This window comes from Priestia sp. RMT2NF4 (assembly GCF_047872835.1).
Lineage (GTDB): Bacteria > Bacillota > Bacilli > Bacillales > Bacillaceae_H > Priestia > Priestia zanthoxyli.
Map to the genome: position 1 here is coordinate 691479 of NZ_JBLQZO010000003.1, position 57671 is coordinate 749149.

Here is a 57671-nt window from a genome sequence, read left to right on the forward strand (position 1 = left end):
TCTGATGCTGGTATTCCGCTTGAAGCAGGAATATTCGCAACAGTGGCTTCGGCTTTTGTAGGCTGTGTTATTATGGCTTTTTGGGCAAATGCGCCTCTCATTCTGGTGCCAGGTATGGGGATTAACGCATTGTTTACGTATACGATGGTTCAATCAATGGGGTTATCTTGGCAAGAAGGGTTATTAGCAGTAGTGATATCCGGCTTTCTTTTTATAGCATTAGCTTTTTCACGACTGTCTGCCAAAATTGTTTCTTCGATTCCGCATTCGTTAAAAGAAGCGATAACAGTCGGTGTTGGCTTATTTTTAACATTTATCGGTTTGCAAAAAGGGAAGCTTGTAGTTCCAAGCGAAAACACTTTTGTAGCACTTGGAGACTTGTCAGATCCGTTTGTTATCAGTACGCTGTTGACGTTAATTATCACAATCGTACTGTTTATCCGAAATGTGAAAGGTAACTTTTTGTTAAGCATGATTGCTGGATCCGTCCTTGCCTTCTTACTTGGTGTAAGAAGCAGTGCAGAAAATGGACAGTCCGCTGCGAGCGTGAACGACTTTTTTAGCAGCTTTGGCACATTGTCTTTTGGAGCCATTGGAGACGTTGCGTTTTGGGCAGCTGTCTTTTCATTAACAATGGTATTGATTTTTGAAAATATCGGTTTGCTTCATGGTCAGCTAGGTATGATGAATCAAGATAGCAAATTTCCGCGGGCCTTTCAAGCAACAGCCGCCTCAGCTTTGCTAAGCGGGGTGTTTGGAACAAGTCCAACGGTGTCTTCTGTAGAAGGAGCATCTGGTATTGCAGCTGGAGGGCGAACGGGTTTAACATCGCTGATTACAGGAGTTTTATTTTTAAGTTCACTTCTGTTTATTCCATTTATCAAGCTGGTTCCAGATAGTGCTATTGCACCTATTCTCATTGTGATTGGAGCACTAATGATTCAAAATATCAAAAACATCAATTTACAGGACTTAACAGAAGGTTTCCCTGCATTTTTAATTATTGCGCTTATTCCTCTTACGTACAGCATTGCTGATGGAATTGCATTTGGGTTCATTGCGTATCCACTGCTTAAATTATTCCTTGGTAAAATGCGTGAAGTATCGATGTTTATGTATGTAAGCGCGCTATTGTTTTTCTTGAATTTTGTGCTGCATTATATTGCTTAAAATAGACAGCTGAGTACTTTTGCTCAGCTGTTTTTTGTGTTTGCGGTAAAGAATCCTCTTTTTAGATATCATACTCCGTATTTCGTGTCCTTTGGTTAATCAGCCGCTTCTAAAATGGCGTTTCCTGCGTAAAGTAGTACAGAAGTCGGAGGGGATATAAGGGGGAGAAAACGATGGGAATTAAATTAATTAAAATATCAGCCGTTTATTTTGGAATTGGCATCATATTGGGGTATTATATGTCAATTGTTCACAGCTACGCTTTGACGCCTGTTCACGTGCACATTAATTTATTAGGATGGACGTCGCTTACGTTAGCGGGACTTATTTATTATTTGTTTCCTGCGTTTAGCGAAAGTAAATTAGCTAAACTGCACGTATGGTTGCATAATATAGGATTACCGGTCATGATGATTGGTTTATTTCTCATGATCGTACTAGAAAACCAAGCTTTTACACCCGTAGTAGCAGTAGGAGCAACACTTACGGCTATTGGCGTTTTAATTTTCGTATATCACATCCTTAAAAATTTGAAATCTGAACGATAAACCAAGAAGGTCGTTGACGATGGCTGCTAATTTCAAAAGGAAAAAGAACCAGCTATAGCGAATATACATGTAAACAAGGTGAAAGTGCGATTTACATAAAGGTGTGCTAGGCATCTTTATAAGGAGGGGTAAGCTGCAGGGATTTCTAGCTCTTATAAAAGCCAATAAAAGGGCTGATTATAAGTTTCTTGCGGCGGAGATACTATGGGAGAACATCAACAATTAGTGCGTGTTAGGGAGCTAGCAAATGAAATTATTCGACTTCGTCTTCAAGACCGTACGACTTATGACGAATTAGAGTTGCAAAATAATGTAGAGTTGTTGTCTCGTTCTGTGGTTGACTTAGTAAACATTATGTTAGCCGAAGATGTGGATTCGTCTACGTCTTTAAAAGCTACAGCTTCTAAAATGAAAATGGTGTATAATAACATGCATCAAGCTGAGAAAAAAGATTATTTGCATTTCTAATTGCTAGGCTCCTTTTCGCCACAAACGAAATGGAGGTGTACGAGGCAGATGCTATCGTCACTAACGACTTCTGAAGCTATTGTAGCATCCGTTCTTGCACTGGTTGTCATTGCCGTTTCCATTATCTTTTTTGCCACCCTTATTATGGTTGTTGTACGACGAGAAAGAATCAGCAGCTTGGTTAATCATGGAGAGCATGCAGATGGGAAGCAAAAAAGCTTAGGTGAATTTTTTCGTTCTTTACGAAAAAAATAACTACCGTTTTCTTATTAAATAGATAAAAGCGGTCAATTTAAACGTTGACCGCTTTTTTTAGATTGTTTGCTTATTTTTTTCTAAAACAATACGCGCTGCTTCACTAACAGATGACACAATAGCAGAGGCATGGCGCTGAACAGCTTCAGGAGCTGTAGCCATAGCGAAACTGTTCGGTGTTAATTGAAACATAGGAATATCATTAAATGAATCCCCTACACATGCAATTTCCTCTGGTTTTAGCTGAAGATGATTTAATAAAATTTCAATGGCATTTCCTTTGCTGATATGTTTAGGCATAATATCTAAACACTGCTTGGCAGAAATATATGTATCAATATAATCACCAAACTCTTCGTTCACTTCTTTTTGCAGAGCTACCATTTCATCATGATCTCCAAGAACCGTGATTTTAGATGGAGAAAGAGCCTGACCAAATGAATTTGTCATTTCAATTTGTTCTTCGATAGGGAAAAACATGTGAGTTTCAATTGCTTCAATAATTTCATTTCGCTGCTCTACATAATTCGTGTCGTTTGAACAGACAAGCGTAATACGGTTAGGATCTATCGTTTTTTTATAAAGTTGAACCGCTAAATCATCTTCAAACACTTTTCCATGAAGTTCTTGATTTTCTTTGGTCCACACAAATCCTCCGTTTTGGCTAATGCGATGAAATGTATTATTAATATCAGTAGAAACCTTTAAAATTTCCGTATCCATTCGTCCAGAAGCAAGACAAACCTCTACTCCTTGGCGCTGAAGTTCACTAAGTGCGTCTGCATTATGCTGTTCTACGTATTTTTCTTCGTGTAAAAGAGTTCCATCTAAGTCGCTTACAAATAATTTAATCATCTCTTGAAAATTCCTTTCCCTAAAAAAATTACCTTGATAAGAGTGTTACAAATTTATTACATTCCTTATTCTATCAGTGTTTCCCAAGAAACTCATAAAAAAAGCTCAAACCGGCGGTGAATTCAAAGAGATTAAGACATAACTACATCACTTTTTTTCGCAGGAGTCTTCGCCTTCCCCTCTAATCAACAGCTAGAAACAGCTACATGAAATCTAGTTCACCATCATAATGAAAACAATCCGAACGGAGTTGATTCTCAATTAAGAATTAACTCCGTTCGGATCTTTCTTCAACTAAAATCCATTTGTCGCAGCCTTTTTTTTAGGTTTGTTCACTGTAAAAAAACAGCCGCGGTCTAAAAGACCGCAGCCATGTTTTACAATACGTTAAAATATTTCGCTTCAGGATGTGCAAAAACAAGGGCTGTAACAGAAGCTTCTGGTTCCATCATGAAACCGTCTGTTAACTGAATGCCGATGTCTTCAGGTTTAATTAATTTAAACAGTTTTGCTTGGTCTTCAAGGTCTGGACATGCGGGATATCCGAATGAAAAACGCTGACCTTGGTATTTGGCTGAAAAACGCTCCGCCATTGTAAAGTCAGGCGAATCGGGGAATCCCCAGCGGTCACGAATTTGCTGATGAACACGTTCTGCTAATCCTTCAGCTAGTTCAAGCGCAAGAGCTTGGAACACGTGACTTTTTAAAAACTCGCCGTTTTCTTTGAATTTCGCCGCGCGTTCGCGAATGCCTGTTCCTGCTGTTACAGAGAAGAAACATACATAGTCCATCTCTTTTTCTTTAGGCTTTGCAAAATCAGATAAGCACAGGAACTGTCCTTTTGCTTGTCGAGGGAAGGTAAAGCGTTCAATTTCTGTTTTTTCATCAGCAGGATCATAAATAATTAAATCATTTCCGTCTGCTTGAGCAGGGAAGAACTGATAAATAACCGCTGGTTTAATTAAGTTTTCTTTTAGTGCCAGTTCGAGAAGGTCATCAACGGTTTCTTTTAATTGAACAGCACGCTCGTCTTTTTCAGCAAGCAGCTTATTCACTTTTCCTTTTAGTCCTAAGTGATGGCCTAAAAGCATCTGCCAGTTAATATACGGAAGAACCTGTGCCAAATCGTAGTGTTTGACAACGTGGCGCTTTAAATCAGCCGGTACAAAAACAGGAACATCCGTTGAAATGGCGGATCTTTCTAAAACAGCCGTAGCTGCTTGAGCGGTTTGAGGCTGGCGTTCTCGAACCGTTACTTTCTTTTCTTGACGCGTTTTTAAATCTGCTAAAAGCTGAATAACTTCTTCTTTGTTCTGCAGCTTATTTGCTAACGCTAATCCGTCCATCGCATCTTTGGCGTAGAGGACGGCACCTTCATATTCCGGGGCAATTTTAAAGTCAGTAAATTTACGGGAAAGGGCAGCGCCTCCTACCATAATTGGAACATCAATGCTTGATTGCGTTAAATCTTGTGCAGTTAAAACCATTTGCTGAGCTGATTTTACTAAAAGACCTGACAGGCCAATGATGTCTGGCTTTTCGTCTTTTACTGCTTCAATCAGCTGCTGCGGCGTTACTTTAATTCCTAAATCAATGACTTTAAAACCATTGTTGCTTAAAATGATGTCTACTAAGTTTTTACCGATATCGTGCACGTCGCCTTTAACCGTTGCAAGAATCACTTTTCCTTTTCCAGAATCATTTTCAGTTGCTTCCATATGAGGTTCTAAAAAGGCAACGGATGCTTTCATAACTTCCGCACTTTGAAGCACTTCTGCTACAATCAGCTGGTTGTCATTAAACAAACGTCCGACTTCCGCCATCCCCTTCATAAGCGGTCCGTTAATAATATCTAACGGATCATCATATTGAGCTAAAGCCTGTTCTAAATCAGGAAGCAATCCTTCTTTTGTACCTTCGACAATATACATTGCCAATCGTTCTTCAAGTGTTAACGTAGAAATTTCTACTTTTGCTTCTTTCTTTTTATCACGATAAAAGTCCGTAAACGTGCTTAGCGTTTCATCAGTTGTGTTAAATAATAACGCATTAGCAAGCTCAATTTCAGCTTCTGGAATAGAAGCATAGCGCTCTAATTTTTCTGTATTAACAATGGCATAATCGAGTCCAGCCTGCGTACAGTGATAAAGGTAAACCGCATTTAGTACTTCACGTCCGACTGGAGGAAGACCGAATGACACGTTACTTACGCCAAGAATGGTCAGGCAATCAGGCAGGGCTTCTTTAATCATTTTAATTCCCTTAACTGTTTCTTCAGCAGAACCAATATATTGTTCATCACCAGTCCCTACAGGAAACACAAGAGGGTCAAAAATAATATCTTTTGGATTAAAGCCATGTTTCTCAACAAGCAAATCATGTGAGCGTTTAGCAATCTCTACTTTTCTTTCTGCAGTAACGGCCATGCCTGTTTCATCGATTGTACCGACAACCAGAGCTGCACCGAATTTTTTTACTAGCGGCAAGATTGCATCAAAACGCTCTTCACCATCTTCTAAGTTAATGGAGTTGATAATGACCTTACCTTGCGAGTACGTTAAAGCTTTTTCAATAACTTTCTCGTCAGTTGAATCGATTACAAGAGGAACCTTCACTTTTTTTACAACTTCTTGAATAAATTCCTCCATGTCTTCCATTTCTTCACGGTCTGGATCTGCTAAGCAAATATCAATAACGTGAGCACCATTTTTAACTTGAGCACGCGCAATTTCAGATGCTTCTTCAATTTTCCCTTCCGCAATCAGACGCTTGAACTTGCGAGAACCGATTACATTCGTACGTTCTCCCACAAAAAGAGGGCGCATAGAATCGTCATATACAAGCGGTTCAATACCGGTTACAGCATGATTATGCTCGGAGCGATCAAGCGAACGAGGAGCAACCTCTTTTACCGCTTCAGCAAGTGCTTTAATATGAGCAGGCGTTGTACCACAGCATCCGCCTACAAAGTTCAGCCAGCCTTTATCAGCAAATCCTTTAATTTTTTGAGCCAGCAGCTCAGGGGACTCATGATAATTGCCTTCTTCATCCGGAAGTCCAGCGTTTGGATAACAGCTAACAGCTGAAGTGGCTAGGTCTGAAAGAGAGCGAATATGATCCGTCATAAATTCAGGACCTGTCGCGCAGTTAAGTCCGACTGAAAGAGGCTTCATGTGTTCCAGTGATAAGTAAAAAGATTCGATATCTTGACCAGCGAGAGTTGTTCCCATTGGCTCAATCGTTCCTGAAATCATAATTGGAACTTCTATTTTCAGTTTTTCAAACGCCGCTGTAATGCCTAAAAACGCAGCTTTTACGTTCAGCATGTCTTGACAGGTTTCGACTAGAAGTAAGTCGACGCCGCCGTCTAACAAACCCCGAGCTTGCTCTTCGTACGATTCTACTAACTCAGGGAATGTAATACCTCCCGTAACAGAGAGAGTTTTAGTGGTAGGGCCGATAGCTCCAGCTACGAACCTAGGCCATTCGGGAGTTGAATATTTATCACGGGCTGCACAAGCAAGCTTCACAGCTTCGATATTCAATTCATACGCCAAGTGGCCTAAATCGTATTCATCAAGTACGGTAGATGTTGAGCCAAACGTATTGGTTTCAATGATGTCAGCACCCGCTGCAAAGTACTCTTCATGAATGCGCTGAATCACATGAGGCGCTGTTCGGGTCAAATATTCGTTGCAGCCTTCATATTCTTCGCCGCCAAAATCTTCAGCGGTTAAATCAGCATCTTGAATCATCGTTCCCATTGCTCCATCGATGACGAGTATTCGCTTCTTTAGTTGTTGTTCGATAAGTGAGCTCATTTATATCTTCCTTTCTGATGTAACGAGTTGCTTGTCATGAATATAGCGTGTTAGAATTTCGGTCATTTCATAGCGCATAAACGGCGTAATTAAGTAAATACCGTCAAATAGCTCATATGCTGTATCAATTAAGTTTTTTGCAATCGCAAGGCCTTCGACTTCACCGCGAATCCGGTCATTTCCCGTTGCGTCCATACGTTCTAGAATATCTTCTGATAATTTAATTCCAGGTACTTCATGGTGAATAAATCGAGCATTTCTTGCGCTTGTTAACGGCATGATCCCGATGTATACCGGTGTTGTTAAATGTTTGGTTGCTTCATATACCTCTTCAATTTGCTTAGTTGAATAGAGAGGCTGAGTAATGAAATAGTGAGCCCCGCAGTCGATTTTCTTTTCCAAGCGCTGAACGGCTCGGTCTAAGTGACGCACGTTTGGGTTAAAGGCAGCTGCAATGGAAAAATTGGTTTTTTGACCAAGCGGTTTGCCGGAATAAGATAGTCCTTCATTAAACTGAGCGATTAAACTAATCAAGTCAAATGAAGATAAATCATAGACCGAAGTGGCGCCAGGGAAATCGCCAACTTTTGACGGATCACCGGTAATTGCAAGCACTTGATTCATTCCTAGCGTATGAAGTCCCATTAAATGAGATTGAAGTCCAATTAAATTTCGGTCGCGACAGGTAATATGAATAAGCGGTCGTGCTTTTGTTTCTTGTTGCATCAGTGTTGCCATTGCCAAGTTGCTGATGCGAGGTGAGGCAAGAGAATTATCAGCTAATGTAATAGCATCTACGCCGACTTTATCAAGTGCTTTTGCGCCTTCTAAAAATTTCGTCGGACCAAGCTGTTTAGGCGGATCCAGCTCGACGATAACGGAGCGGCGCTTCTTCACAATTTCGTGCATATGAGGTTTATCCTGCTGCTCACGCTCTTGAACCGTAACGGCTGGTCTCATTTTAACGACTTTGCTTGTAATCGGAGGCAGGTCTTTTAAGGCAGACGACATGGCGCGTACGTGAGCTGGTGTTGTACCGCAGCATCCTCCAATTAAGCGAACCCCTTGTTCGCGGAATAAACGCGCGCTTTCTACAAAGTAGTCTTCATTCGTTTCATATTCCAGCTTGCCTTCCACATACGCCGGAAGGCTGGCATTAGGGTAAGCAGATAAGAAAGCACGATCAGGAAGCGGTACTTCTTCAAGAGACTGAATCATATGATAAGGACCTAAACGGCAGTTTAGCCCGACAACATCTGCTCCCAAGTCTTCTAATTCTTTTAATGCATCTGCTAAAGGACGCCCATCTTGCAGTACGCCAATATCATGCAGGGAAACGTGGGTAATAATAGGCTTATCCGTTTCTTTTCTTGCTAGTGTAAGAACGGTCTTTAATTCTTCGAAATCATAGTATGTTTCAAATAAAAGGCCATCCACGCCTTCATTTAAAAGCCAAAACATTTGTTCACGAATGCTTCGCTTAACCTCTTCTAAGCTAATAGCATTTTTTTGGAAAGAACGAATTCCGCCGAGTGTACCAACCACGTAAGCCTGATCGTTTGCAGCTTGTTTCGCTAATTTTACACCAGCAACATTGATGTCTTTGACTGAATCTTCTAATCCATAACGGGCAAGTTTTTGATAATTAGCAGCGTACGTATTTGTTTGAATAACGTTTGCACCAGCTTCTACATAGGCTCTGTGAATACGAGAAACCTCTTCTGGTTTGGTGATGTTTAGTTCTTCAAAACAGCTGTCAATACCGTGTGAGTAAAGGAGGGTACCAGTGGCACCATCCCCAATTAAAATTTTAGACTTTAAATCTTCAAGTAACCCCATGTCAAAACCTCCTTAAATTGTTCCGCTTCTATTTCACGAGTGATTCGTTTTATGCAATATGCCGATAAAATAGAAAAAGTCTTCTTAAGAAGAAGACTTTTTTCGCCTTCTTATCTTCCAAGCAATAAATTAATTGCTTGCTGGATTTAGCACCATGTCTCTAACGACTGGTTGCTGAGGTTTCAAAGGGCCAGTCCCTCCACCTCTCATGATAAGAATCAATTGTATATAATTGAAACATATTTTTTTAAATAGAAAGAATACTTATTTAATAATTTATCTGATTTTTAGAAATTATACAACAGTAAATTGTGAATTTCCAGCAAATATTGAGGAAAATTTAAAAGCTAAAGGGAAAATATCCGTATATTTTGTTTGAAAACTGCCGTTATGTTAAGGGATAAAGGGTTTTCATGAAAAAAACAAGAAGGAAATAAAAAAACGAAAAATGAACAGCACCGGGTGAGGCGAGGATTTACATATAAAAGGCTCGTCTTTTTTTAACCGTTTCTACATATAGTGAACTATGAAGGGTAGAAGGGTGATGGGCATGAAAAGGTGGAAACTCACGCTGCAGGTTGCTGCTACGTATGTAGGCACCGTTGTAGGAGCCGGTTTTGCAACAGGCAAGGAAATTGTTCAATTTTTTACACAGTACGGGGAACTTGGAATGGTTGGAATTTTGGTCAGCGGCTTGTTTTTTATTTGGCTAGGTTCGAAAATGATGCTGCTTTCGCACGCAATTGGGGCTTCTTCTTATCAGCAGCTTAATACATATTTATTTGGTGATGTACTTGGAAAAGCGGTAAACGGTGTAATGATCGTCATTTTATTTGGAGTAACTTCAGTCATGCTAGCGAGTACGGGGGCAATAGGAAAAGAACAGTTCGGGCTGTGGCCTCCTGTTGGGATGATTTGTACAATTGTTTTAACTTATATATTTATCGCAAGAGGAATTAACGGTATTTTAATGGTTAATTCTCTTGTTGTGCCGATGATGCTTTCATTTGCTTTTATCATCTTTGTGCCAAATGTCAGCTATTTCTCACTGATTCAAACGAAGCCAGACTTAACGCTCGTCACACAGTGGAAGTGGGCGGTTAGTCCCTTTTTATATATTTCCCTAAATCTAGCTTTGGCTCAGGCCGTTTTAGTTCCATTAGGAAGCTCCGTGAAAGATAAGAGCGTGATCAAAAAAGGGGCCGTAATAGGAGGATGTGTACTTACGTTTATGCTTGTTTCTACTCATCTTGCCCTTTCCAATTTGCCTTATTCATTTCAACTTGATATTCCTATGAGTGCCGTTGTTAAAAATATCTCAGCGTGGGTGAATGTTTTATTTACGGTAGTTGTGTTAGGTGAGATTTTTACTACATTGATTGGAAATGTATTTGGAATCGCTAAACAGCTTCAATCATTTCTTCCCCTGAATGACAAACAAGCTTTTGCGTTTATTATCTTGGCATGCTTTATTATCGGGCAATTTGGATATGCTCAGCTTCTTGAGTTTTTGTATCCGATATTTGGCTATATTGGACTAGCTTTTGTATGGATGCTATGTATTAAAAAAGAAAAAATAAGCTAAAAGCTGGATTTTGCAGAGCAGATATGAAAAAACGAAGTTAAATGATGTGACAAGTCGATTTTACTTTGCTATAATGTAAAACAAATAAGACTCTAGCAGTCGAATATATTATCCTTCGGGGTCGGGTGTAAGTCCCAACCGGCGGTGATAAAGCATATGCTTTTAAGCCCGTGACCCGTTTTCGTACGATGTATGTTAGCGGTGGATCTAGTTAAAATCTAGAGCCGACAGTAAAAGTCTGGATGGGAGAAGGATCAGGAAGCACAGTTGTTTTTTTGTGTTGTATGAATAAGGGACAGGTTTGTCTTTTTTAAAGCTACCCTTGTTTTTGTACACAAAATATAACTGTTTATTTCGTATACAATTAGCGGAATTTTGCATAGATAAAACTGATTCAGCTCAGCCGACCCCTTGGACATTTGTTCAAGGGGCTTTTTTATTTTCAGTGGTTGGGGGAAAGATAAATATGAAAAAAAAGCAGCTGCTATTTCAAAACGGCATAAGAAGTTGGAATAGCGCCAAAGCAGGTGAAGAAAATGTTCACAGGTATTATTGAAGAAATTGGAAAAATAAAACGGATTCAAAAGGCTACAGAAGCAATTGTTCTTACGATTGATGCGAAGACCGTGTTAGAAGATGTGAACTTAGGGGACAGTATTTCAGTTAACGGCGTTTGTTTAACCGTAACGGCTTACTCTCAAAATGAATTTACGGTCGACGTCATGCCGGAGACGATTAAAGCAAGTACCCTGCAGCTTCTAACCGTTGGATCACGTGTTAACTTAGAACGGGCGATGGCTGCAAATGGCCGGTTTGGAGGGCATTTCGTCAGCGGACACGTTGATGGAATTGGAACCATTGTAAGCAAAACACGTAAAGGAAATGCCTTTTATTATGAAATTCAAGTGGATCCTGAACTTCGTGAATTTATGATGTTAAAAGGATCTGTTTCTGTAGACGGAACAAGTCTTACTATTTTTGATGTCAGCAACCAATCATTTACTATTTCTCTTATTCCTCATACGGTACTTCACACAGTCGTGGGAGACAAACAGCGAGGAGACAAGGTGAATATTGAATGCGATATGTTAGCTAAATATATGCATCAGATGATGGCTAACAAGTCAACTCCTGGCGCCTCGAATCGGTCAGGTAATATGAAGGATTTATTGCAGCAGCATGGTTTTACAAATTAACAGTGAGGTGAAAGAGATGTTTCATAAAGTAGAAGAAGCCATTGAAGAGTTAAAAAAGGGAAAAGTGGTTATTGTATGCGACGATGAAGATCGAGAAAATGAAGGAGATTTTATTGCATTAGCCGAAAAAACGACGCCTGAGGTTATTAACTTTATGGCTACTCATGGAAGAGGATTAATTTGTACACCTGTTAATGAAGAAATTGCGCATAAATTGAATCTTCACCCAATGGTAGTGAACAATACGGATGTACATGGAACAGCATTTACAGTAAGTATTGATCATATTTCAAGTACAACAGGTATCAGTGCGTACGAACGTTCTGCTACCGTTATGGCTCTTGTAAATGAAGCAACGGTAGCAAGTGATTTTCAACGACCAGGACACATTTTTCCGTTGATTGCAAAAGACGGGGGCGTTCTGCAGCGTGCGGGTCATACAGAGGCCGCTGTTGATTTAGCCGTGTTAGCAGGAGGAAAGCCTGCGGGTGTTATTTGTGAAATTATGAATGAAGATGGAACAATGGCACGCGTACCGGATTTAACAAAGATTGCAGAGCAATTTGATTTAAAAATGATTACAATAAAAGATTTGATTGCCTACCGCCGCAAACATGACCAGCTGATTAGCCGTGAAGTAGAAGTAAGCTTACCTACGGCATTTGGTGATTTTAAGGCTGTAGGATATACAAATAAACTTGATAATAAAGAACATGTGGCTCTTATCAAGGGTGATATTGATCATAATAGCCCCGTTCTCGTGCGGGTTCACTCCGAGTGCTTGACTGGAGATGTGTTTGGCTCTGAGCGCTGTGACTGCGGTCCTCAGCTTCACGCAGCTCTTACGCAAATTGAAGAAGAAGGACGCGGCATTCTGCTGTATATGCGTCAAGAGGGCAGAGGTATTGGCTTATTAAATAAGCTAAGAGCATATAAGCTGCAGGAAGAAGGATACGATACCGTAGAAGCGAATGAAAAACTCGGGTTTGCTGCGGATTTACGAGAGTATGGAATCGGTGCTCAAATCTTAAAGGACCTTGGAGTCAAACAAATGAAGCTTTTAACGAACAATCCTCGCAAAATTACTGGGCTAAAAGGCTACGACCTTGAAGTGGTAGAGAGAGTGCCTCTTCAAATGCCGGCAGTGGATGCCAATAAAAAATACTTAGATACCAAAGCTAAAAAACTAGGTCATTTATTACATTTATAAGTTTACACTTTTTTTCGTTATAACAAATGAAGCTAATTCATGAAAAGAAATGTAAATAACTATATATTACTACTAGCAGGAGGAACAAGAGATGAATCATTTATATGAAGGAAATTTAGTTGGCACAGGATTAAAAATCGGAATCGTGGTAGGGCGTTTTAATGAATTTATTACAGGGCGTTTACTTAGTGGAGCAGAAGATGCGCTTAAACGTCACGGCGTAGCTGATGAAGATGTAGACGTGGCTTGGGTACCGGGCGCTTATGAAATTCCATTAATCGCTAAAAAATTAGCTGAATCTAAAAAATATGACGCGGTTATTACGCTAGGAACGGTTATTCGAGGAGCTACTCCACACTTTGATTTTGTATGTAATGAAGTAGCAAAAGGCGTTGCATCTCAAAGCTTACAAACAGGCGTACCAATTATCTTTGGTGTATTAACAACTGAAACAATTGAGCAGGCAATTGAACGTGCAGGAACAAAAGCAGGAAACAAAGGATGGGAAGCTGCAGCATCAGCTATCGAAATGGCCAACCTTTCAAAAATGATTGAAGGATAATAGAGGGCATTCCAGTTTTTGTAAGATAAAGAGTTAAAAGAGGCTGAAACAAAAGTATGGTAGTTGAAAGAAGATCCGAACGATGAATCGTTCGGATTTTTTCATGGTTAGGGTTACATTACAACATAGGTTTCCTGTATGTAGGCTTCTAACTGTTGAGTGGAGAGCAGGGCGAAGGCTCCTGTAGGGAAAGCGAAGCCTTGCAGGGAAATCACCTGCAGTGCAGCAAGCGATCCATACTATCTCATGTATCCGATTTGTTCGCCTTTAGATTGGATTGATGTAGTATGTCTCAATCTCTTTTGAATAGAAGCTAGCTATGTATAATTTAGCTAAAACGTCTTACTCTAAGTAATAATTAGGTCGTAAAAGGGAGACGTCTATGCCTCATTATACTGCTTTTTTTGCATTGATTATTATCAGCACAGCCGTTTTGCTTACAGTATTCATACGTAAAAAAGATAAAAAGCTAGTCGTTTTGCTTTTTTTTATCATTGGAATGGCTTATGTACTAGAGTATGTTGTATTTGTGTTGTTTGAAAGTTACGAGTACGATCCTGATTTTATGACCAATGAATATTTTGATAATTTGTTTGGGTCCTTAACTTCTCAAACGTTTGCTTTTCCAATCATGGCTATGGTGGTAGCTGCTTATCAATTAAAATTTCGCTATATTTTAATCATTTCGGCTATGTTTATGGGGATTGAAGAATTATTTTTACATTGGGATATTTATACACATCACTGGTGGAAAACAATTTATACAGGCGTTTTAATGACTATAGGCTTTAGCATTTCAAAGATTTGGTATGTATGGCTAACAGAACGGTATATGACATTTGTGCATTACGCTACATTTTTTCTGGGAATGCTCGCCATTACTTCTACTATTATGTTTCTGCTGTTAGCATACTTTCATAATAATTGGTTTTATACGGGATGGTTTGCGTCGGTTACTCATGATTCCGTAAATGCAACGATGATTTATGTTTGTATTGTTACGATTCTCCTCGTTTGGAGTGTAGTCAAAGAATTTTTTATTGGAGCTGGGATCATTATAGCGGGGCTGCGTATAGTAGATATTTTACTAATTCACTATGGGATTTTACTGGTATCTATTACCACTTCACTTGTTCTTTTTACGCTTTTACAAGCGGGTATATTCATTCTGAGCGTTATGCTTCAATATTTTATTATGAAAAATTGTTATGGGACGAGTAAAAAAGACGTTGCGTTTCCAGCGAAGAACTACTAAGATAATACGTAACTCAAATAGTTTAGTTCAATAATATTTGAAACAAAGAAAAATGAATTGACGGTTATGCGTATTATTTGTAAGATAGGAAAGCAAATAATAGAAAGCCGAAACAGGGGAGTGAAGGATTCGTGAAAGAGTCCTTTTTTGTAGAAAAGGTACTTAATAATAATGTATTAATTGCTAAACACCTTACCTATGATGAAGTTGTGCTAATTGGGAAAGGAATAGGGTTCAACAAGAAAAAAGGCGATGAAATCGATGCAAAAGCTGTGGAAAAAATGTTTTTGCTAAAGAGTGAAGAAGAGCAAGAACAGTACAAGCAGCTTTTAGCTCAGGTGGATGAAGATGTAATTGAAATGATGAATGATATTGTAACGCATATTCAAAAACGCGTTAATATCCCTTTGAATGAGCATATACACATTTCATTGACAGATCATATCGCCTTTGCGATAAAACGTTTTCAGCAGGGGATGGGTCTTAAAAATCCATTTTTACTTGAAACAAAAGCCTTATATCCAGAGGAATATACAATCGCATCTGAAGTGGTAGAGATCATTAGTCGTAAAATAGGCGTGCAGCTTCCGGTAGGAGAGATTGGTTTTATCGCGCTTCATATCCATAGTGCGCTGACCGAAAAAAACCTGTTAGAAGTGAATCAAGACTCGCAGCTTATTCAAACGATTATTAATGTGATTGAAGAATCGCTTCATCTGCAGGTAGACAAAGAATCTGTACACTATATGAGATTGATTCGTCATTTGCATTTTGCCATTGATCGAGTAAAAACAGGAGAAAAAATAGAAGAGCCAAAAAAAATTGCTTTGCTATTGAAAGAAGAATATCCTCTGTGTTACAATGTGTCTTGGAAAGTGATAAAAGTAATGCAGCAAGCGTTACATTTACCTGTGTATGAAGCAGAAGCAGTTTACTTAACGATGCATCTGCAGCGACTTATAACAAAAACGGATTTATAAAATCATTTCAATACGTGTTACTGATACGATCAGGCATGAGTGAGAAATGAAGCGATGTGTAATTGGATGAGTATATCCATTTGTCGTTTCTTTTTCCTCATGCCTTTTTTTGTTATAAGAAAGCGCAATCATTGAAGACTTCGCCTCATAACACCGGGAAATGTAATGAGTTTTCTAGTTAAAGAAAGCGTTTTATGAAAGCGCGTTAATGATTCACGTATCAAATAAATAGCTTGTTGCACACTAAATATATAAAAGGAGGTAAGCGCCATGTTTAAAAAACTTTTTGGAGTATTACAAAAAGTCGGAAAAGCGCTTATGCTACCGGTTGCGATTTTACCGGCAGCAGGGATTTTACTTGGAGTAGGGACAGCGCTTCAAAACCCTACATTGTTGGATGCAGTACCGGCACTTGGTGCAGACTGGGTTCAATTAGTTTCAAATGTTTTGTCGCAGGCGGGTCAAATCGTATTTGACAACTTATCGCTATTGTTTGCCGTTGGTGTTGCCGTTGGTTTAGCCGGTGGTGACGGTGTAGCAGGTATTGCTGCAATCGTAGGTTACTTAATTATGAACAAAACGATGAGCACAATCTTAGTTGCTACAGGACAACTAGATCCTGACAAAATGGGTGCTAATCCAGCTTACACTAGCATCTTAGGAATTCCTACGTTAGCTACGGGTGTATTCGGGGGTATCATAGTAGGTATTTTAGCTTCATCCATGTATAATCGTTATTTCAATATTGAATTACCATCTTACTTAGGGTTCTTTGCAGGAAAACGATTTGTACCAATTATTACTGGGGTATTTTCAATTCTTTTAGGTGTTATTATGATTTTCATTTGGCCGCCAATTCAAAGCGGATTAAATGCTTTCTCTACCAACATGATTGATGCAAACCCAACTTTATCAGCGTTTGTATTTGGATTAATTGAACGTTCATTAATTCCATTTGGACTTCATCACATCTTCTACTCTCCGTTCTGGTTTGAGTTTGGTGATTATGTCAATAAAGCAGGTCAACATATTCACGGTGACCAAAAGATTTTCTTTGCTCAATTAGCAGATGGCGTGCCTTTAACAGCAGGAACATTCCAAGTTGGTAAATTCCCGTTCATGATGTTCGGATTGCCAGCAGCAGCTCTTGCGATTTATCACGAAGCTCGTCCTGAAAACAAAAAATATGTAGCTGGTATCATGGGTTCAGCTGCTTTAACTTCTTTCTTAACGGGTATTACAGAGCCGCTTGAGTTCTCGTTCTTATTCGTAGCACCAGTATTATTTGCGATTCACGCAGTATTTGCTGGTTTGTCGTTTATGGTTATGCAATTATTAAATGTTAAAATCGGTATGACATTCTCAGGTGGGGTTATCGATTACGTTCTATTTGGAGTTATGCAAAACCGCACAGCATGGTGGCTAGTTATTCCAGTAGGTTTAGTTCTAGCAGTTATCTACTACTTCGGTTTCCGCTTTGCAATCCGTAAATTTAACTTAAAAACACCGGGTCGTGAAGATAAAGAAGAGGGAGAAGAAGATGTAAAAGTAGAAGCAGCAGAGCTTCCGACAAATATTTTGGCTGCACTTGGCGGTAAAGAAAACATTACACATTTAGATGCTTGTATTACGCGTTTACGTGTTTCAGTAGATGATGTGGGTAACGTTGATAAAAACCGTTTGAAAAAACTTGGAGCAGCTGGTGTTCTTGAAGTTGGTAACAATATTCAAGCTATTTTCGGTCCGAAATCTGACACGTTAAAAGGTCAAATTCAAGACATTATGAATGGCAAAACACCGGTTGTCACAAAAGAAGAGACAAAAACAATTGAAAAACCTGTTGCAACATCTGAAGTAGGAAGCGATAATGGTAATGATATTGTTTCACCGATTGAGGGAGAATTGGTACCTTTATCGGAAGTACCAGATCAGGTATTTTCACAAAAATTAATGGGTGACGGTTTTGCGATTATTCCGAAAACAGGCACAGTAGTTGCACCAGTGGACGGAAAAATAGTAAACTTATTCCCGACGAAACATGCTTTAGGTATTGAATCAACGACTGGACGTGAAATTTTAATTCACGTTGGTATTGATACAGTTAATTTAAAAGGCGAAGGTTTTGAAGCTTTAGTTGCCCAAGGCGATGAAGTGAAAAAAGGACAGCCTCTATTGAAAATTGATTTAGACTTTGTAAAAGAAAATGCGCCATCGACGATTACGCCGATCATTTTCACGAATTTACAAGCTGATGAAAAAATTGATATCTTAAAGCAGGGCCAAGTTTCTCAACAAGAAGCAAATATTATTAACATTTCAAAGTAAAAAGGAGATTGATTTAACATGGCACAAAAAACATTTACAGTAACAGCAGACTCAGGAATTCACGCACGTCCAGCAACAACTTTAGTACAAGCAGCAAGCAAATTTGATTCTGACATCAACTTAGAATTCAACGGTAAAACTGTAAACTTAAAATCAATCATGGGCGTTATGTCTTTAGGTATTCAAAAAGGCGCTACAATCACTATCTCTGCAGAAGGTTCTGACGAAGCAGATGCACTTGCTGCTCTTGAAGATACAATGAGCAAAGAAGGATTAGGCGAATAATGACAAAGGAAATTCAAGGCATTGCCGCTTCTAGCGGCATTGCTATTGCTAAAGCATTTCGTCTAGAAAATCCAGAATTAACCGTTGAAAAAAAATCAGTAACTGAAGTTGAAGCAGAAGTAGCACGTCTAGAAGCTGCGCTAGAAAAATCAAAATCAGAACTTGAAATTATTAGAGAGCACGCTCGTAAAGAACTTGGAGATGACAAAGCAGAAATCTTTGAAGCTCACTTATTAGTTCTAAGCGATCCTGAACTTATTAATCCAATTAAAGATAAAATTACGAATGAAAATGTAAACGCTGAACATGCACTTGATGAAGTAGCGGCAATGTTTATTAATATGTTTGAGTCAATGGACAATGAATATATGAAAGAACGTGCTGCTGATATCCGTGACGTAACAAAACGTGTATTAGCTCATCTTTTAGGTGTAAACGTTTCAAATCCAAGCTTAATCTCAGAAGAAGTTGTCATTATCGCAGAAGATTTAACGCCGTCTGATACAGCACAGTTAAATCGTAAGTTCGTAAAAGGATTTACAACAGATATTGGCGGACGTACTTCTCACTCAGCAATTATGGCGCGTTCAATGGAGATCCCAGCTGTTGTAGGTACAAAAACAGTTATGGAAGACATTCAAAACGGCGTATTAGTAATTGTTGATGGTTTAGATGGCGAAGTTATCGTTGATCCAAGCGAAGAAACAGTAAAAGCTTACGAGAAAAAAGCCGCTGAGTATGCAGAACAAAAAGCTGAGTGGGCTAAGCTTGTAAATGAAAAAACGGTTTCAGCTGATGATCATCACGTTGAACTTGCAGCTAACATTGGTACACCAGAAGATGTAAAAGGCGTATTAGAAAACGGCGGCGAAGGCGTTGGCCTTTATCGTACAGAATTCTTATATATGGGCCGCGAAGATCTTCCGACGGAAGAAGAGCAGTTTACTTCTTATAAAACAGTTCTTGAACGTATGGAAGGCAAACCAGTGGTTGTTCGTACTCTTGACATCGGTGGAGACAAAGAGCTTCCTTATTTAAATCTACCAAAAGAAATGAACCCATTCTTAGGATTCCGTGCTATCCGCTTATGTCTAGAGATGCAAGACATGTTCCGTACACAGCTTCGTGCGCTTCTACGTGCAAGCGTATACGGTAATCTGAAAATTATGTTTCCTATGATTGCTACTGTTGATGAGTTCCGTCAAGCAAAAGCTATTCTTTTAGAAGAAAAAGCAAAACTTCAACAAGAAGGCGTACAAGTTTCGGAAGACATCGAAGTAGGGATGATGGTAGAGATTCCTTCTTCAGCGGTAATCGCAGATTTATTTGCTAAAGAAGTAGATTTCTTCTCTATCGGAACAAACGATTTAATTCAATATACGCTTGCTGCTGACCGCATGAATGAGCGCGTGTCTTATTTATACCAACCGTATAACCCAGCGATTCTTCGCTTAGTGAATATGGTAATCAAAGCGGCTCACAAAGAAGGTAAGTGGGTCGGCATGTGCGGAGAGATGGCAGGAGATGAGATTGCCATTCCAATTCTTTTAGGCTTAGGCTTAGATGAATTCTCAATGAGTGCAACGTCTATTCTGAAAGCTCGTTCTCAAATCCGTCAATTATCAAAAGCTGATATCGAACCTCATTTAGATACAATTCTATCAATGTCTTCTACGGAAGAAGTTATTGAGTTCGTAAAATCAACTTTTCATATTGGATAATAAAAAGGTGTGATCATATATGATCACACCTTTTTTATCTTTTAAGAGAAAATAGTAGGCAAAAGCATATTTGCAAACAGCATTGTAAGAAGTGCTGCTACGATCATGCCAAGGCTAGAAAAAGTGCCTTCAATTTTTCCAAATTCAAAAGCTCTTGCTGTACCTGTCCCATGGGAAGCTACTCCTAAAAGAAGACCTCTTGCTAGAGAAGAGTGCAGTGCGAGGAGCTTAATCAGTTTTGGAGCGACCATACATCCTACTACACCGGTTATAATCACAAACATAATGGTAATATTCGGATCTCCTCCTAGCGTCTGAGACACATTAACGGCAATAGGAATCGTAACCGATCTTGGAATCAAGCTATGAACCAGCGTTGATTGTAAATGAAACACTAATGCTAACAGCATGGAAGAAATCATGGCAGCAAACGTTCCGAGCCCTACGCTTAAGCTGATTTCAACACGATGTTTTTTGAGTAAATCAAAGTATTTAAACATAGGAACAGCAAAAGCAACAGTTGCTGGTCCAAGCATAAAGCTAATAGCACTGGCACCTTGCTTATAATGATCATAAGAGCCATTCGTTACTAATAAGATGCCAATTAAAAGAATGGGGGCTAGTAAAATAGGGGAAACTAGCATAGACTTATATTTTTTATAGAGCACTTTTGTGCCGACATAAACGAGCAGTGTAAGCGGAAGAGCAATCCATGTGAGTAATGTCATTTTAGCGAACCTTCCTTTCTTCTTGAAATATGTTCTGCAATGATTCCCGTTACAGACATCACAATAATCGTACTGATTGTGATAATAATCACAATCTGGATTCCAAAATGCATCAATACATCTCCATAATTGATGAGTCCAACGACGGCTGGTATGAAAAATAATAATAGTTCTCCCACTAACAGTGTTCCACCTTGTTCAACCCAGCTTAATTTAATTACTTTAAAGTACAGTAAGAAAAACAGTAAGAAAAATCCGATGATACTACCTGGCACTGGGAGGTCAAACCACTGTGAAATACTTTCTCCTATTAAAAACAGAGCCGTTAGTAATAAAATCTGTAAAATCACCATAATCAGTTTCATGATTAGCCTCCTTTATTTATGTTTTTATTCATTCATTCCTAGTTTGTTGAGACAATAATGGAGTCGTCTATGCTGAAAAGACGACTCCATCATGGGAAAAGAGAAACTATTTGGATTTTGCAAATGGGGATACAACTTAAGTAAATGAATGCTACACACTTATCTTACAAAAAAACGACTATAATATGAAATATATAATAACTATGATAACTATTCTTTTTAGTTATAGTCGCAAGAAATCTCTTTACAAATGCGTTGGTAACCTTTTCAAAAAAGCGTTTGTGAAATATAAGGTGTAATTATTTAATAAAAGGCAATCAAAAAAAGAAATTGTGACATGCCTACATCCATTCAATCTAAAGACGAACCAATGGGATAAATGATTTAGTATGAATGACTTGTTACACCGCCATGAAAAAAATCCGAACGAGTTTGATTCTTGATGGAGAATCAGGCTCGTTCGGATTTTTAATTAAACTACTTTTGTCTTAGCTTTGTTAAACTGTACTTTTAATATAATCAATAAAAGCCTGCGTAGCATAAGAGATATATCGATCTTTTTTAACGATTAAAGCAATTTCCCATGGAATAGCATTCTCGAGATTAATTACTTTCATATGCTCCAAATCAAGCTTTTCACATAGTGAATAAGGGAAAAGAGCAATGCCGAGATTAGCAGCTACCAGCTCTCCAATGAAGTCCCACTGAGAGCTTTTAAAAGCAATATTAGGCGTAAATCCATTTTTTAAACATTCGTTATAGACCATTTCATGCATGGTGAAGTCTTCATGAAAGGAAATAAGCGTTTCGTCTTTTAACTCTTTTAATGAAATCGTAGAATGCTGAGCCAACGGATGAGATTTATGCACAACAAGCTGCAGCGTTTCTCGAGCTAAAGGAGTCGTAAAGAACATATTTTCATCAACTGGAAGTAAAACTACCCCCACGTCCACTTCTCCTTGTTCCACAAACTTTTGCATTCTTTTAGCGCCATATTCCACTAATTGAATATCAATCTCAGGGTATTGCTCTCGAAATGCTTTAATAATAGTAGGAAAAAACAATGTACCAATAATAGGGGGAATGCCTATTTTGATGGTTCCTCTTTTTAAATGCATTAAATCATAGAGGGAATCCGATAAATCTCGGAGAGAAGATAAAATGCTTTCAGCTTGCTCGTACACAATTATTCCTGCATCGGTAAGCTGCACTTGTTTGCCAGCGCGATCAAACAAAGGTGTGCCGAGCTCTTCTTCTAATGATTTAACCATTTTACTGAGAGAAGGTTGAGAAATATGCAGCGCTTCAGAAGCTCTTGTGAAATTTTTATGTTTAGCCACTTCTGTTAAGTAATGCAAATGGCGAACATCCATTTTGTATACCTCCGTGTTCATACATGCTAATTAATAAGATACACACATTCTACCACATTCACGATCAGCTCTATACCTTTCTGTCCTATCCAATAAAATGATCAGTAGAAGGGGGAGTGAATACAAAAGAAATTGCCAACAATATATATTTACACATTGTTTATTTTAGAAGTATAATATATAAATCAGTAGAACGGTTACATATCGATCACAGAATCAATCAATAAGGTGGTTAGAACGGTTGAGTAAAGCAGATGAAATAAGAGATATCGTTTATATTAATGGCCATGTAAATAAAAAATGCTTTATTACATATGGAATTGAATTTAAAGAGTTTTATCATTCCCTTCCTACGCCGCTTGCAAATATATTATTGTTAAAGCACGGTTTTGAAGACAGTGATTACCATTACCAAACCCATATGGACTATGTAGAAGAAGAACAAATTCATCTTTTAGCAGAGGATGATGTTTATGATTATGGCGATTTTTGTTGGATTGATTTTGAGGATATATCTTCGTTGGATTTGTTAGAACCTCAAGATATTGCAGCGCTGCTGTATTTAGGTCATTTAAAAAAACCGCTCAATTCGCCATTTAATAATAAACTCGGTAATCAATTTGTTTATTTAGCTCACGATGATGGATTTTATAACAAAATCTATTTTCGAGACGTGTATGATATGAAGCACATTTTAAGTCGAATCATTCCGTTAAAAATGTCAGCAATTAAGCAAAAAAGATTTGTATTTAGAAGGAAGAAGTTAGAATATCCGATTTTGCCGCTCGTGTTAGCAAATACGCTTCTTACTTTAACGAATGACGGTTTGTTTATTGATTTTGAACATATGGTTCAATCCCGTAAAGATATTAAAATTCCTTTGTATACAATCGGTGATTTTGACGATATGAATGAAATGTATAATGATCGGTTTGAGCACAAAGAGATGAGTAAATTGCAGGCGCATCTTGTTCTGACTCATAAAGAACTGGAGTGGAGCATTGAAGAAGTTCAATAATCTAAAAAGAAGTTGAGACATAACGTAATGAATCCAATCAACTGCTAGAAGGAACGAGACAGATAAAACTATATTCACCATCACAAAAAAACGAACCACTAATCAAACATGTTGATTAATGGTTCGTTTTTCACTTGGGCTAAAATGCTTTTGTCCCAGCCTCTTTTTGAATAGACGTATAAAATGGATTTTTCCATTCCATTAGTACGGCGTAGTTGTGTGAATCTTCATCTTCAATATAGTTTGCTGCGAGGCCAATAGGCGTTCTGCCACAGCGCATCAAAAAGGTCATAACGGGGTCGTAGAGAGTTCCGGCTGATACAAGGTTCATATATTCAACGGGCGTGTACAAGGAAGACACTGGTGCGTATCCAGGGATGCGGCACCCGCCGAGCAGCCTTTCTAACTTGTAATGAATCACCACTTCATATAAAGACTGCAACAGCAGCTTCCCAAGCCCCATTGATCGATGCGAAGGAGTGACGCACACGTCCACTACATAAAGCGTATTACCAGAAGGGTCGTGCGTATGAATATATCCGCTTCCTGTTACTTCATCCCATGTGTGAGCCGCATTTCCTTCCACTGAAACAATCGCGCTTGTGATAGATCCGCATATTGTCCCGTCTATCTCCACACATAGCGCTCCATCCGGAAAAAGGGAAACATGGTTATTTAACTGATCTTTACTCCATAATAATTCAGAAGGGAAAGGAGGGGGAAAACTTTCTTCTTGAATCCGAATCAACTCATCAAAATCATTCGATGTATATGATCGTACCGTACATATTACAGGCTTATTTTGATGAAAGACAAAGCATTGCTTTTTATACACTGCTTTTTTGCCTCCTTTAAGAAATAATTTTCAGATAATTATACCATATGGAAAAAAGAAATTATTTCATATTTATTGAAGAATTTGACGAGAACGTGATAAAGTTAAAAAGATTCGAACTATTAGATGAGGTGAAAGAAATGGATGTTGAATTAAAAGGAAAAACAGCGCTTGTATTTGCAGCCAGCCAAGGGCTTGGCAAAGCGATTGCTGCTAGACTCGCAGAAGAAGGCGCAAACGTTATGATTGCAAGTCGTTCAGAAGAGAAACTAGCCCAAGTAGCAGAAGAGATTTCATACCTTGGAAGCGGACAAGTGTTACATAAAACGGCAGACGTTACAAAAACAGAGGACATTCAAGATGTTATTCAATATACAGTAGATACGTTTGGAACTATTGATATTTTAATTAATAATACAGGAGGTCCTAAAGCTGGGAATTTCCTTTCGTTAACAGATGATGATTGGAAGCAGGCATTTGAGTTAAATCTCCTCAGCTATATTCGTATTATTCGTGAGGTAGTGCCCTTTATGAAAAAGAGCGGAGGACGTATTGTCAATATTGCTTCTTCTTCCATTAAAGAGCCAATTGCTGGACTTATTCTGTCAAATACCTTCCGTACAGGAATCGTGGGACTTACGAAAACACTTGCTTCAGAACTAGCAGAGGACGGTATCTTAATTAACACGGTTGCGCCAGGAAGAATTGCAACAGACCGAGTGAAAGAGCTAGATACCATTCGTGCTGAAAAAATGGGAGTAGACGTTTTAGAAGTTGAAGAAGAGATGAGAAACCAAATTCCTCTTAAGCGCTACGGTCAGCCTGAAGAGTTTGCTAAAGCCGTTGCTTTCTTTGTTTCGGGAGCGAATTCATATATGACAGGCCAGTCGTTTCTAATCGACGGAGGCATGGTGAAATCCATTTAGTTACATAGAAAAACCCTGCAGCTGCAGGGTTTTTTGTTAAATCCAAGTTGTAACTTGATCTAATGGTAAACGATCGCTAGCATGTGCTTCTTTAGCTGCTTTTCCAACTGAAATAAGCATAACTGGAATGTATCGATCCTCAATTTTAAACTCTTCTACAAATTTTTGTGCGTTAAATCCGCCCATTGAACATGTGTCATATCCTTTTGCTTTTGCTGCAAGCATGAATGTCATAGATGCAAGCGAAGCATTTGTAAACGCGGCATCGCGGGCGAAAGCACCGTTTTTATAAGCGCCGTTAATTTGTCCTGACAAAATGTTTTTTACGTCTTCTGTCATGTGACCTGCTTCGACTAGTGGGTTGTACACGTCATCTACATTTTTATTGGCTTCTAAATCACCTAACACAGCTACTACAGCGCCTGCTTCTGTAATTTGTTTTTGGTTGTAAGCAATTGGAAGTAGACGTTCTTTCGCATCTTGGTCTGTAATAACAACGAAATGCCAGTGCTGTAAGTTCCAAGCTGATGGTGACTTCACTGTTGCTTCTAAAAGTTCCGTTAATTCTTCTTTGCTTAATTTAGCTGAAGAGTCATATTCTCGAATCGATGTACGCTCATTTACCACATCAAAAAAATCTTTTGTCATAATAAAAACCTCCGTTAAAAGTATGTATTTCTTTAGTGAATCGATGCACATTTTATAATGATACACTATTGAAGTCAATTTATATGCTTCTAGTATACCCGCTCTTATGTGCTATCACTCACAAAAAAATGCATACACTTCTTACCATCGGTTTAACGTGATTGACGAGATGTAAGATAAGCTTCAATTCGATCACAGGCTTCACGCAGCGTGTTCATGGAATACGCATACGACAGGCGTACATATCCTTCACCGTGGGAAGAAAAAGCGCTGCCGGGTACTAGTGCAACACCTGCTTCTTTGACTAACTCCAGGGCAAAATCAAATGAATTACTGTGGAAGTTCTGGATAGAAGGGAAGATATAAAAAGCACCAGTCGGCTTTTCTACGTCAAATCCCATGTTTACTAGTCGGTCATACACATAATTCAGTCTTTGTTCGTATTCTTTTTTCATATCCACCGCATCGTTTTTACCTGCTGTCAGTGCCTCGAGTGCAGCTGCTTGAGAGACAGAAGAAGCACAGCTCACGTTGTATTGATGAACTTTTAAAATATGTTTGGCTAAATAAGAAGGAGCAAATAAAAGACCAATTCGCCAGCCCGTCATGGAATGAGACTTTGATACTCCGTTAATAACAATTGTTTTCTCTCTCATAGATGAAATGGAGGCAATGGACTGATGTTTTTTATCAAAAACGAGCTCGCTGTATATTTCATCAGATAGTACAAAAATATTTTTATCGCTTAAAAGAGCGGAAATTTCTTCTAATTCTTGCTGTGACAACGTCACGCCTGTAGGATTAGACGGATAAGGTAAGATGACGCATCTTGTTTTAGAGGTCAAATGTTGTTCGATTAAATCCGCAGTTAGTCGAAATCCTGTTTCGGTTGTATCAATATGTACAGGTTTAGCCCCGTTTAACCGGATAAGCGGTTCGTATCCTGGATAAACAGGTCCAGGCAAAATAACTTCGGAATCTTCTTCTAAAATGGTGCGAAGAGCAATATCAATTGCTTGACTAGCTCCAATGGTCACAATTACTTCATCCGCTGGGTTATAGTGCAAGTCATATTTTTCTTTGACAAATTGAGCTGCTGCCTCGCGCAGTTCGATTGTTCCAGCATTGTGGGTATAAGAAGTTTGGTTACCATCAATTGCAGATTTTGCCGCTTCTTTTACATGCTGTGGTGTTAAGAAGTCAGGTTGTCCAATTGTGAGGGATAAAACATCTTGGTATTGTGAGACCATATTATAAAATGTACGTATTCCTGATAGTTCAATTTCTTTGACACGTTTATTGATTAAGTGCTCCATGGTTTCAAATCCTTCCGCGTATTTTCAACTCATTTTATCACAATGAAAATAGGTAAAAAACCACTATTTGCGCATTTTGCAAATAGTGGTTTTAAGTTAGGTGTTATATAGCTTATTATAAGCAGTTGTTAGTTCATAAAATTGTTCTTCATCTCTGTTATCTAACGCATCGTCGATAAGAGATTTCAAATGCTGTTTATTAAAGTTTGTACTCATAGTCGTTAAAATACGATTAGCTTCTTTTGCGTAATAGTGTTGGTAAGGTGTGTACTGAGATGAGTGAGGATAGTGATTCATATTTTTTCGATAAGAACTCATAACATAAACCTCCTTTTTTAAAATAAAACGCAGCTTCTATTACTTGAAATGTACCCTTTCTATATAGTTGTTAACCCTGTTTTTAACTGCGAATGTGCTAAGGTATGTGTTAGGAAATCAGAGGTTCCTTGCTTCACGTTCAATTCTAGATTCAAAAAAATAAGTGCATAAAAAGACCTGCATATATATGCAGGTCTTGTATATTAGTCAGTGTGTATTTGGCCTTCACGCCAATAAACGGGGGAAACGTAGCCAAAATCAACTTCATGATCGTCCAATGTGACAACGCAGTGATCAGAGCCTTCTTGTTCTTTAATATCTTGATATACAGCTTCTTCTACGTTTTCAATAATGGTCATTTCATTATCGTCATTAAAAAGAATGACGGAGCCTTTCATATTACGAACACCTTCTTTTAAGATTATTCATTCACTTTGTGTAGTATAAACCGTTTTGGCTGTAGAGTCCACAGCTATCTTCGATTTCTTGTTAAAAATTTGTGAACAGGCTTTTAGGAATGAATAAGAAACCCTCTAAATAGAAGAGTAACCGACTTGTCTATTCTTTCTTGAAGGGTAGCAGAGTCGGGTTGGTTAGTACACCAGTAGAGAAGGGTGCCAAAAAAATTAAGTATAGCAATAGAAGCCATTTCTTCCGCAGGGATATCAACTATAAGTTCACCACGGTCTTGTCCTGTTTGAAAAACTTTTGTAAAATGAGCGCGCATTTTTTCAATTTGAAGAATTTCAGATTGTTGAAAGGAACTGTTGGTAATAGCAATATGAAACCAAGAACGGATTAGGTGAGGGTTCGCTTCTTCGTTTGATTGTGCTAGTAATAAAAACAGTTGTTTAACAATGGCAGCAGTTGATTCTTCGGTTTGAAGGAGCTGTTCTAATTTATAGGAGATACGGTTTGTGAAATTAATTCCAAGGTAGTGAAGAACTTCTTCTTTTGTTTTGAAGTAATTAAAAAATGTTCCCTTTGCTACACCCGCTTCATGCGTAATTTGAGACACAGTCGTTTTTTGATATCCCTGCTGTTGGAATAAAGAGATAGCTGCTTTTTGAATGCGTTTTTTTGTTTCTTCTTTTTGTAATCCTCTGTTCATAAATTACACCTCATTTGAATAGGAGTGGTCGTTTGACTCAAGTTCATAAGCTAGTATAGAGAAGTAAAGTAGAGCAAGTAAAAAACTGAGCAGAGGATAAGACGAAAGGGATCAACGCTCATGTTTTTATATAGTATATAATATTCTGTTAATTCGTAAAACAATATTTTATGTATATGTTTTAGGGAAAAAGGATAATAAAATAAGAAAATTTTTCTTTACGGATATAAGAGGCGGTCACTATAATAGGAAATATGGACTATTAGATAAGCGGGTGAGATGAGAGGAGTAAGTGATATGAATCAAGATAAAGGAATACTCTTAGAAAGTGGTACAAACGAACTGGAAATTGTCGAATTTGAGATAGGAAATGTTTTATTTGGCATCAATGTAGTAAAAGTTAGAGAGATTATTAATCCTGTATCTATTACACCTGTTCCAAATGCGCATTCTTACATAGAAGGTATTATAGAGCTAAGAGGAGAAGTTCTTCCTGTCGTTGACATAGCAAAAGCGTTAAAAATGGAACCTTCAAATACGCCGGAAAAAGATAAGTTAATCGTCACAGAGTTCAATCAGCAAAAAATAGTCTTTCACACACACGCAGTAACGCAAATTCACCGTATTTCTTGGAAAGAAATTGAGAAGCCTTCAGATTTGTATCAAGGTTTGGAAACGCAGATTACTGGAGTGGTAAAATTAAACGGGCAAATGCTTCTGCTGTTAGACTTCGAAAAGTTGATTTCTGATGTGAACCCTGATGCGGGTATTAATCAGTCGAAAATAAAAAAGCTAGGGGCTAGAGAACGTTCTAATAAAAAGATTGTCGTGGCTGAAGACTCGCCGCTGCTGCGCCGAATGATTGAAGATACTCTTGCACAAGCAGGTTATGAGAACACGGAATTTTTCGAGAACGGTGAGGAAGCATGGAACTATCTAAGCTCGGTGATCGATGAAGGAGTGGAAATCAGTGATCAAGTCCAACTGCTTATTACAGATATAGAAATGCCGCAAATGGATGGCCATCATTTAACTAAAAAAGTGAAAGAAAATCCTCAGCTTTCTATCCTTCCAGTTATTATTTTCTCTTCTCTTATCACAGAAGATTTACGTCACAAGGGAAAAATGGTAGGAGCGGAAGGACAAGTAAGTAAGCCGGAAATCGGAGAGCTTGTTGAGTTGATTGATCTCTATATTTTGTAGGAAGACAAAAAAGTGCCTGAAAGCAGATTGCTCCACTTCAGGCACTTTTTTTAAAAATAACTTTTACCCAGCGGTTTAAACACAGGTGCTTGCCGTTTTCTTGGAGTCGAAACAGGGCTTTTAGCCGGCTGTACGAGATGACCCGTATATTTAGATAATAAGCGCTTCGCATAAGATAATGACATAGTCGTTTTGGGATTTCGATACTGATGGTTTAAATGGCCGAGGTGTGATAACTCTTTGAAGTCTTCTTTCTTTGGAGGCATATGGAAAAAGTAGTCTCCAACTGATACAAGTACATCTGATTTTTGCTGACTTTTACCAGGGTTTGGCGAAAAGTGAAGTCCTTCTTTTTTTGCTTTTCCTTCTAAAATTAGTTGATCTAATGCAATTTTCTTTAACGTATATAACTGCTTAGGATCAGGAGCAGCTTTTGCGTGACGATTTACAGTGAAAATAGCTTGTGCAATCTCAGATACAGACGGGGTCAAAGAGCCTTGTCCATTTGCTTGAGACATACGTTCACTCCCTTTCTATCATATCAGCTGTTCAACCTATAAGGTGAAAGCTGATACGTTCATTATAGCGTGTCTTGTCCCATTTGAAAATAATTACACGAAGAAGTATTTTGGTAATTAATGAAATTTCCTATGTATAGGGTTTGTTTTGTTACGCTTCCTTATACAAGTAAAGTGGAACAGCACGCCATACTTTCTATTTTTAAAAAATGCTGCTCGCACAGTTAAACAATCATTGATTAGTAAATCCCGAACTATTGAGCCATTCGTCGAGAGGGTCGAATATAAACACCAGTACCATTTGGCACAATTTGAGCTAGCTCATTTACTTGGGCATTATACATACGAATGCATCCTTTGGATACGGCTTTTCCAATAGAACTTGGATCATTTGTTCCGTGAATGCCATATGACTTTTTAGACAAGCTTAGCCACATTGTACCAAAAGGCCCCCCGGGGTTTGGTTCCCGGTTAACGATAACAAAGTCTCCAGTAGGCGTTGCGCTCAGCATTTTTCCTGCTGCAATGGGATAGACTTTTTGTATGATATTATTTCTTCGTAATTCAAGCTGTTTTTCAGCAATAAACACGTGGATCGTGTAAGGAATGAGCTCTTTATCGGAGAGGTTTGGAATGATGATTACTTGCCCAGGCTTCAGCGCATGATGGCTTACAAAAGGATTAGCCATCCACAGGTCTTCAACCGGAATCCGGTAGTCACCTGAAACGCTTTGCCAGGTTTCACCGCGCTTTACTATATATCTCATTAACTTCGCTCCTTTGATATATGACTATGCTGTAACAGTATACGATTGAAAAAAGTAAAAGTGACTTTTTAAAGTTATTTTGAAAAAGGTGTTGAAATTACATTGACTTATAAGCATGGACTGATTGATATAGGTTCAAATACGATACGCCTTGTTATTTATGAATACAAAAAAGGCAGAGGGTTTAAGCAAATTGAAAACGTGAAAGTAGCTGCACGGATTCGAAATTATTTAGATAAAGAAGGAGTGTTAACGGCTAAAGGAATACATACCTTGCTTGATACGCTTAAAACGTTTGGAGTTATTACCAAGCATTATCAGCTGCTGCGCGTTACCTGTGTGGCCACAGCTACCATCCGTCAAGCGACTAATGCAAAAGAAGTTCTAGCCCTTGTAAAAAAAGAAACGGGCTTTTCTATTCAACTATTGTCTGAATATGAAGAAGCGTATTACGGCTTTGTTGCAGTTATTCATTCCACTTCGATCGAAGAAGCCATTACAATTGACATTGGCGGGGGAAGTACGGAAGTTACGTATTTTCGCAATCGAGAGTTAGTGCAGTACCACAGCTTTCCATTCGGTGCCTTATCTCTACGTCTGCAGTTCGTCAAAGGCAATATTCCCACTGCAGAAGAAAAAGCGAAAATCCGGGATTTCGTGATCCGGCATTTCCATGCTGTCCCTTGGCTTTTAAATCGTCATGTGCCGATTGTAGCAATTGGAGGAAGTGCAAGAAGTATGGTGCAACTGCATCAAGGTTTTATCCACTATCCTCTCGCGGGGTTGCATCAATATGAAATGAATTTAGCTGATATATTGCATGTGAAATCTGCTATAGGCTCATTGTCTTATCACAATCTTCAAAAGCTAGACCGTTTGTCAAACGATCGTGCGGATACAATTTTGCCAGCGATTGAAGTATTTCAATCAGTATATGAAACAGTGAACGCGACTCGCTTCATCCTAAGCCGCAAAGGCTTGAGAGAAGGGGTGTTATTTAAAGAAGCATCTGATGCTAATATCCAGCCAATGTACCCCGATGTCATACAGCAAAGTTTTCAAGAAATAATGGAAGAGTTTGAAGTAAGTAAAGATTACGTCAAACAGCTTACGCGCACAGCTAGTATGATGTTTCAGCATCTTAGGGAGCAGGGACCGGTTGAGTTAAAAGAGGATGACTTAGCGCTTCTTATAAAAGCTGCGCAAGTGTATGATATAGGAAAGTATATTGATGCAGAATCAAGCAGCCAGCATACGTTTTATGTGCTTGCTAATCGTACAATAGATGGAATTTCACATAGAGAACGTTTAAAGCTGGCACTTGTTTCTTCATATAAAGGGAAGTCTTCTTTTAGGCAATATGTTGCTCCTTTTAAAAAGTGGTTAACAAAAGACGAACAAAAAAAAGTTCAGCTGCTCGGTGCACTTTTAAAAATAGCTGATGGCTTACATGCAACAAAGCGAAATGTTGTTCAACATATTGATGTGAAAAGCGATGAAAACACAGTGACGATTAAACTATTATGTACAAAAACCTTTCTTCCTGAACAATATCAGGCTGAAAAACAGAAAAAGCATCTAGAAAAAGTAGTAAAAAAAAATATTGTTCTTGAATTTACTAAGCTTTAGAATAACGCTGGATCGGTTAGAATATTCAGTATAGCTAACTAGATTAAATTCATTATCCTGGAAGGTGAGGCTAATGTTAGAAAGTAATCGCACTTATAAGCAAACCATACAAGTGGCTGATTCAGCTTATTACAATAATCGTGAATTGAGCTGGCTGGCCTTTAACAAGCGGGTGCTGGAAGAAGCTGTAGATACGAAAAACCCTTTGCTTGAGCGATTTAAATTTCTAGGGATTTTCAGTTCGAATCTGGATGAGTTTTTTATGATTCGGGTAGCGGGGTTAAAAGATCAGGTGAAGGCTGGATTTAACAAACCCGAAAACAAAGCAGGCTTAACTCCTACACAGCAGCTATTCTCTATCTCCAAACAAAACCACGAGCTTGTCAAGCAGCGGTATGATACGTATATTCACACACTTCTTCCCGAATTACAGAAATACGGTGTGGAAATCATTTCGGTTGAAAAGCTGGAGAAATCAAATCTAGATAAGCTTGAACAGTATTTTGACGAGCAAATCTTTCCCGTATTAACTCCTATGGCTATTGATACATACCGGCCGTTTCCTATGTTGATGAATAAAAGCTTGAACTTAGCAGTTGTCCTTTCAGAAAAGTTAAATGATGAGCAGCAAATTACCGAGATAAAAGGAAGACTAGCCATCGTTCAAGTACCTTCGATGCTAACGCGCTATATTGAAATAGCTACGTCAGATTCTACCCGTCTATTTGTATTGCTAGAGGATGTGATTGCCTATTTTATTAAAAAGTTGTTTAAGGGATACTGCGTTTCTTCCGTTTCCCAATTTCGAATTACCCGCAACGCAGATATGACTATTCACGAAGAAGACGCTCAAGATTTATTAAAAGAGATTGAAGAAGAGTTGCAGAAGCGAAAATGGGGAGCGGCTGTTCGGCTTGAGATTAAGAGTCCATACGATCAGGGTGTACTAGCGTATTTAAAGTCAGTCCTTGAAATTGACGATGAAGATGTGTATGAGATCAAAGAACAGTTGGATTTAACCAGTTTATTTTCGTTTTATAGATTACTTAAATCTACGCATGAAGAGCTCGCTGAAAAAGCCTTTATTCCTAAGGTTACAACACAGTTACACCCGGATCAAAATGTTTTCGACCAAATGATTCAAAGAGACATTTTGCTTCACCATCCTTATGAATCGTTTAAGCCGGTGCTTGACTTTGTTAACTGTGCAGCAGACGATGAAAATGTGCTTGCTATTAAGCAAACGTTATATAGGGTAAGCGGAGATTCTCCCGTTATTAAAGCATTAAAACGAGCGGCTGCAAAAGGTAAACAAGTGACGGTACTAGTTGAACTAAAAGCAAGGTTTGATGAAGAGAATAATGTGCAATGGGCTAAAGAGCTAGAGCGGGCAGGATGCCACGTGATATATGGAATGACGCATTTAAAAACGCATGGTAAAATTACGCTCGTGGTGAGAAGAGAAGGAGAGCATATTAAGCGATTTGTTCATCTTGGTACTGGGAATTACAACGATGCGACGGCAAAGATCTATACGGATATAAGTCTTTTTACTGTCAACCAAAACATCGGGATAGATGCGGCCAATTTTTTTAATTACTTAAGTGGCTATACGCAAAAACCAGTATATCATCATTTATCCGTTGCACCATTTGATATAAGAAACGATTTTTTGCATCTCATTGATCAGGAAATACAGTATCACAGACGGTATGGCAATGGAAGAATCATTGGGAAAATGAACTCATTGACGGATAAAATTTTAATTATGAAGCTATATGAAGCTTCTATAGCGGGTGTGACAATCGAACTCATTGTTAGAGGAGCGTGCTGCTTGCGCCCTCAAATTCAAGGCGTTAGCGAGAATATAAGAGTAAGAAGCATTGTGGGACGATTTTTAGAACATAGCCGAATTTATTATTTTCATCATAATAAACAGGAAAAGTTTTTCTTTTCATCTGCAGATATGATGACAAGAAATATGGTGAAACGAGTAGAAATTTTATTTCCTATCTTGGATACACATTTGAAAAAAAGAGTGTGGAAGTGGCTTGAAGTTATGCTTGCTGATAATGTAAAAGCACGAGAACAAGATCAAGAAGGGAATTATCATTACGTCATAAAAAAAGAACATGAGCTCTCTATTAATAGCCAAGAGATCTTTTGTCAATATGCTCTTTGCGACGATCAAGAATAACACAAAAAAAGCCGAGTGCTCGGCTTTTTAGTCATGTTATTATCTAGGAATGGGACCAACAGGACCGTATCCAGGTCCATAGTATGTGTTATAAACAGGGGCACCGCCTCCATAGCCGGCACCGGGGTAGCCTCCTCCAGGAAATCCACCGCCGTAAAACGGAACGGGATAAGGATAAGGTGGTGGACAGCACCCAGGTCTGCCTCCAAAACCGCCAACAGCTAGTCCGCCAAGCAGCCCACCAGCTAAGCCAGCAACAAAAGGAAATCCAAAAAAGCGCTCGTCACCATTTGGAATATTACGATATCCTGTATAGGGATATTGATAGTACATAATTTAACCTCCTTGTCAGTTGTCTTTGTAGTGTATGGCTGAACGGAAGTTTTTGAGCCTGGTTTATTTCTTTAAGACTAGAATTAGGCGGTCATGATCAGCTAAAAAAAGACAAAAAAACATAAAAACGCCCTGTAAGGGCGGTTTTATGTTGATTGCAAGGTGAAAAGCGTAATTTCAGGCGTAGCTAAAAAACGAAAAGGAATGCGCGTGGTTCCTAAGCCTCTATTCACATAAAGCTTCATTTTAGAATCTCCAACTTCGTACATTCCTTCAGGGTAAACCGTCCCAAAGGGCGGTGTAATCAAAGGACCGTAAAAAGGAATTTGAATTTGGCCTCCATGACTGTGGCCGGAGAGCTGAAGATCCACTGGAAAAGGAGCTGCTTTGACAGCAACGTCAGGTTCATGAATCATAGCAATAGAAAAGATATCCGGCTGTAATTGTCCTAGCGTTCCCTCATATTGTGGATTCCCAAGCATAATATCATCGAGTCCACAAATATGAATGTAGCTTTTATCGGGCATGGAAACCGTGTCAACTTCATTTACTAGAAGTCTAAATCCTGCGTCTTCAATGGCTTGTTTGTAGATATTTGTTCCATACCCTCCATGATCATGGTTTCCATATATTGCGTATTTTCCAAGAGGAGCCTGAAGCCTCTGTAAAATCGGGGGAATTCTTTCTGGATGCGGGTATTCATTAGGTACATCCATTAAATCTCCAGTAAATAATATAATAGTAGGCTTCAAATTATTTATGGTTACCATAAGCTGTTCTAGTTGTAATAAATCATAAGAGAGTCCAAGGTGAATATCACTAAATTGTAAAATTTTTATTCCGTTAAAGCTTTTTGGAATGTTTTTAGAAGTAATTGTATGACGAACAATTTGCAGACGTCTAGGCTCAATATATTTGGCATATGTATACCCAAAAGACGTGGTGAGCAAAGACCCTAACGAAATAGACGCTAGTCCTTTCAAAAAAGATCGTCTTGTATACGTCTTTTTCATGCAAAATCAACCTATTCCTTATAGTTTTCAAGTTTTCATTATAGCATTGTTTTTTTTATCATCACAACGAGAAGTCTGCTTTTAAGTTAAATAGATAAAAGTTTCACTTTATTCAGAAAAAATAGTAAAATAATAGTTGTAAAACACTTATGTTTTGGGGAGGAAGATAAATTGAAGAACAAGGTCGTAATTGTTACTGGCGGTTCAAGCGGAATGGGAAAACATATGGCGAAGCGATTTGCAGAACAAGGTGCTCATGTGGTAATCACAGGTAGGTCAGCCGATCGATTACAAGAGACAGAAAAGGAAATTAAAACGTTTGATGGACAGGTACTTTCCGTGGTGATGGATGTACGCAATCCAGAAGATGTGGAACGAATGGTTCAAGAAACAGACAAGGCATTTGGACAAATTGATTTTTTAGTTAATAATGCTGCAGGGAATTTTATATGTGCAGCTGAAGACTTATCCGTTAACGGATGGAACAGCGTAATTAATATTGTATTAAATGGTACATTTTATTGCAGTTCCGCAGTAGGGAAATATTGGATCGATAAAGGTACAAAAGGAGCCATTACAAACATTGTGGCTACATATGCGTGGAACGCAGGAGCAGGTGTTATTCATTCAGCTTGTGCTAAGTCAGGAGTTTTAACCATGACGCGCACGCTCGCAGTAGAGTGGGGAAAGAAATATGGTATACGGGTGAATGCGATTGCGCCGGGGCCGATCGAGCGAACAGGAGGAGCCGATAAGTTATTTGAGTCAGAAAAAATGAAAGCGCGTACATTGAATTCTGTACCATTAGGACGCCTTGGAACTCCTGAGGAAATAGCAGGATTAGCTAGTTTTTTATTCTCCGATGAAGCATCTTATATCAATGGGGAATGCATCACAATGGACGGGGGACAGTGGCTAAATCAGCATCCTTTTTAAGGTTGGATACGCACTAAAAAGTACAAAGCAAACCTAGAAGGACTAGCAAAATTATGCTATTCGTATTATACTAACGTAAAGTGAACAAGGAGAGGGGAGAGTTGAGTGGACCCGTTAGATGTATTAACAAACATAGAGAAAACTCTTCCGTATTATCAAGCAATTTTTAGTGCAGATGGACATAGAGTAATTGGCTATGAAGTGTTGGCGAGGTTTCAAAATGAAGGGGAAATTGAAAGTCTCGGCCCATTCTTTCATGATGATGCGATTCCGGATGAATATCGCATAGAAGTTGATTATGCTGTTTTAACACAAGCGCTCGAGCATATGTTGACCCAGGAAGAACAATTTTTAATTTTTATTAATCAGAACCCTAATTTATTAATGAACGATCATGGAGAATCCTTGCTAGAATTATTGCAACTTTTCGAAAATAAAGGATTATCGCTTGATCGAATTGTTCTCGAAATTACAGAACACAATTTTAGTGGAGATTTGGAATCGCTTCAACACTTACTAAAGTATTATCAAACATATGGTATTAAGATTGCAATTGATAATATAGGAAAAGAAAGTAGTAATCTAGACAGAATTGGGTTGCTGTCACCAGATATCTTAAAAGTAGATTTACATATTCTAAGACAAACGGACATGGCGCAGTCGTATCAAGACGTATTGTATTCTTTATCTCTTTTAGCAAGAAAAATGGGTGCTACGCTTCTATATGAAGATATAGAAGCCTCCTATCAGCTGCAGTATGCATGGAGAAACGGAGGCAGATATTTTCAAGGTTATTATTTACATAAGCCGTCTGCTGAACTTGTCGATCCGAACATCTTAAAGGATAAACTAAAGGAACGTTTCGAAATGTATATCGCTCATGAAAAGAAAAAGCTGCTTGCTGTTTACCAGCTGACGGAACGCTTTCAAGATAAAATGCAGCAGGTAATGACAAAGTGCAGAAAGCTAGAAACGTATGACGATATGCTGCCTGTTATTGCAGAAGAACTATCCAACGTGTGTTTTCGCCTTTACATCTGCGATGAAAATGGATTTCAAAAGTCTTCTAACTATGTAAAGAAAAACGAGGATTGGATTCTTGAGCCTGAATATGTAAAGAAAAATTGGAGCTGGCGCCCATATTTTCTTGAGAATATTATTCGAATGAGCTATGAAAAAAAAGGCATATTATCAGATTTGTATAATGATATTGAAACGGGTGAGAATATCCGGACTTTTTCGTATCCGATTGATAATATGCACTATATATTCCTTGATATTTCATATTCTTTTTTATATGAAAGAGACGTTTTGTAGAGAATATATAAGTTGAAGTTAAACCGGCAATCAGCAAAAGTGGTTGCCGGTTTTTTATGTTTTTTTAGAGGGGAACGACAGTCGGTTATAGAGATATGCATAGGCAGGGGAAATTTCGGAATTCTAATAAAAAAGAAGCGAAGGAGCTGAGTTAATTTGAAGAAAATATGCTTACTTGTCTTTTTGATGATGATCTTGTACTCAGGAAAATCTGTTCATGCAGAAGTGTCAGGAGAGATTAGGCATGAAATCTTTATAAATTTGCAGGACGCTTATCAGGCTCAGCTAAGAGCTGCGTCTGCCCATGCTAATCAAGATGCTGCTCGTGAGCTGAAATTATTTTTAGATGATGAGTATGCATCCGTATTTTTTAATGAGGCTCTCTTACAAAAAGCTCAAGGGTATGTCGGAGAGGGACCTGAATATTTAACACACTACATCCCTTTCTTTTCTTTCGATGAACAGACGAAGGTAGCTCTTCATTCCGACCAAAACAAAGCTTATGTCTATCAATTTTTTCCGGCTGTGCATAATGAACGAGTAAAATACCAAGATCATTATGAAATGATCACTTTAGTAAAAAAACAGGGGAAATGGAAGGTGCAAAAGCTTATATATAGTAAGAAACACTCAAAATAGCCGAGAAAAGCTTATTTTGAGTGTTTCTGTTACCCAATGTTCAGAAGCTTCTCAAGCGCTTGAAGGTCAAACCCTCTGATAATTTCCTGATCAACACGAATAGTCGGAGTGGAATAAGACTCTAACTCAGTAGTCATTCGTTTTCGAGCAGAAGCATCTTTAGATACGTCAAATTCTTTATAGGAAACGTGGTGATGCTGTAAAAACTGTTTAACAATTTCGCAAGGTGGGCAAGCTGGTTGTGTGTACAGCTCTATAGATCTCAATGAAAGCACCTCCCTATATCAAAATGAATGGTGTTAAAGTAGAATGAAGTTTTGGATGATACATAGTATATCGCTATGTTATTATAATAAAAAACGACATATATCGCTATAATAAGGCATTTTCTTATGAAAAATCACGTAAAGTACTTGTGTTTTTTTAGTATGTGGCATATAGTGAAATGGTGTCTTTTAAGTATTAGTTTAGATAAAGTACTTATTTGAATTGATATTGTAGAAAAGTCGAATGCGTAATGATGTAATAGGTGAAAGGAGAGATTATATGTCACAATTACAAGGTATTTTAACTCGTCTTGTGAATCTCCGTGAGCAAGCAAGTGGAAGTGAAGCGCCACAACGCTTCTTCGAAGTAGAGGGAAAAAGAATTTGCAGCGTGAAATATCATGCAAAAACTGAAACATACGAACTTGAAGTATATCAAGATGGTGAAAAGCCAGCTGTTTATCAATTTGATAACGTTGATATGATTGCAATTGAAATTTTTGAACTTATTCATTAAGGGATAAAGCAAAACGAATGCCGCAAAGGATTTTATACTTTGCGGCATTTTTTTGTTACTGCGTATGGAGTTTTTGCGGTGGCTTCTGCCCTATTTTCCCGAGAAATACCGACAAAGTGATAGCGGATTTTCTGATAAATGGAAGGAAAGGGTCGAATGCTGTAAAAAAAGCAAAATAAAAAATTCAGATAATTATGAACTTTCGTTGACACTTGTTTTAAAAAAATCTAGACTTAACATATAAGGGAGAACATCGAGTGTGTCTGATTCTATTCCCTTTTAAAGGTTCGCATTTACGTAAGCAAGCTATTTTCATTTTGTAGCTTGTTCTTTTTCTCTTTACACACGTGGAAGTTATGAGAAATGGAAGGAGAATGTATAAATGATTGATATTGATCACAATCAGTTAAATCAAATTGAACTTCGAGATTTGCTTGTCACTTCTGATAAAGTTGCTCATGTTCAAGTGGGAAATAATTTAGAACATGCTTTGCTTGTGTTAACAAAGACTGGCTATACGTCCATTCCCGTATTAAATCCAAGGTTTCAGCTGCAGGGGTTCGTGAGCATGACGCTTATTTTAGATTCGATTTTAGGGTTAAAGCGCATTGAATTTGAACGATTAGAAACCATGAAAGTAGAAGAAGTTATGAATCAAAATGTTCCTCGTGTCTCCATGAAAAAATCCGTATTAAAAGTCATAAATGCCATGATTAACCATCCTTTTTTGTGCGTAGAGAATGAAGATGGTATTTTTGAAGGGATTTTAACGCGAAGAAATTTGTTAAAGTCATTAAGGAGGCAGTCCATCATTCTCCCGAAAGAGTCATTTCAATAATTTTTTTAAGAAATCGTGTTTCAGCCTATCTTTCTCCGTTTTTTTCTTATATGATAAAGGTAAAATGAAAGTAAAAAGAGGCTTGAAAGGAATAACTGAATGCAATTAATAGAATGTCGAATGCTCGTTGTATTAGCTCAAGAATTAAATATGAGAAAAGCTGCAGAGAGATTATTTGTATCGCAACCAGCTTTATCACAGAGGCTGCAAACCATTGAAAAAGCATGGGATACACAAATCTTCATTCGTTCGCAAAAAGGACTGTCATTAACGCCTGCTGGAGAAAAGATTGTTCAATTTGCAAAAGAAGTAGTAGAAAAAGAAGATCGGGTTCGCGAGGACTTGCATCATTTAGATAATGAAGTATATGGTACACTCAAATTAGCGGTGGCTTCGATTATTGGACAGCACTGGCTGCCGGCGGTGTTAAAACGCTATATGGATCGTTACCCACATGCTAAAATCTCTCTTGTAACCGGCTGGAGCAGTGAAATGCTTCGCTACCTGTACGAAGATGAGGTACATATTGGAATCATACGCGGAAATCCGGATTGGAAAGGCGTCAAAGAACATTTGTTTACAGATCCTCTTTACCTAGTTGATTCAGAAATTGAAAGGGCAGCGGAAGTAGTAAATACTCATCGACCATTTATTCAATTTAAAAGTGACTCAACGTATTATCAAGAAATTTTAGAATGGTGGCATCGAGAGTTTCATACTACACCGAAGCGTACGATTGTAGTGGATCAGATTGAGACGTGTAAACAAATGGCTTTAAATGGTCTTGGTTTCGCTATTTTACCATCGATTGCTATCAAAGAAGCTGGAAGCCATATTCATCGGACGCCGCTTCTAAAAGCAAATGGCGAGCCAATTACACGAGACACTTCTTTAGTTGGATATGAATCAGCGTTTAAACTGAAGCAAGTTCGAGCATTTGTTGATATTGTACGTGAATACGTAAGAGAAACGGTCTAAAGCGAGCTCAGGTGCTCGCTTTTTTTATTTGCAATCGTTATCTTTTTATTAAAACGATAATGATGCTTGTCATTGTGAAAGCATTTTGTTACATTAAATGAGACATTGCTTACTTAGGAGGAATACATAATGAAAATGATGGATGCTAATGAGATTATCTCATTTATTCAAAACAGTACAAAATCAACACCGGTAAAAGTTTACGTAAAAGGTGAAGTAGAAGGAATTGACTTTGGTTCATCTTCTAAAACATTTGTAACGGGCAACACAGGTGTAGTATTTGGTGAATGGAAAGACATCAAAGCTGCTATTGAAGCAAACGAAGGAAAAATTGAAGACTACGTAATTGAAAACGATCGTCGCAACTCTGCGATTCCTTTATTAGATATGAAAGGAATTAAAGCCCGTATTGAGCCAGGCGCTATTATTCGCGATCAAGTTGAAATCGGCGACAACGCTGTTATTATGATGGGTGCATCGATTAACATCGGTTCTGTAATCGGTGAAGGAACAATGATCGACATGAACGTAGTACTTGGTGGTCGTGCAACAGTAGGTAAAAATTGTCATATCGGCGCAGGTTCTGTATTAGCTGGTGTTATTGAGCCACCTTCTGCAAAACCAGTTGTAGTAGAAGATGATGTAGTAATCGGTGCTAATGCTGTTGTTCTTGAAGGGGTAACAGTAGGTAAAGGTGCCGTAGTTGCTGCAGGTGCAATTGTGGTCGAAGATGTAGCTCCTTACACAGTAGTAGCAGGTACGCCAGCACGCGTTATTAAAGAAATTGACGAAAAAACAAAGTCTAAAACAGAAATCAAGCAAGAATTGCGTCAATTAAACGAAGAATAAGAAAAACGATCAGTTTGCGCTTTTTCTTTGCTGAATTAATAGGTTTTAGCGATTGGGATACTGAATCCTTAAACGTATCATATGGACAAGTTGGAAGCGTGGGCAACCACGCTTTCTTCTTTATTTCGTGAGGAGGACATACACATGGCTGAAAATGAATTTGTGAAAATAAGAAGAGAGCTACATAAAATTCCTGAATTAGGGTTTCAAGAGGTGAAAACACAGCGTTTTTTGCTTGATTATATTAACACTCTTCCGCAAGAGCGCTTAGAAGTAAAGACGTGGAAAACGGGACTCTTTGTTAAAGTACATGGTACAAACCCAACTAAAACAATAGGCTACCGAGCAGATATTGACGGTCTTCCTATCACGGAAGAAACGAATTATTCTTTTCAATCACAGCATGAAGGACTCATGCATGCCTGCGGACATGATATGCATATGGCCATTGGGCTAGGCGTACTGACTTACTTTGCTCAGCATGAAATCAAAGATAACGTACTGTTCATCTTTCAGCCTGCAGAAGAAGGTCCAGGAGGAGCACAGCCAATGCTCCAAAGCGATATCATGAAAGAATGGCTTCCAGATTTCATCTTTGCCCTTCACGTAGCTCCTGAATATCCGGTTGGGTCGATTGCGCTGAAGGAAGGGTTACTATTTGCTAACACGTCTGAGCTATTTATTGATTTAAAAGGAAAAGGCGGGCATGCTGCTTATCCACATACAACAAATGATATGGTAGTCGCTGCATGTCAGCTCGTTTCACAGCTTCAAACGATTGTTGCTCGCAACGTTGATCCGCTAGACAGCGCTGTAATTACAGTAGGAAAAATTCAAGGGGGGACGGTTCAAAATATTATTGCGGAGCGAGCTCGCATAGAAGGAACCATTCGCACACTATCTCCTGAATCAATGACGCGTGTTAAAGAACGAATTGAAGCGATTGTTAAAGGAGTAGAAGTAGGGTATCAGTGTGAAACAGCCATTGATTATGGATGTATGTATCATCAAGTATATAATCACCATGAAGTCACGCGAGAGTTTATGGAATTTGCCAAAGCGCAAACCGACGTGGATGTCATTGAGTGCAAAGAAGCAATGACAGGAGAAGATTTTGGCTATATGCTAAAAGATATTCCTGGATTTATGTTTTGGCTTGGCGTTCAGTCTGAATATGGGCTTCATCATGCAAAGCTGCAGCCTCATGAAGGCGCAATAGATACGGCGATTTCACTTATTACAAAATATTTTGAACATAAAGGCAATCAATAAATCGTATAATCATTTTTCCTTATGGCTAAATTAATACCATGAGGAGGTGGGCAACGATGGCACGAATTGGTGTAGAATACGGTTTAACAGATGTACAGGCTGCACTTCAGCAGCTCGGACATGAAGTGGTACAATTACGCAACGAAAGTGATGCACAAGGGTGCGATTGCTGTGTTGTAACAGGACAGGATTCAAACGTAATGGGGATTTCTGATGCAGTAACGCAAGGCTCAGTTATTACAGCTAGCGGATTAACGGCAGAAGAAATTTGTCAGCAAGTAGGCAACAAGGTACAAGGATAAAAGAAAGCCGAAGGAATAAATCCTTCGGCTATTTTTATGCATGCTGAGGCTGCTTGGCATCTTCAGGCTGCTTTTTATCAATATTTACTTGATGAGGGAACGGAATATCAATACCGTTTGCGTCAAATGCTTCTTTAAACTCTTTGCGAAGCTGACGTTCAACCCCCCACTGCTCACCGTTTTTAGCTTTGCCAACTACACGAAGCACAACGTCCGATGCGCCTAGACCTTGAACTCCTATCACGCTTGGTCCTTCTACAATGTTTTCATTTGTTGCAGCAACGCGCGCACATACTTTTTCTAGTACGGAAATTGCTTTGTCAATATCATCATCATACGAAATGCCAATATCAATCAACGCGCGCATATTGCCTCGGGAATGATTGCTTAAGCTTGTAATTTCACGGTTAGGCACATAGTGTAAAGTTCCATCAAATCCGCGAATTTGAGTAGTACGCAGACCTACTGATTCGACAATTCCTGAAAAACTTCCGGTTGTTACATAGTCGTCAACATCCAGCTGTTTTTCAAGAAGTAAAAAGAAACCTGTTACAACGTCGCTAACTAGTCCTTGAGCACCGAACCCGATTGCTAGACCCACAACTCCGGCACCGGCTAATAGAGCTGTCGCATGGATATTTACTGCTTCAAGCAGCATGACGACAAAAATAAAAATAAGTACATATGAAAACACATTAACGGTTAAACTTTTGAGTGTGAGCATGCGTCCGCGCGTAGTATTTTCGCGCTCACTCATTTTTTCAAAGGAACGCTCAATAACTTTTTTACCAATTGCTCGTACAAGTAAAAATACAATGGTAATGGCAATAAGTTTTAACACAATAACTCCAGCATTGGTAAGAAGCTGTTCCCAGTTGATGTCTTGCATCTTAAACATTCGTTGTTCATCCTTCCTATGTTCTGTTTCAATATTAATAAGTGGGAATTTATTCTGTGGAAAAGATTTTGTAAGAGTATGAGCACATTTGTTTATTCCCGATATTAGACATGCTAAACTGAGAAGGTAAATAAATGCAACCCTTTTATAGCATTTTTTTGCTGAAGTCAGGGTTTAATTTGCCCTAAAGGCGGGCATAACAACTATGTTACCATTATAAGATGTTGTTTAAATTCATTCTTAATTAATATTGACTAAAAAAACAATATCCATTATAATGAAAACCGTTATAACAGTACATAAGTGAGAATGTTTTATACATTTTCTCATTTAATAATTATTTGGAGGGATCATGTATGCCAGAACGTATGGTAGGTAAACAAGCTCCACGCTTTGAAATGGAAGCTGTATTATCAAACAAAGAATTCGGTAAAGTTAGCTTAGAAGAAAATATTAAAAATGACAAATGGACAGTATTATTCTTCTATCCAATGGACTTTACATTTGTATGTCCAACAGAAATCACTGCACTTTCTGACCGTTATGATGAGTTTGAAGATCTTGACGCAGAAGTAATCGGTGTTTCTACAGACACAATCCATACACACTTAGCTTGGATCAACACTGATCGTAAAGATAATGGTTTAGGTGATCTTAAATATCCATTAGCAGCTGATACAAATCACGTTGTTTCTCGTGAGTACGGCGTTTTAATTGAAGAAGAAGGTGTAGCACTTCGCGGTTTATTCATCATCAGCCCAGAAGGCGAATTACAATATTCAGTTGTAAACCACAACAATATTGGCCGTGACGTTGATGAAACTTTACGTGTTCTTCAAGCGTTACAAACTGGCGGACTTTGCCCAGCTAACTGGAAACCAGGTCAAGCTACTTTAAACGCGTAAGCACAACGTTTAAAAGGTCTAACGTCCACGTTAGGCCTTTTTTTCATCGGATAATAAAGAACATATAGTCAATAATAGTGAAAACAAGGGAGGCTTTTATTCATGAAATTACGTCAGCCAATGCCTGAGTTAACGGGCGCTACAGAATGGTTAAACGGAGAGGTTACAAAAGAGCAGCTAATTGGCGAAAAGCCAACGCTTATTCATTTTTGGTCAGTAAGCTGTCATCTATGTAAAGAAGCAATGCCTCAAGTAAATGAATTTCGCGACCAATACAAAGAACAACTAAACGTAGTAGCCGTTCATATGCCGCGCTCTGAAGATGATTTAGACTTAACAAAAATTAAAGAAGTAGCAGCAGAACACGATATTACGCAGCCAATTTTTGTAGACAGTGAACATAAATTAACGGATGCATTTGAAAATCAATATGTACCGGCATATTATGTATTTGACAAAACAGGTCAGCTACGCCACTTCCAAGCTGGTGGAAGCGGTATGAAAATGCTTGAAAAGCGCGTGAATCGTGTATTAGGCGAGAACGAATAAATACAGGCGGTTGTAACAGGTGAAAAGCATTCGATGCTTAGTAGAACTTGCATCGAATGTTTTTCTTTTTTGTGTGTAGGAAGTAACTGATAAAGGAAATATAAAAATGTGGATTTTTTCTTGTGAGTTTACACCATACTAACACTAACAACATGATACGAAACTTACTATTGGAGGTAATTTACATATGAAATTAGGTATGATTGGCTTAGGGAAAATGGGAGCAAACTTAGTATTGAATTTACTAGATCATAACCATTCTGTGGTAGCATTCGATGTGAACAACGAAGCCGTACAGAAAGTATCAGAAAAGGGAGCAGAAGGCGCTTCTTCCATTCAAGAATTAGTAAGCAAATTAGAAAAACCACGCATTGCTTGGGTAATGGTTCCAGCTGGAGAGCTCACAGAAAAAGTAATTTCTGAGCTTCAAGAATTACTTGAAGAAGGAGATATGATTATCGAAGGCGGTAATTCTAAGTATAAAGATTCCGTACGACGTGCTGCAGCTTCTGCTGAAAAAGGAATTCACTACTTCGATGTTGGAACGAGCGGCGGAATGGAAGGTGCCCGAAACGGCGCTTGTATGATGATTGGCGGAGATAAAGAAGCATTTGCTACAATCGAACCTATTTTCCGCGACATCAACGTAGAAAACGGCTATCTCTATTCAGGTGCAGCAGGAAGCGGTCACTTCTTGAAAATGGTTCATAACGGAATTGAGTACGGCATGATGCAAGCAATTGCTGAAGGTTTTGATGTGTTAGAGAAAAGTGAATTTGACTATGACTACGAAGCTGTAGCCCGCGTATGGAACAATGGCTCTGTTATTCGCTCATGGTTAATCGAATTAATGGAACGTGCATTTTCAAAAGATGCAAAACTTGACAGTATTAAAGGAGTTATGCATTCTTCCGGTGAAGGGAAATGGACGGTTGAATCAGCTTTAGATTTACAAGTGCCAACGCCAGTTATTGCTTTATCTTTAATGATGCGCTATCGCTCACTTGAAGATGATACGTTTACAGGTAAAGTAGTTGCCGCTCTTCGCAATGAGTTCGGCGGACATGCAGTGGAAAAACAATAAAAAAAGAAGCTGGGACAAAAGTATTTTAGACGAAGTGAAAAACGAACCATTGATCAATATGTTTGATTAGTGGTTCGTTTTTTTGTTTGAGTGAATAGTTTCGTCTTTAGATGGAATTCATTTAGCTATATCCCAACCTCTTTTTTATGACTATTTACCTTTTTTTGAAAAAATATCTAAAAATTATGGTAATTTATTTCGGGAACCGATATATTTAAATATGTGTGCCACATCTTAGCTAAGGGAAAGGACGGGGTATATGGGAACGTTTAAAAAACTAAAAGATTTTTATTTGCCGTACCGAATGTACTTTTTTTATTCTGCTATTTGCTTGTTATTTGTAACCTCCATCACTGTGATTTACCCTATTGTGCTGCAATATACGATTGATCATATCGTGTTAGGAAAACAATATCAGCTAGTCGATAATGTAGCATTTATTTTTATTGGACTGATGATCATCAAAGGAATCTTTACATATATTCAGCAATATTACGGCGACTTATTTGGAATTAAGTCCGTGTATACTCTTCGCAATAAACTTTATCGCAAACTTCAGTATTTACCGTTTTCTTATTATGACAATGCTAAAACAGGGGACTTGATGTCCAGGTTGACAGCTGATGTAGAAGGATTTCGTTTTTTTCTATCTTTTGGCTTCTCAGAATTAATTCGCTTCGTCATTTTACTTACTGCCAGCTTTTCCGTTATGTTCTATTACTCTATTTCACTCACTCTTGTCACAATCTGCCTGCTGCCTTTTTTGGGGGTAGCTGTTTATCGTTTTGATAAACGCGTTCATCCAGCGTTTCGCTTAATTCGCCAATCGTTTGGAGAACTTAATACAAATGTTCAAGAAAATATAAGCGGCATACAGACGGTCAAATCATTATCAAGAGAAAAATTTCAAACCTCTAAATTTAACGATTCCAACGGAGTTTATAAAAATCGAAACATTGAAACAGCGAATGTGTGGGCAACTTATTTCCCCTTAATGGAGTTTATAGGGAATTTATCTATTGTTGGTCTCCTTGCTTACGGAGGAGCGCTTGTTATGAACGGAAGCGTACGTCCTGGAGAGCTTGTTGCTTTCTTTAGCTTAACCTCTTATTTAATGTGGCCGATTATGAATCTAGGGTTTGTTATCAATATGTTTTCACAGTCTAAAGCTTCAGGTGAAAGGCTGCTAGAAATTTTAGAAGAAGAAGAAAAAGTCCATGAGCATGCCGGAAGTTTCTCTATTAATGGAACGGTCGAGTTTCAGCATGTTAGCTTATCCTATCCAAACGAGGATAAAAAATCGCTTGAGAACATATCGTTTTCTGCTTCTAAAGGGAAAGTAGTAGGTTTAATCGGTGCAACTGGAGCCGGCAAAACAAGCTTAACACAGCTGCTCACGAGGTTTTATGAACCGACTTCAGGACAGATCTTAGTTAACCATCGTCCGATTAAAGAGTATCCGCTCTCTGTTCTTCGGAAAGAAATTAGCTTTGTACTTCAAGAAACGTTTTTGTTCTCAAGCAGCATAGGAACCAACATCTCTTATGGCGTGCCGGGTATTTCTAGAGAAGACATTATTGATGCTGCAAAACGAGCGCAGGCGCATGATTTTATTATGGAGCTTCCAGATGGATATGATACGATGCTGGGAGAGAGAGGACTGGGGTTATCAGGCGGGCAAAAGCAGCGTATTGCGATTGCACGAGCGCTTATCTTAAATCCTAGTATTCTAGTATTAGATGATGCCACCAGTGCCGTTGATATGAAAACAGAAAGAGAAATTCAATTGGCTTTAAAAGAAGTGATGAAAAATCGTACGACGTTTATTATCGCGCACCGCCTTTCTTCTTTGCGACATGCCGATGAAATCTTGGTCTTACATGAAGGCCGTATAAAAGAGAGAGGAAGCCACGAAACGCTCATTCAAAAGCAAGGGATTTATAAAAACATTTACGACATTCAATATGAAAGTAGTACGTCGGTGATGAACGTATAACAGGGGAGGAATAGAATGGCAGGCGAAAAAAATAAAGTTGTGCGAGAGCGCTTTTATTATCAAACAGATCAAATCATTGATAAGACGTTTAACTGGAAGCAAATGGCCCGCTTGTTTCGTTATCTTCATCCATATCGAAAAAACTTGCTTCCTTTCTCGTTTCTTATGGTCATTATCACGACGGTCATTAGACTCGCTATTCCTATTTTGATAGGTGTCTATACGCTTGATCATGCTGTAAAAGATAAGAATAGCACGCTGCTCATGCAGTTAGTTTTCATCATTTTTAGCTTGTATATCCTATCTTATATTGCGAATGTCTTTCGGATTAAATGGATGAATCAACTCGGGCAGCACGTAATATATGATTTAAGAAAACATTTATTTACGCATGTTCAAGGGCTGTCGCACCGGTTTTTTGATACGCGTTCAGGAGGCTCTATTCTTGTAAGGATTATGAATGATATTAACTCTCTTCAAGATTTATTTACCAACGGGGTAGTTAACCTATTTATGGACCTCTTATTGTTAGTGGGAATTGTGGTTATATTATTTTCTCTCAGTCCTGCTTTGACATGTGCTGTTTTAGTCATTTTACCGATTATGTTTTTGATTTCTACAAAGCTGAGAAGAAAAATCCGCCGGTCATGGCAAGTTGTTCGTATGAAGCAGTCAGTATTAAATTCACATTTAAATGAGAGTATTCAAGGTATTCGCGTTACTCAATCATTTGCTCAAGAACAAGAAAATATGCTGTTTTTTGATCGCATAAACAGTGAAAATTACGAGAGCTGGAGGCAAGCTACTCGAAAAAATGCCATGTTTCGACCGTTTGTAGAACTCACAAATGCTGTCGGAACGGCCATTTTAATTTGGTTCGGTGCTGTACTTATTCAAGATGAGCGGCTAACAATTGGTATTTTTGTATCATTTGCTTTTTATCTCGGGATGTTTTGGGAACCGATTTCTCGTTTAGGGCAAGTGTACAATCAATTATTAATGGGAATGGCTTCATCCGAGCGTATTTTTGAATTTCTAGATGAAAAACCTCTCGTCGCAGATTTGGAAACCGCTACGTCTTTAGAGAATATGAAGGGGAAAGTTGAGTTCAAGCACGTCTCATTTTCTTATGATGGGAAGCGTAAAGCTCTAAACAACGTATCAATTGAAATAAAAGAAGGACAGACGGTTGCTTTAGTGGGGCATACTGGATCTGGAAAAACGTCCATTGCTAATTTAATCACACGTTTTTATGATGTGAACGAAGGGCAGATTTTAATTGATGATATGCCTATTCAAGATATTACGTTAGCGAGTTTACGAGCACAAATTAGTATTGTGCTGCAAGAAACCTTTATTTTTTCAGGAACCATTATGGAAAACATTCGGTTTGGAAAACCGGATGCTACTGATGATGAAGTGATTAAGGCCGCAGAAGCGGTGGGGGCTGGTGATTTTATAAAGCGTCTGAAAAAAGGCTATGATACGGAAGTAGAAGAGCGAGGAAACGTCTTATCCGTAGGAGAGCGTCAACTGATTTCATTTGCTCGAACGCTGTTGGCTGATCCTCGTATTATCATTTTAGATGAAGCGACAGCAAGCATCGATACAGAAACAGAAGTGAAGATTCAACAAGCGCTTAAAACGCTGTTAAAAAACAGAACTGCCATCATGATTGCTCATCGGCTATCGACTATACGAGAAGCAGATAACATCATTGTGTTAGATCACGGAAGCATTATTGAAACAGGCAATCACGGGGAACTGATGCTACAAAAAGGCGTATATTATTACCTTGTCCAAACCCATGCTACAGCTTAAAAAACAGAAGGAGCTGATCCTTCTGTTTTTCTGTGAGAAATAGTAAAGAGATATAAGCGTTGTTAACGGGAAAATGAGGTTGATAAAAAAGAATTGTGGTAAAATAACGGTAGTTCAGATTTTTTCCTGTACATAATGGAGGAATTTAAATGAAAAAAGAATTTGCAGTCATCGGATTAGGTAGATTTGGAGGAAGTATTTGTAAAACATTAAGCGATCAAGGAATGGAAGTTCTGGCGATTGATATTGATGAAGAAAAGGTAAATGAGTATGCTAACGTTGCTTCTCACGCAGTAGTAGGCGATTCAATGGATGAAGGGGTTCTAAAAAGTTTAGGAATTCGTAATTTTGATCATGTTATCGTAGCTATTGGTGATAATATTCAGGCGAGTATTTTGACGACCCTTATTTTAAAAGAGCTGGGCGTTGAAAAAATAACGGTAAAAGCGCAAAATGATTATCATGCCAAAGTATTATCAAAAATTGGCGCCAATTTTATCGTGCATCCCGAACGAGATATGGGACGAAGAATTGCCAATAACATGATTTCAAACAGCGTGCTAGATTATTTAGAGCTATCTGAAGAACACAGCATTGTCGAATTAGTAGCAAGCAAAAGAATGGCTGGCAATACGCTGATTGAGTTAGATATTCGTGCGAAATATGGTATTAACATTGTAGCCATTAAGCGTGATCGAGATATCATCGTTTCTCCTCAGGCATCCGAAACGATACAAGAAGGAGACGTGTTGATTGTTATTGGAGCAGACGCAGATATCAACCGCTTCGAAAATAAATTTGCCAGTTCCTAATAAAAAAGAGCAGATGCAATTGCATCCGCTCTTTTTCTTTTATTAAACCTCCATAATGATTGGTAAAATCATTGGACGGCGCTTTGTTTTTTCGTAAAGGAATGGAGCCAATGTGTCTGTGATTTCATTTTTAATCTCAGACCATTGTGACGTACGACGTTCCATCACTTTGTTCAAGTGTTTTGTAATGAGGGACTGTGCATCATTAATTAAGTCGCCAGATTCGCGCATATAAACAAAACCACGAGAGATAATGTCTGGACCAGCAGCGATCTTGAAGTCTTTCATATTGATGCTTACAACGACAATAACAAGTCCTTCTTCAGATAAAATACGGCGGTCACGAAGTACGATATTTCCAATGTCACCAATTCCGCTTCCGTCAATATATACAGAGCCTGAAGGGATTTTTCCGGCTACTGAAGCTTCACTGTCGCTTAAAGCTAGCACCTCTCCATTATCCATAATGAAGCAGTTTTCTTCAGGAACTCCACAGTCTGTTGCAAGTTTGATGTGCATCTTCTGCATGCGATACTCACCGTGAATTGGCATAAAGTATTTTGGTTTCATCAAACGAAGCATTAATTTTTGCTCTTCCTGTCCGCCGTGTCCAGAAGTATGGATATCGTTTAGAGCACCGTGAATAACCTCTGCTCCTGCACGGAATAGCATATCAATTGTTTTGCTAACACTTACTGTATTTCCTGGAATAGGTGAAGATGAGAATACAACTGTATCTCCAGGGATAATTTGAATTTGGCGGTGAGTACCGTTTGCAATTCTAGATAGCGCTGCCATCGGTTCACCTTGGCTGCCTGTACATAAAATAGTCACGCGGTTAGCTGGAATTCGGTTAATTTGAGAAGGCTCAATGAACGTATCTTTTGGACATGAAATATATCCAAGCTGTTGGCCAATCTCAATAGCTGCTTCCATACTGCGTCCGAATACAGCAACTTTGCGGTTATGCAATACGGCTGCTTCCACTACTTGCTGTAAGCGGTGAATATTTGAAGCAAACGTTGCAAAAATAATACGGCCGTCTACTTTACGGAAAATGTCATGAATGCTGTCACCTACGCGGCGCTCAGACATCGTAAAGTTAGGAATTTCACTGTTTGTACTGTCTGAAAGCAAGCATAGAACGCCTTCTTTACCGATTTCAGCCATTTTTGTTAAGTTAGCCGGTTCGCCCACTGGTGTAAAATCAAACTTGAAATCTCCTGTATGTACGATTTGTCCGTTTGGTGTTTTTACCACAATTCCATAAGAATCAGGAATACTGTGAGTTGTACGGAAGAACGTTACCGATGTTTTACGGAATTTAATTACGTCATCTTCAGTAATTTCATGAAGCTGAGCTGTACGAAGCAACCCGTGCTCGTCTAATTTGTTGCGAAGAAGTCCAAGGGCTAATTTTCCTGCATAAATAGGAATGTTTAATTCTCTTAATAAGTAAGGAATTCCGCCGATGTGATCTTCATGACCATGTGTAACGAAAAGGCCACGGATTTTATCTGCATTTTTTACCAAATAACTGTAGTCAGGAATAACGTAGTCAATTCCTAAAAGCTCATCTTCAGGGAATTTAATTCCTGCATCAATAAGAATAATTTCATCTTGAAACTGTACGGCATACGTATTTTTACCAATTTCGCCTAGTCCACCCAGGGCGAAAACTGCCGTTTGATTATTTTTTACAAATTTCATTTTCATCATATCTCCAATACTTTAAAATCTTCATGCTGTTGTTCATATTCTAGATAGTCTCCAGTCACTGCTTGAACAAACTCAATATTAATTGAACGCGCTTTTAACTTTTTACGAACGTCACGCTCAGAATCTGCGTTCACATACACTGTTTTTGTATTTTCACGTACAGCTACTTCACTCATTTTTTCTTGAAAATAAACTTTAAAAATCATAACAAAAATCTCTCCTTAATTCCGAAATTCAAATAACTTATTTTATTATATTATAAAATGTGTATGTATTTCATGTATTTTCTAAAGAAACTTGCTTTCACTACATTTTAGTCATCTAAATATAACAAGTCAATTAATTATAGAATAATATTAATAGGAAACGGATACAAGACTATATTTTCCGGGCGTATAAAAAATAAGGGCTATTCCATTGTACGATGCAGACACACACTCTGCAAATTTTACAACAGAAAGCCCTAAAAAAATCGATTATGCCATCGTTTTTTTACGCAATAATTCATTCCAGCGTTTTAGCAGCCTTTTTCGAAAATCTTTTAACATGATTTTTCAGCTCCTTTGTTTTTTTGCGATACCTGCCTGTCTCTCTCTGTACTTTTATTATATGATGAAAAGGGAGAGGTTTCTCGTGGTTAAATATGGAAAAAATGTAAATAGGAACGTCCATTTATAGAGAAATCAGTGCTTGTTTGGTATAATTGGAAATGCTTAACAAAGAGATAAAAAATTATAAAAAATAAGGTGATAAACGTGGAACGAAAGATTATTTTTTTTGATATTGATGGAACGTTATTGGATCATGATAAAAAACTGCCTGCTTCTACAAAAAAAGCTGTCCAGCTGTTAAAAGAGCAGGGGCATGAAGTGGCAATTGCAACTGGAAGGGCTCCTTTTATGTTTAAAGATCTGCGTGAAGAGTTGGATATTCAAACATATATTAGCTTTAATGGTCAGTACATTGTCTTAAATGGAGAAGTTCTTTACAAAAACCCGTTAAATAAAGAAGAGCTTCAGGATTTAACGGCTTTTGCTGTTGAGCATGATCATCCTGTCGTATACATGGATCATGAAGATATGAAATCAAACATTGAATTTCATGATTATATCGAATCCAGCATCAGCACGCTGAAAATTGGATTTACCCACCCTCACCACGATCCTGCTTATTTCAAAGGGCGTGAAATTTATCAATCCCTCTTATTCTGTACAGCGGGAGAAGAAGCTCCTTATGAAGAAAAATTTAAGAAATTTGACTTTATTCGCTGGCATGAATTTTCAACTGATGTTCTCCCAAAAGGTGGATCAAAAGCGCGAGGAATTGAGACCATGATTGAAAAGCTTGGCTTTGATAAAAAAGATGTATATGCATTCGGAGACGGCTTAAACGATATCGAAATGCTTGAGTTTGTCGGAAATGGCGTAGCGATGGGAAATGCGGAAGAAGTTGTGAAAGAAGTGGCTGATCTTGTTACAAAAGATGTAGCAGAAGGTGGTATTCTCCACGGATTAGAGCTAGTAGGATTGTTAAAATAAGAAAAAACGCGAGCTCTAGCTCGCGTTTTTTAGCGTTCATATGGAAAAGCATTTTCAGGTTCTTGAAATGGGTTTTCTTTATTGATGTAATCATAAAACATAATTCCGTCTAAATGATCAATCTCGTGCTGAAATACGACAGCAGGAAGGCCTTTCAAACGAATTTTCACTTCTTCGCCTTCAAGCGTTGTGCCTTTTACTGTGATGCGTGCATATCGAGGAACAAATCCTGGGATATCTTGATCGACAGACAAGCAGCCTTCACCGCCTGTAAGGTATGTCTTTTCAACTGAGTGGCTAATGATCTTAGGGTTAAATAATGCATAGCTGTATAGCTTGCCTTTTTCATCCGTAACGTGTACCCCAATCATTCGTTTTGATACATTAATTTGAGGAGCGGCAAGTCCGATACCAGATCGCAGTCCATATTTAGCAGCAATTTCAGGGTCTTGGCTGTTTTTCACATATTCTAATAAGCTATGTAAAATCTTTTTGTCTTCTTCAGAAGCAGGTAACGGTACTTCTTTTGCTACTTCTCGCAGCGTTGGGTGTCCGTCTTGGATAATATCGTTCATTGTAATCAACTTTCACATCTCCCTAGGCTATTTTATAGGTATAAAGTGTACCAAATCCGTATAAAAAAGTCATTACCTCGACCTTGACCACATAAATGTTTCTACTAATTATATGTATCAAACATTTGGAAAAACATGCATAAGAAAAAATAAAAGCGGCAGTTAGCCGCTTTTATTGTATAATTACCAGCCGCCACAGCTGCAGCCGATAATAACTAATAAAATGAACAGTACGATTAATAACACGAAACCTTTATTAGAACCGCCGCAGCCATATCCACCATAACCCAACATAATGTAACCTCCCGTAGTTATCAATCCCAAGGTAAAAAGTAATAAACTCCCTTTTTTTCACGATTGGGTTAGTATAATATATTAAAAGGTGGAAAAAGGGTGTAGATAAATTGCTAATTTCCTACAAAAATTGTATAATGACCCATGAATAAGGGAGGATTTACCAAAAATGAAATGCGTCGGAAGATATATAGTTATTGGCATTGCTGCTATGTCACTAGCAGGCTGTACAGAGGGCTCATCGCCTGAACTTGAGGTATATAATGGATTAGAAAAAGTGGTAGCACAAGAAAAGCAATTTGCTGATCAGCAAAAACCGTTAGCTGATTTAGAACAGCAAGAAAATGCGATATACGACCAAATTATTGAGCTAGGGATTAAAGATAAAAAGAAAATAAAAAATAAAGCACAAAAAGCGCAGCAGTTATTAGATGAGCGTGAAAATAAATTACAAAAAGAAGAAAAAAGCATCAGCGCTTCGCAAAAACAGTTTGAAGCGACAGAGCCAAAGATCCAAAAGCTAGAGGACGGCAAAGCAAAAGAAGAGGCGCTTGAACTATCTTCGTTAATGAAGAAGCGTTATAAGGCCTACCAGTCCTTACATGATGCCTATCTTCATTCCATTGAATTAGATCGTCAGCTATATACGCTCTTTGAAAAAGACAATGTGAAATTAGAGAATCTTGAAACACAAATCGCTTCGATCAATGCTACTTATAAAGAAGTTGAAAAGAAAAAAGAAACGTTTAACACACTAACAGCTGACTATAACAAAGCCAAAGAAGATTTTTATAACAAAACGAAGTTAAAGGTGAAAAATAGCGAGGATAAATAAGAAGGCCTGTGAAGTTTACAGGTCTTTTTTTTTGGCTGAAAAGGAAGGTTTTCTGAAATAAAGAAAGAGTTTCGACACGATTCAAGTAAAAATTACAAAAGGTTATTGTTTTAAAAAATCGTTTATTTGTGGCAAGATAGGAGATGTGCAGACGTAAAAAAAGAGAAGGTTATTATAAAACATATAATACAGTTTGTATCTGTGTAATAGTACAGCATGTCTTTTTTATGTGTTTTATTTCACAAACTAAAAAAGCGTAATTTCTTGATGTAAATGCATTGACGAACTGTTTTAGTGTATTGTAAACTAGGTAGCGTAGTAAGTGTTGTATTAATCATTTTTGCAAAATAATTAATAC

General features: G+C 38.3%; 57 protein-coding genes and 2 riboswitches (1 of these 59 only partly in view). Of the genes, 35 read left to right on the forward strand and 22 right to left on the reverse strand.

The genetic code is table 11. The features are described from left to right. From ACMX9J_RS16955 to ACMX9J_RS16970, 4 genes are all read left to right on the forward strand, one after another. Nucleotides 1-1170, forward strand: the 3' portion of a protein-coding gene (locus ACMX9J_RS16955) for an NCS2 family permease (protein ID WP_048020028.1). The gene continues 129 nt to the left of window position 1, outside the view; only the last 1170 of its 1299 coding nucleotides appear in the window; the start codon falls outside the window, past its left edge; its stop codon occupies nucleotides 1168-1170. Nucleotides 1171-1343: 173 nt separating this feature from the next. Continuing rightward, a complete protein-coding gene (locus ACMX9J_RS16960; RefSeq protein WP_028414141.1) occupies nucleotides 1344-1718 on the forward strand; it encodes a hypothetical protein in 375 nt (124 codons plus the stop codon). 204 nt (nucleotides 1719-1922) lie between these two features. After that, on the forward strand, nucleotides 1923-2186 hold the full coding sequence (locus ACMX9J_RS16965) for a hypothetical protein (protein WP_013055998.1): 264 nt from the start codon (nucleotides 1923-1925) through the stop codon (nucleotides 2184-2186). 48 nt (nucleotides 2187-2234) lie between these two features. Further along, complete coding sequence (locus ACMX9J_RS16970) at nucleotides 2235-2441, forward strand: hypothetical protein (RefSeq protein WP_013055999.1); 207 nt, start codon at nucleotides 2235-2237, stop codon at nucleotides 2439-2441. A 57-nt stretch (nucleotides 2442-2498) separates the two neighbouring features. On the opposite strand, the gene ACMX9J_RS16975 is transcribed toward ACMX9J_RS16970, so the two are convergent. The 3 genes from ACMX9J_RS16975 to ACMX9J_RS16985 form a co-directional block, all read right to left on the reverse strand. Then, on the reverse strand, nucleotides 2499-3296 hold the full coding sequence (locus ACMX9J_RS16975) for an HAD family hydrolase (protein WP_416226038.1): 798 nt from the start codon (nucleotides 3294-3296) through the stop codon (nucleotides 2499-2501). Nucleotides 3297-3673: 377 nt separating this feature from the next. Then, nucleotides 3674-7117 (reverse strand): methionine synthase, encoded by a 3444-nt coding sequence (gene metH, locus ACMX9J_RS16980; RefSeq protein ID WP_034268190.1) that lies wholly within the window; start codon nucleotides 7115-7117, stop codon nucleotides 3674-3676. Continuing rightward, nucleotides 7118-8956, reverse strand: a complete 1839-nt coding sequence (locus ACMX9J_RS16985) for a bifunctional homocysteine S-methyltransferase/methylenetetrahydrofolate reductase (RefSeq protein WP_047751399.1) — start codon at nucleotides 8954-8956, stop codon at nucleotides 7118-7120. It abuts the gene before it with no gap. Nucleotides 8957-9063: 107 nt separating this feature from the next. Further along, nucleotides 9064-9174, reverse strand: a riboswitch (SAM riboswitch). Between the two features lie 332 nt (nucleotides 9175-9506). Between ACMX9J_RS16985 and ACMX9J_RS16990 the strand changes: the two genes are divergently transcribed. The 9 genes from ACMX9J_RS16990 (at nucleotide 9507) to ptsP (ending at nucleotide 20075) form a co-directional block, all read left to right on the forward strand. Further along, nucleotides 9507-10541, forward strand: a complete 1035-nt coding sequence (locus ACMX9J_RS16990; protein WP_223546455.1) for an amino acid/polyamine transporter II — start codon at nucleotides 9507-9509, stop codon at nucleotides 10539-10541. Between the two features lie 107 nt (nucleotides 10542-10648). Further along, a riboswitch (FMN riboswitch) is annotated at nucleotides 10649-10799 on the forward strand. A gap of 278 nt (nucleotides 10800-11077) precedes the next feature. Next, the gene (ribE, locus tag ACMX9J_RS16995; protein WP_028414136.1) at nucleotides 11078-11737 is read left to right on the forward strand and encodes a riboflavin synthase; all 660 of its coding nucleotides are present in this window, start codon (nucleotides 11078-11080) and stop codon (nucleotides 11735-11737) included. 16 nt (nucleotides 11738-11753) lie between these two features. After that, nucleotides 11754-12947, forward strand: a complete 1194-nt coding sequence (locus ACMX9J_RS17000; RefSeq protein ID WP_028414135.1) for a bifunctional 3,4-dihydroxy-2-butanone-4-phosphate synthase/GTP cyclohydrolase II — start codon at nucleotides 11754-11756, stop codon at nucleotides 12945-12947. A gap of 91 nt (nucleotides 12948-13038) precedes the next feature. Beyond that, nucleotides 13039-13509: a 6,7-dimethyl-8-ribityllumazine synthase gene (gene ribE / locus ACMX9J_RS17005; RefSeq protein ID WP_013056007.1), complete on the forward strand. Its 471-nt coding sequence runs from the start codon at nucleotides 13039-13041 to the stop codon at nucleotides 13507-13509. Nucleotides 13510-13891: 382 nt separating this feature from the next. Beyond that, nucleotides 13892-14764 carry a hypothetical protein gene (locus tag ACMX9J_RS17010; protein ID WP_416226039.1) on the forward strand — a complete coding sequence of 291 codons (873 nt, stop codon included), beginning with the start codon at nucleotides 13892-13894 and terminating at the stop codon, nucleotides 14762-14764. 131 nt (nucleotides 14765-14895) lie between these two features. Continuing rightward, complete coding sequence (gene glcT / locus ACMX9J_RS17015) at nucleotides 14896-15744, forward strand: glucose PTS transporter transcription antiterminator GlcT (RefSeq protein ID WP_013056009.1); 849 nt, start codon at nucleotides 14896-14898, stop codon at nucleotides 15742-15744. Between the two features lie 270 nt (nucleotides 15745-16014). Then, complete coding sequence (gene ptsG, locus ACMX9J_RS17020; RefSeq protein ID WP_028414132.1) at nucleotides 16015-18069, forward strand: glucose-specific PTS transporter subunit IIBC; 2055 nt, start codon at nucleotides 16015-16017, stop codon at nucleotides 18067-18069. Nucleotides 18070-18087: 18 nt separating this feature from the next. Beyond that, nucleotides 18088-18354, forward strand: a complete 267-nt coding sequence (locus ACMX9J_RS17025; protein WP_013056011.1) for a phosphocarrier protein HPr — start codon at nucleotides 18088-18090, stop codon at nucleotides 18352-18354. Then, complete coding sequence (gene ptsP / locus ACMX9J_RS17030) at nucleotides 18354-20075, forward strand: phosphoenolpyruvate--protein phosphotransferase (protein ID WP_013082261.1); 1722 nt, start codon at nucleotides 18354-18356, stop codon at nucleotides 20073-20075. The genes ACMX9J_RS17025 and ptsP overlap by 1 nt, the downstream gene beginning before the upstream one ends. A gap of 41 nt (nucleotides 20076-20116) precedes the next feature. On the opposite strand, the gene ACMX9J_RS17035 is transcribed toward ptsP, so the two are convergent. The 3 genes from ACMX9J_RS17035 to ACMX9J_RS17045 all read right to left on the reverse strand — a co-directional run bounded on the left by ACMX9J_RS17035 (nucleotide 20117) and on the right by ACMX9J_RS17045 (nucleotide 22541). Next, a complete protein-coding gene (locus tag ACMX9J_RS17035) occupies nucleotides 20117-20803 on the reverse strand; it encodes an LrgB family protein (RefSeq protein ID WP_033578394.1) in 687 nt (228 codons plus the stop codon). Further along, nucleotides 20800-21168: a CidA/LrgA family holin-like protein gene (locus tag ACMX9J_RS17040; RefSeq protein WP_014461029.1), complete on the reverse strand. Its 369-nt coding sequence runs from the start codon at nucleotides 21166-21168 to the stop codon at nucleotides 20800-20802. Before ACMX9J_RS17040 ends, ACMX9J_RS17035 begins: the two co-directional genes overlap by 4 nt. Before the next feature lie 497 nt (nucleotides 21169-21665). After that, complete coding sequence (locus tag ACMX9J_RS17045) at nucleotides 21666-22541, reverse strand: LysR family transcriptional regulator (RefSeq protein ID WP_033578395.1); 876 nt, start codon at nucleotides 22539-22541, stop codon at nucleotides 21666-21668. Between the two features lie 241 nt (nucleotides 22542-22782). On the opposite strand from ACMX9J_RS17045, the gene ACMX9J_RS17050 reads away from it, so the two are divergent. Beyond that, a complete protein-coding gene (locus ACMX9J_RS17050; RefSeq protein WP_047751395.1) occupies nucleotides 22783-23559 on the forward strand; it encodes a hypothetical protein in 777 nt (258 codons plus the stop codon). A 139-nt stretch (nucleotides 23560-23698) separates the two neighbouring features. Here the strand turns inward: ACMX9J_RS17050 and ACMX9J_RS17055 are convergent, their stop codons facing one another. Continuing rightward, nucleotides 23699-24394 (reverse strand): GNAT family N-acetyltransferase, encoded by a 696-nt coding sequence (locus ACMX9J_RS17055; protein ID WP_033578397.1) that lies wholly within the window; start codon nucleotides 24392-24394, stop codon nucleotides 23699-23701. Between the two features lie 140 nt (nucleotides 24395-24534). Here ACMX9J_RS17055 and ACMX9J_RS17060 point away from each other — a divergent pair, with 140 nt between their 5' ends. Continuing rightward, the gene (locus ACMX9J_RS17060; protein ID WP_028414127.1) at nucleotides 24535-25320 is read left to right on the forward strand and encodes an SDR family oxidoreductase; all 786 of its coding nucleotides are present in this window, start codon (nucleotides 24535-24537) and stop codon (nucleotides 25318-25320) included. 36 nt (nucleotides 25321-25356) lie between these two features. On the opposite strand, the gene ACMX9J_RS17065 is transcribed toward ACMX9J_RS17060, so the two are convergent. From ACMX9J_RS17065 to ACMX9J_RS17085, 5 genes are all read right to left on the reverse strand, one after another. Continuing rightward, nucleotides 25357-25968, reverse strand: coding sequence for a nitroreductase family protein (locus ACMX9J_RS17065; protein WP_014461024.1), 612 nt, complete (start codon nucleotides 25966-25968; stop codon nucleotides 25357-25359). Between the two features lie 152 nt (nucleotides 25969-26120). Next, nucleotides 26121-27284 carry an aminotransferase A gene (locus ACMX9J_RS17070; protein WP_033578399.1) on the reverse strand — a complete coding sequence of 388 codons (1164 nt, stop codon included), beginning with the start codon at nucleotides 27282-27284 and terminating at the stop codon, nucleotides 26121-26123. Between the two features lie 96 nt (nucleotides 27285-27380). Continuing rightward, nucleotides 27381-27602, reverse strand: a complete 222-nt coding sequence (locus tag ACMX9J_RS17075; RefSeq protein WP_047751393.1) for an IDEAL domain-containing protein — start codon at nucleotides 27600-27602, stop codon at nucleotides 27381-27383. Nucleotides 27603-27805: 203 nt separating this feature from the next. Beyond that, nucleotides 27806-28000, reverse strand: coding sequence for a hypothetical protein (locus ACMX9J_RS17080; protein WP_013056022.1), 195 nt, complete (start codon nucleotides 27998-28000; stop codon nucleotides 27806-27808). Nucleotides 28001-28113: 113 nt separating this feature from the next. Next, nucleotides 28114-28713, reverse strand: a complete 600-nt coding sequence (locus ACMX9J_RS17085; protein WP_013082269.1) for a TetR/AcrR family transcriptional regulator — start codon at nucleotides 28711-28713, stop codon at nucleotides 28114-28116. 297 nt (nucleotides 28714-29010) lie between these two features. On the opposite strand from ACMX9J_RS17085, the gene ACMX9J_RS17090 reads away from it, so the two are divergent. Further along, a complete protein-coding gene (locus ACMX9J_RS17090) occupies nucleotides 29011-29916 on the forward strand; it encodes a chemotaxis protein (RefSeq protein WP_048020021.1) in 906 nt (301 codons plus the stop codon). A 50-nt stretch (nucleotides 29917-29966) separates the two neighbouring features. Here the strand turns inward: ACMX9J_RS17090 and ACMX9J_RS17095 are convergent, their stop codons facing one another. After that, nucleotides 29967-30434, reverse strand: coding sequence for a YkyB family protein (locus tag ACMX9J_RS17095; RefSeq protein ID WP_013056025.1), 468 nt, complete (start codon nucleotides 30432-30434; stop codon nucleotides 29967-29969). A 254-nt stretch (nucleotides 30435-30688) separates the two neighbouring features. Then, nucleotides 30689-31201, reverse strand: coding sequence for a L,D-transpeptidase family protein (locus ACMX9J_RS17100; protein WP_416226040.1), 513 nt, complete (start codon nucleotides 31199-31201; stop codon nucleotides 30689-30691). Nucleotides 31202-31303: 102 nt separating this feature from the next. On the opposite strand from ACMX9J_RS17100, the gene ACMX9J_RS17105 reads away from it, so the two are divergent. After that, on the forward strand, nucleotides 31304-32830 hold the full coding sequence (locus ACMX9J_RS17105; protein ID WP_098627121.1) for a Ppx/GppA family phosphatase: 1527 nt from the start codon (nucleotides 31304-31306) through the stop codon (nucleotides 32828-32830). A 73-nt stretch (nucleotides 32831-32903) separates the two neighbouring features. Next, the gene (locus tag ACMX9J_RS17110) at nucleotides 32904-35027 is read left to right on the forward strand and encodes an RNA degradosome polyphosphate kinase (protein ID WP_416226041.1); all 2124 of its coding nucleotides are present in this window, start codon (nucleotides 32904-32906) and stop codon (nucleotides 35025-35027) included. 39 nt (nucleotides 35028-35066) lie between these two features. Here ACMX9J_RS17110 and ACMX9J_RS17115 read toward each other — a convergent pair whose 3' ends face one another. Both ACMX9J_RS17115 and ACMX9J_RS17120 read right to left on the reverse strand, forming a co-directional pair. Then, a complete protein-coding gene (locus ACMX9J_RS17115; protein ID WP_013082274.1) occupies nucleotides 35067-35360 on the reverse strand; it encodes a hypothetical protein in 294 nt (97 codons plus the stop codon). Between the two features lie 146 nt (nucleotides 35361-35506). Beyond that, nucleotides 35507-36373: a metallophosphoesterase gene (locus ACMX9J_RS17120; RefSeq protein ID WP_013082275.1), complete on the reverse strand. Its 867-nt coding sequence runs from the start codon at nucleotides 36371-36373 to the stop codon at nucleotides 35507-35509. A gap of 171 nt (nucleotides 36374-36544) precedes the next feature. Between ACMX9J_RS17120 and fadH the strand changes: the two genes are divergently transcribed. The 3 genes from fadH (at nucleotide 36545) to ACMX9J_RS17135 (ending at nucleotide 39265) form a co-directional block, all read left to right on the forward strand. After that, nucleotides 36545-37309: a 2,4-dienoyl-CoA reductase gene (fadH, locus tag ACMX9J_RS17125; protein WP_028414119.1), complete on the forward strand. Its 765-nt coding sequence runs from the start codon at nucleotides 36545-36547 to the stop codon at nucleotides 37307-37309. A gap of 105 nt (nucleotides 37310-37414) precedes the next feature. After that, nucleotides 37415-38626: an EAL domain-containing protein gene (locus ACMX9J_RS17130; protein WP_154991545.1), complete on the forward strand. Its 1212-nt coding sequence runs from the start codon at nucleotides 37415-37417 to the stop codon at nucleotides 38624-38626. 156 nt (nucleotides 38627-38782) lie between these two features. After that, nucleotides 38783-39265: a DUF3993 domain-containing protein gene (locus ACMX9J_RS17135; protein ID WP_033578404.1), complete on the forward strand. Its 483-nt coding sequence runs from the start codon at nucleotides 38783-38785 to the stop codon at nucleotides 39263-39265. A gap of 29 nt (nucleotides 39266-39294) precedes the next feature. On the opposite strand, the gene ACMX9J_RS17140 is transcribed toward ACMX9J_RS17135, so the two are convergent. After that, complete coding sequence (locus ACMX9J_RS17140; RefSeq protein ID WP_013056034.1) at nucleotides 39295-39531, reverse strand: glutaredoxin domain-containing protein; 237 nt, start codon at nucleotides 39529-39531, stop codon at nucleotides 39295-39297. Between the two features lie 280 nt (nucleotides 39532-39811). On the opposite strand from ACMX9J_RS17140, the gene ACMX9J_RS17145 reads away from it, so the two are divergent. From ACMX9J_RS17145 to ACMX9J_RS17170, 6 genes are all read left to right on the forward strand, one after another. Beyond that, nucleotides 39812-40048 carry a YkuJ family protein gene (locus ACMX9J_RS17145; protein ID WP_013056035.1) on the forward strand — a complete coding sequence of 79 codons (237 nt, stop codon included), beginning with the start codon at nucleotides 39812-39814 and terminating at the stop codon, nucleotides 40046-40048. Between the two features lie 382 nt (nucleotides 40049-40430). Then, entirely contained in the window at nucleotides 40431-40886 is a 456-nt protein-coding gene (cbpB, locus tag ACMX9J_RS17150) for a cyclic-di-AMP-binding protein CbpB (protein ID WP_013056036.1), read from the forward strand. Between the two features lie 99 nt (nucleotides 40887-40985). After that, the gene (locus ACMX9J_RS17155; RefSeq protein ID WP_013056037.1) at nucleotides 40986-41864 is read left to right on the forward strand and encodes a LysR family transcriptional regulator; all 879 of its coding nucleotides are present in this window, start codon (nucleotides 40986-40988) and stop codon (nucleotides 41862-41864) included. 129 nt (nucleotides 41865-41993) lie between these two features. Then, nucleotides 41994-42713 carry a 2,3,4,5-tetrahydropyridine-2,6-dicarboxylate N-acetyltransferase gene (gene dapD / locus ACMX9J_RS17160; protein WP_098112880.1) on the forward strand — a complete coding sequence of 240 codons (720 nt, stop codon included), beginning with the start codon at nucleotides 41994-41996 and terminating at the stop codon, nucleotides 42711-42713. A 144-nt stretch (nucleotides 42714-42857) separates the two neighbouring features. Continuing rightward, complete coding sequence (locus tag ACMX9J_RS17165; RefSeq protein ID WP_014461009.1) at nucleotides 42858-43985, forward strand: N-acetyldiaminopimelate deacetylase; 1128 nt, start codon at nucleotides 42858-42860, stop codon at nucleotides 43983-43985. A 56-nt stretch (nucleotides 43986-44041) separates the two neighbouring features. Next, on the forward strand, nucleotides 44042-44287 hold the full coding sequence (locus ACMX9J_RS17170; RefSeq protein ID WP_013056040.1) for a YkuS family protein: 246 nt from the start codon (nucleotides 44042-44044) through the stop codon (nucleotides 44285-44287). Nucleotides 44288-44321: 34 nt separating this feature from the next. Here ACMX9J_RS17170 and ACMX9J_RS17175 read toward each other — a convergent pair whose 3' ends face one another. Continuing rightward, nucleotides 44322-45185 (reverse strand): mechanosensitive ion channel family protein, encoded by an 864-nt coding sequence (locus tag ACMX9J_RS17175; RefSeq protein ID WP_325075805.1) that lies wholly within the window; start codon nucleotides 45183-45185, stop codon nucleotides 44322-44324. A 356-nt stretch (nucleotides 45186-45541) separates the two neighbouring features. Between ACMX9J_RS17175 and ACMX9J_RS17180 the strand changes: the two genes are divergently transcribed. The 6 genes from ACMX9J_RS17180 (at nucleotide 45542) to ACMX9J_RS17205 (ending at nucleotide 52352) form a co-directional block, all read left to right on the forward strand. Continuing rightward, nucleotides 45542-46090, forward strand: a complete 549-nt coding sequence (locus tag ACMX9J_RS17180) for a peroxiredoxin (protein ID WP_014461006.1) — start codon at nucleotides 45542-45544, stop codon at nucleotides 46088-46090. Nucleotides 46091-46192: 102 nt separating this feature from the next. Next, nucleotides 46193-46639 carry a TlpA family protein disulfide reductase gene (locus ACMX9J_RS17185; RefSeq protein ID WP_028414116.1) on the forward strand — a complete coding sequence of 149 codons (447 nt, stop codon included), beginning with the start codon at nucleotides 46193-46195 and terminating at the stop codon, nucleotides 46637-46639. A 187-nt stretch (nucleotides 46640-46826) separates the two neighbouring features. Continuing rightward, nucleotides 46827-47723, forward strand: coding sequence for a phosphogluconate dehydrogenase (NAD(+)-dependent, decarboxylating) (gene gnd / locus ACMX9J_RS17190; RefSeq protein WP_025749395.1), 897 nt, complete (start codon nucleotides 46827-46829; stop codon nucleotides 47721-47723). Between the two features lie 259 nt (nucleotides 47724-47982). Next, on the forward strand, nucleotides 47983-49719 hold the full coding sequence (locus ACMX9J_RS17195; RefSeq protein ID WP_033578405.1) for an ABC transporter ATP-binding protein: 1737 nt from the start codon (nucleotides 47983-47985) through the stop codon (nucleotides 49717-49719). Nucleotides 49720-49734: 15 nt separating this feature from the next. After that, nucleotides 49735-51540 (forward strand): ABC transporter ATP-binding protein, encoded by a 1806-nt coding sequence (locus ACMX9J_RS17200; RefSeq protein ID WP_416226042.1) that lies wholly within the window; start codon nucleotides 49735-49737, stop codon nucleotides 51538-51540. A 149-nt stretch (nucleotides 51541-51689) separates the two neighbouring features. Next, nucleotides 51690-52352, forward strand: coding sequence for a potassium channel family protein (locus ACMX9J_RS17205; protein ID WP_028414113.1), 663 nt, complete (start codon nucleotides 51690-51692; stop codon nucleotides 52350-52352). A 42-nt stretch (nucleotides 52353-52394) separates the two neighbouring features. Here the strand turns inward: ACMX9J_RS17205 and rnjA are convergent, their stop codons facing one another. Together rnjA and ACMX9J_RS17215 are read right to left on the reverse strand one after the other, a co-directional pair. Next, nucleotides 52395-54062, reverse strand: a complete 1668-nt coding sequence (gene rnjA, locus ACMX9J_RS17210; RefSeq protein WP_013056048.1) for a ribonuclease J1 — start codon at nucleotides 54060-54062, stop codon at nucleotides 52395-52397. A 5-nt stretch (nucleotides 54063-54067) separates the two neighbouring features. Beyond that, nucleotides 54068-54277, reverse strand: a complete 210-nt coding sequence (locus ACMX9J_RS17215; RefSeq protein ID WP_013056049.1) for a DNA-dependent RNA polymerase subunit epsilon — start codon at nucleotides 54275-54277, stop codon at nucleotides 54068-54070. 549 nt (nucleotides 54278-54826) lie between these two features. Here ACMX9J_RS17215 and ACMX9J_RS17220 point away from each other — a divergent pair. Beyond that, nucleotides 54827-55609, forward strand: a complete 783-nt coding sequence (locus tag ACMX9J_RS17220; protein WP_033578407.1) for a Cof-type HAD-IIB family hydrolase — start codon at nucleotides 54827-54829, stop codon at nucleotides 55607-55609. Nucleotides 55610-55638: 29 nt separating this feature from the next. Here the strand turns inward: ACMX9J_RS17220 and def are convergent, their stop codons facing one another. Beyond that, nucleotides 55639-56193, reverse strand: a complete 555-nt coding sequence (gene def, locus ACMX9J_RS17225; RefSeq protein WP_013056051.1) for a peptide deformylase — start codon at nucleotides 56191-56193, stop codon at nucleotides 55639-55641. A 174-nt stretch (nucleotides 56194-56367) separates the two neighbouring features. Further along, nucleotides 56368-56478, reverse strand: coding sequence for a YjcZ family sporulation protein (locus ACMX9J_RS17230; protein WP_016763434.1), 111 nt, complete (start codon nucleotides 56476-56478; stop codon nucleotides 56368-56370). Nucleotides 56479-56647: 169 nt separating this feature from the next. Between ACMX9J_RS17230 and ACMX9J_RS17235 the strand changes: the two genes are divergently transcribed. Continuing rightward, entirely contained in the window at nucleotides 56648-57313 is a 666-nt protein-coding gene (locus tag ACMX9J_RS17235) for a YkyA family protein (RefSeq protein ID WP_176344378.1), read from the forward strand. Nucleotides 57314-57671: the final 358 nt, after the last annotated feature.

Bases quoted from the DNA above. Each gene is read 5' to 3' on its own strand.
- ACMX9J_RS17045 (WP_033578395.1), bottom strand. From the start codon at position 22,541: ATGGATGTTCGCCATTTGCATTACTTAACAGAAGTGGCTAAACATAAA.
- ACMX9J_RS17085 (WP_013082269.1), bottom strand. From the start codon at position 28,713: ATGAACAGAGGATTACAAAAAGAAGAAACAAAAAAACGCATTCAAAAA.
- ribE (WP_013056007.1), top strand. From the start codon at position 13,039: ATGAATCATTTATATGAAGGAAATTTAGTTGGCACAGGATTAAAAATC.
- ACMX9J_RS16975 (WP_416226038.1), bottom strand. From the start codon at position 3,296: ATGATTAAATTATTTGTAAGCGACTTAGATGGAACTCTTTTACACGAA.
- ACMX9J_RS17095 (WP_013056025.1), bottom strand. From the start codon at position 30,434: ATGTCTCAAGCAAATGGACAAGGCTCTTTGACCCCGTCTGTATCTGAG.
- ACMX9J_RS17090 (WP_048020021.1), top strand. From the start codon at position 29,011: ATGAATCAAGATAAAGGAATACTCTTAGAAAGTGGTACAAACGAACTG.
- ACMX9J_RS17200 (WP_416226042.1), top strand. From the start codon at position 49,735: ATGGCAGGCGAAAAAAATAAAGTTGTGCGAGAGCGCTTTTATTATCAA.
- dapD (WP_098112880.1), top strand. From the start codon at position 41,994: ATGAAAATGATGGATGCTAATGAGATTATCTCATTTATTCAAAACAGT.
- ACMX9J_RS17000 (WP_028414135.1), top strand. From the start codon at position 11,754: ATGTTTCATAAAGTAGAAGAAGCCATTGAAGAGTTAAAAAAGGGAAAA.
- ACMX9J_RS17165 (WP_014461009.1), top strand. From the start codon at position 42,858: ATGGCTGAAAATGAATTTGTGAAAATAAGAAGAGAGCTACATAAAATT.
- ACMX9J_RS17025 (WP_013056011.1), top strand. From the start codon at position 18,088: ATGGCACAAAAAACATTTACAGTAACAGCAGACTCAGGAATTCACGCA.
- ACMX9J_RS17215 (WP_013056049.1), bottom strand. From the start codon at position 54,277: ATGATTTTTAAAGTTTATTTTCAAGAAAAAATGAGTGAAGTAGCTGTA.
- ACMX9J_RS17195 (WP_033578405.1), top strand. From the start codon at position 47,983: ATGGGAACGTTTAAAAAACTAAAAGATTTTTATTTGCCGTACCGAATG.
- ACMX9J_RS17145 (WP_013056035.1), top strand. From the start codon at position 39,812: ATGTCACAATTACAAGGTATTTTAACTCGTCTTGTGAATCTCCGTGAG.
- ACMX9J_RS17070 (WP_033578399.1), bottom strand. From the start codon at position 27,284: ATGGAGCACTTAATCAATAAACGTGTCAAAGAAATTGAACTATCAGGA.
- ACMX9J_RS16990 (WP_223546455.1), top strand. From the start codon at position 9,507: ATGAAAAGGTGGAAACTCACGCTGCAGGTTGCTGCTACGTATGTAGGC.
- ACMX9J_RS17230 (WP_016763434.1), bottom strand. From the start codon at position 56,478: ATGTTGGGTTATGGTGGATATGGCTGCGGCGGTTCTAATAAAGGTTTC.
- ACMX9J_RS16965 (WP_013055998.1), top strand. From the start codon at position 1,923: ATGGGAGAACATCAACAATTAGTGCGTGTTAGGGAGCTAGCAAATGAA.
- ACMX9J_RS17170 (WP_013056040.1), top strand. From the start codon at position 44,042: ATGGCACGAATTGGTGTAGAATACGGTTTAACAGATGTACAGGCTGCA.
- ACMX9J_RS17040 (WP_014461029.1), bottom strand. From the start codon at position 21,168: ATGAAACTGATTATGGTGATTTTACAGATTTTATTACTAACGGCTCTG.
- ACMX9J_RS17110 (WP_416226041.1), top strand. From the start codon at position 32,904: ATGTTAGAAAGTAATCGCACTTATAAGCAAACCATACAAGTGGCTGAT.
- ACMX9J_RS17180 (WP_014461006.1), top strand. From the start codon at position 45,542: ATGCCAGAACGTATGGTAGGTAAACAAGCTCCACGCTTTGAAATGGAA.
- ptsG (WP_028414132.1), top strand. From the start codon at position 16,015: ATGTTTAAAAAACTTTTTGGAGTATTACAAAAAGTCGGAAAAGCGCTT.
- ACMX9J_RS17065 (WP_014461024.1), bottom strand. From the start codon at position 25,968: ATGACAAAAGATTTTTTTGATGTGGTAAATGAGCGTACATCGATTCGA.
- ACMX9J_RS16970 (WP_013055999.1), top strand. From the start codon at position 2,235: ATGCTATCGTCACTAACGACTTCTGAAGCTATTGTAGCATCCGTTCTT.
- ACMX9J_RS17205 (WP_028414113.1), top strand. From the start codon at position 51,690: ATGAAAAAAGAATTTGCAGTCATCGGATTAGGTAGATTTGGAGGAAGT.
- ACMX9J_RS17185 (WP_028414116.1), top strand. From the start codon at position 46,193: ATGAAATTACGTCAGCCAATGCCTGAGTTAACGGGCGCTACAGAATGG.
- ACMX9J_RS17080 (WP_013056022.1), bottom strand. From the start codon at position 28,000: ATGAAAGGCTCCGTCATTCTTTTTAATGACGATAATGAAATGACCATT.
- ptsP (WP_013082261.1), top strand. From the start codon at position 18,354: ATGACAAAGGAAATTCAAGGCATTGCCGCTTCTAGCGGCATTGCTATT.
- ACMX9J_RS17115 (WP_013082274.1), bottom strand. From the start codon at position 35,360: ATGTACTATCAATATCCCTATACAGGATATCGTAATATTCCAAATGGT.
- cbpB (WP_013056036.1), top strand. From the start codon at position 40,431: ATGATTGATATTGATCACAATCAGTTAAATCAAATTGAACTTCGAGAT.
- ACMX9J_RS17075 (WP_047751393.1), bottom strand. From the start codon at position 27,602: ATGAGTTCTTATCGAAAAAATATGAATCACTATCCTCACTCATCTCAG.
- ACMX9J_RS17155 (WP_013056037.1), top strand. From the start codon at position 40,986: ATGCAATTAATAGAATGTCGAATGCTCGTTGTATTAGCTCAAGAATTA.
- rnjA (WP_013056048.1), bottom strand. From the start codon at position 54,062: ATGAAATTTGTAAAAAATAATCAAACGGCAGTTTTCGCCCTGGGTGGA.
- ACMX9J_RS17060 (WP_028414127.1), top strand. From the start codon at position 24,535: ATGGATGTTGAATTAAAAGGAAAAACAGCGCTTGTATTTGCAGCCAGC.
- ACMX9J_RS17175 (WP_325075805.1), bottom strand. From the start codon at position 45,185: ATGTTTAAGATGCAAGACATCAACTGGGAACAGCTTCTTACCAATGCT.
- ribE (WP_028414136.1), top strand. From the start codon at position 11,078: ATGTTCACAGGTATTATTGAAGAAATTGGAAAAATAAAACGGATTCAA.
- ACMX9J_RS17010 (WP_416226039.1), top strand. From the start codon at position 13,892: ATGCCTCATTATACTGCTTTTTTTGCATTGATTATTATCAGCACAGCC.
- ACMX9J_RS16960 (WP_028414141.1), top strand. From the start codon at position 1,344: ATGGGAATTAAATTAATTAAAATATCAGCCGTTTATTTTGGAATTGGC.
- ACMX9J_RS16985 (WP_047751399.1), bottom strand. From the start codon at position 8,956: ATGGGGTTACTTGAAGATTTAAAGTCTAAAATTTTAATTGGGGATGGT.
- ACMX9J_RS17035 (WP_033578394.1), bottom strand. From the start codon at position 20,803: ATGACATTACTCACATGGATTGCTCTTCCGCTTACACTGCTCGTTTAT.
- ACMX9J_RS17120 (WP_013082275.1), bottom strand. From the start codon at position 36,373: ATGAAAAAGACGTATACAAGACGATCTTTTTTGAAAGGACTAGCGTCT.
- gnd (WP_025749395.1), top strand. From the start codon at position 46,827: ATGAAATTAGGTATGATTGGCTTAGGGAAAATGGGAGCAAACTTAGTA.
- ACMX9J_RS17100 (WP_416226040.1), bottom strand. From the start codon at position 31,201: ATGAGATATATAGTAAAGCGCGGTGAAACCTGGCAAAGCGTTTCAGGT.
- metH (WP_034268190.1), bottom strand. From the start codon at position 7,117: ATGAGCTCACTTATCGAACAACAACTAAAGAAGCGAATACTCGTCATC.
- ACMX9J_RS17235 (WP_176344378.1), top strand. From the start codon at position 56,648: ATGAAATGCGTCGGAAGATATATAGTTATTGGCATTGCTGCTATGTCA.